Source organism: Paraburkholderia nodosa DSM 21604, from assembly GCF_000519185.1.
In the GTDB taxonomy this organism is placed as follows: Bacteria; Pseudomonadota; Gammaproteobacteria; order Burkholderiales; family Burkholderiaceae; genus Paraburkholderia; species Paraburkholderia nodosa.
In genome coordinates, this window is sequence record NZ_JAFA01000054.1 from 1 (window position 1) to 44,175 (window position 44,175).

Below are 44,175 nucleotides of genomic sequence, written 5' to 3' on the forward strand. Positions count from 1 at the left end.
CGGCGGCAAGATCCCGGGCTACGGCGCTGAAGCGAATCGGGAGAAGCTTTCTCCACAGGCGCTTTGAAAGGATGTTCAGGGACAGGTAGGCAAGATAATTCGCGACCAGCAGCCACATGATCGCGAAGTGCCATTGCAATGCGCCACCCAGCCAGCCGCCCAATGTCATGCTTGCGGGAAATTTCAGTCGCGCGAAGATTGGCGAGGCATCGTATATCTGCCAGCCGCTTGTCACCATCAGCGCGACTGCCACGGCATTGATCCAGTGTGTCGTGCGGACCCAGAGAGGCTGAATTGTCGTTCGGCTCATTTGCAGGCTTCGTGGAAGTTGTTCGTTGACGACCAGACCTGACTCGATCGTTCCGTGGTCGCACCGTGTTGGTGGGTAAACCACGCACGTGCGTCCCTATTCCACTGCTGCCAAGAAATTTATCCTTACAGATTTACAACAAGGCGAGTCGGCATGACGCGGCCCGGATAAAGCCCTGGAATCCATCGAGCTGGGCATCCATACGGCTGAAGTGCATCGCGAGATTCGAGTCCCAGACGCTCCACGCGCAGACGACCCGAACAAGGCGAACTGCGCGGGCTGCCACCTCTCGAAGGCTGGCAAGGACGGCCCGCTACCCATGTGCGACGGAAATGCCGATGCAGAGCAGGCTCACCCGGGCCTCCCCCTTCAGTTCAACCGCTATATCAAATTGCCGACGGTACACCCGCATTTTTGAATCTTCAGCCGCGTTGCTCACCGAGCTCAAAGGCTTGAAAGATTTTGGATGACGAAAAACCTTAGTCAAACTTGCAGGCTTCTCGACGTGAATGTGGGCCGTTTTATGCTTACATGATGTCTAAAAAACCAAAGACCGCATCGCGGCCTGCTTGACTGCGGTGGAGCAATTCGCTCGCTCACGCAAAGACCGCGCGGCAATCCCGCTGGACAGATGCATTGTCGCTAGATCGCCCCCCGCCCGAGTTTTCCCAGCCAACGTCCGCGGCGCGCGCTGGAGAAGATCGTCCAAGGCATCGCGTTGGTAATGCGGATCCGTTGCGCTGCGTCGAGAATGCGGCGCGGGATTACGAGCCGAGTTGCGCGTATCTGCTGGCCTCGGCGAGAAGCCACGTCTCAAACCCCCGGAGCTGCGGCGAATGCTGTTTGTGCTCCGGATAAACCAGGTAATACCCCTTTTCACTTGTTAGCGAGAGCTCACAAGGAATGAGCAGTTCGCCGATGGCTAGCTCGTGTGAAACGAAGAAGCGCGGCACGAGCGCGATTCCCAGCCCTGCGCGCGCTGCCTCCACCAGCATCGAGAACAATTCGTACCGCTGACCTTGCATGCAATCGGCGTCGTGAATGCCAGCTTGTGTGAACCAATGCCGCCATGCGTCCGGACGCGCCGATTGATGCAGCAGAGTAAACTCCGACACTTCACGGGGTTCGAGCGCCACTCTTCCCTTCAGGAGTTGCGGACTGCATACGGGCGTCATCTCCTCCCCGAAAAGATACTTCGTAATCGACCCAGGCCAGACTGGGCCACCAAAGTGAATTGCCGCGTCGAACGGTGTGTCGGTAAAGAGGAACGGCTCCGCCCGGGTCGCCAGATTGACCGTCACGTCCTTGTGCTCTGTGTAGAAGAGCGGGAGACGCGGGATCAGCCAGCGCGTGGCGAATGTCGGAATCACGGCGAGTTCCAGGATGCCGCCGGCCTCACGGTGTGCCATGGCGGCCAGCGTGTCGCGCTCCATTCTCGCCAGGTTATCGCGCACCTGCCGGGCGTAGATTTCGCCAATCTCGGTCAGGCTGAGCCGTTTCTTGACGCGATTGAAAAGCGGCACACCCAAATATTCCTCAAGCACCGCTACCTGCCGTCCCACGGCGCTTTGGGTCAGCGCCAATTCGTCTGCACTGCGGGTAAAGCTCAAATGCCTCGCCGCCGCCTCGAATGCGATCAGCGCCTCCAAACCCGGAATCTTTCTTCTCACGATCCTTCCTCAAACGCACAACGTTGCAAGTTTATATCGTTTGCACGGCGCCAGGCGCGTGGCAACAATAGCTCATGTGCTCTCCGGTTACCGCCGCTGTCTGCAGATCCTGCAGGATTGTGAGTCTTGACCAGCGACTGAAATCGATCCTGCATTTCGCCGGCGTGCCACGGTTACGCGGCTCGATTAGCTTACGTATCCATCTCGTAATCTACCACTTAGTAATCCATATCAAATACCGTTACCGGCTGGAACGCCCGATCCTACCACCGAAGGAAAGATCCATGACCACCGATTCCATTCCTGCAAAGTTCAAACCTTATACCCGTCAGACGATCAGCCAGGCCCCTCAATGGCAGTCACTTCCTGAATCGCTCCGGGAAGCTGTGCAGGTGGTATCCCGTGTCATGCCGTTTCGCACGAACCAGTATGTCATGGATGAATTGATTGACTGGCGCAATGTTCCGGACGATCCCATCTATCGCTTGACGTTTCCTCATGAAGACATGCTGTCCCCTACCGACTATGCAAACCTGAGAGACCTGGTATTGGTCAAGAAAGATGAGGCAGCTATCGAAGAATCGGTGCGCCAGATCCGCTTGTCCATGAACCCGCATCCCGCAGGTCAGTTGACGCATAACGTCCCCTTCATGGACGGGCAACCTGTGCGGGGCCTGCAGCACAAGTACAAGGAAACTGTGCTCTTCTTCCCGAGCGCGGGTCAAACGTGCCATGCGTATTGCACCTTCTGTTTTCGCTGGCCGCAGTTCGTCGGCATGGATGATCTCAAGTTCGACGCGAGGGAATCGAACGAGCTCGTCAACTATCTCAAGCTCCACCCGGAAGTCACCGATGTTCTGATCACCGGCGGCGATCCACTCATCATGAACACGCGTTCGCTCGCTGGCTACATCGAGCCGCTGCTTGTACCCGAACTCTCGCATATCCAGAACATCCGCATCGGCACCAAGTCTGTCGCCTACTGGCCTCAGCGATTCGTGACCGACAAGGACTCCGACGACCTGCTCCGTCTGTTCGAAAAGGTCGTGGCGTCGGGCAAGAATCTCGCGATCATGGGTCACTACAATCATCCGGCCGAGTTGCGGACTCCTGTTGCGCAGCGCGCAGTCAAACGGATCGTTTCGTCGGGCGCGACGCTGCGCATGCAGGCGCCGCTCATCCGTCACATCAACGAAGATCCCAAAGGCTGGGCCGAGTTGTGGACAACGGGCGTGCGTCTGGGCGCTATTCCCTACTACATGTTTGTCGAGCGCGATACCGGCCCCAGCCACTATTTTCAGTTGCCACTGGCGCGAGCCTACGAGGTCTTCCAGGCCGCGTATCAGTCGGTATCGGGACTCGCGCGAACGGTACGAGGCCCCTCTATGAGCGCCTTTCCGGGCAAGGTCGTCGTGGACGGCATTGTCACGATCGGTGGCGAAAAGGTGTTCGCCCTGCAGTTCCTGCAGGCACGCAATCCTGACTGGGTGCGTCGCCCCTTCTACGCTCGATTCGATCCCACGGCGACCTGGCTTGACGATCTCGTACCCGCTTTCGGCGAAAAGAAGTTCTTCTTTGAAGACGACCACGACGCGCCGCGGAAGACACTGCAACTGGTCGCACGGCACTCTGGACGCTATATCCCGGGATCTTCAGACGAGAGCCAGCGCGCCGTCGCGGCCCAGGCATGAAGTCCTTTTATATACGTGTCCAGGAGATCCTATGGCCTACGTGGTAACGGAAGCTTGCATCCGATGCAGATACACCGATTGCGTCGAAGTATGCCCGACCGACTGCTTTCGTGAAGGTCCGAACTTTCTCGTGATCGACCCTGACGAGTGCATTGATTGTGGCGTCTGTGCGCCGGAGTGCCCGGTTGATGCCATCGTATCGGCTGAGGAGATCGACGAGAGCCAGCGCCAGTTTGTCGATCTCAACATCACATTGGCAAAGCAGTGGCCTTCGATAACCGTCAGGCAGGACCCGCTGCCAGATGCGGAAGACTGGAGGGATGTCCGCCCAAAGTTGCAACATCTCGCGAGGGAACGACTCATGAGTTAGTGGGGCTTGCAACGGGTGTGATGTCGCGCGGCATCGTCTTCCCGACTGCCCCGAGGTTATGACCCATGCCTACGCAAAGCGTTGACGAAAGTGCGCGTCCGTCGTACGGGGTATCGGGACTGTGTCGGCAGCGTCGCGCAAGAGCGACGCTGCGCCCTCCACGATGAGCTTCCAGGTTAGCGGCAGCCTTTGGCTCATCAAGCTAACCACTGCGTAGCAGTGGTCGAGACGCTGAGCGAGCCGGAACGGCGATGGCTTCCTTCAGTTCGTCGAGCGATTCATATCTTGCATGATGTGAAAAAGATCACGCATTGAATCCATATCGATGAGTCTCACAAACGCAAAGGTGTCCTGGTAGGCCCGCAACCAGGGGACGATTGCGGATGCTACAGCTTTGCGTCCCTCGCTCGTAACGATGAGCTGACGTTTCCGTCGATCTCCCTTGTGGGCGATCGTTGAAACAAGCCTGCGGCGGAACAAGGGTGCGAGATTGGCGGATAGACTTGATCGGTCCATTGCCAGTTCTGCTGCCATGTCGCCGAAAATCAGGGGCCCCCTCTGATGCAGCAAGGAGAGCATACAGAACTGCGATGCGGTAACGTCGGAATCCCGAAGCTCTTTGTCGAAATGTGCCCAGAAAGCGCGCATTGCGCGCTGGGCAAAAAAATGATTCAACGCGAGTGCGGTGACTTCTCCGATAGCTAATACCGGAGAATCAACGGCCTGGCTTTTCATATCTGAATTTTCCAGGTGCTTGCTGGCGCGAGGTAACGCTTCACGCAAGCCCGAATGTTTTCCTCAAGCTTGAATCGACGGGCCCGGATGGCATGAAGCGCCGCAACTTGCTCAACAGAGAGGCTTCACCCGCCGGGGTACGACGCATGCGCCAGCTCCCAAGCGCTGCTTCAACAATTGTGTTTGCCACGCTACCGGGCTCGGGGGCACCTTTGACACTGTTCACGACTGCGCTCGATGCAAGGCCACGCTCACGGTCATAGTCGGCGATTTTCGAACCCGCCTGGGGCGCATTGACGTCGAGCCTGGTCCTGGTAAAAGTCGGTTCGACCAGCGTTGCGCGTATGCCGAACTGGCGCACCTCATGGTCCAGCGTTTCAGTCAGCCCTTCGACGGCATGCTTGGACGCCGAATAGAGGCCCATGTACGGGGCGGGCAAGAAGCCAAGCACCGAACTGACATTGACGATCCTTCCGCCACGTTGTTCTCGCATGTGAGGGAGTACTGCCTGTGTCGTGCGCAGGATGCCGAATACATTGGTGTCGAACAGGGCCGCAGCTTCGGCAGTCGAAGTTTCCTCCACTGCGCCAATCATGCTCGTTCCTGCATTGTTGACGAGCACGTCGATTCGCCTGGCACGATCGATGATGGACTGGATTCCTGACTGAACCGAAGCATCGTTTCGAACGTCCATCTCGACGAGCTCGACGCCGGACAATGACGCTGTTTTCGCGATGCTGCGCACGGTGCCAAATACGCGGCAACCCCGGCTGGCAAACTTCTCGGCGGTGGCGCGTCCGATACCCGATGACACCCCGGTCACAACGACAACGGTGGATTTCGACATGAACAGCTCCCTTCAGGTGAAATTGATGATGTTTTAACTGCGCGCGTCGAGCGCGTCCTGCAGCGTTTGCCCGGAAGGCTGCGCCTGCTCATGCCGATCTTTGCGCGAGCCAGCGGAACTATCGGGCCTGATCTTGAACCAGATGGAATACATAGCCGGCAGGAACACCAGCGTGAGAATCGTCCCGGCGAACGTACCGCCGATCAGCGTGTAGGCGAGCGTTCCCCAGAACACCGAATGGGTTAGCGGCATGAAGGCAAGGATTGCCGCCATGGCCGTCAGGATCACGGGGCGGGCGCGCTGCACGGTGGCCTCGACGACCGCCCGGAATGGGTCCAGCCCCGCCCGCTCGTTCTGGTGAATCTGCCCGATCAGAATCAGCGTGTTGCGCATCAGGATGCCCGACAGCGCAATGAGGCCGACCAGCGCATTGATGCCGAAAGGCTGCCGGAACAGGATCAGCGTCGGCACCACGCCGATCAAGCCGAGCGGGCTGGTCATGAACACCATCACCATCGCGGAAATCGAGCGAACCTGGAGAATGATGATGACCAGCGTGATCGCCAGCATGATCGGGAACAGCGGCAACATGGCGGTGGTCGCCTTGGCCGATTCCTCGATGGAGCCCGCCTGCTCGATGCGATAGCCGCTGGGCAGCTTCGCGATGATCGGCTGAAGCTGCCTGGTGATCGCCGTTGATACGTCCGGCGGCTGCAGGTTGTCGGCAATGTCGCCCCGCACCGTGATCGTCGGCACACGGTCGCGCCAGCGCATGATCGGCTCCTCCATGCGCACGTCGACCTTGCCCACCTGCGACAGCGGAATGCGTTGCCCACCCGCGCCGGCCAGCGTGAAATCGCCGATCCGGGCTGGGTCGAGCCGCACGTCGCCGGCCGAACGCGCGACAACCTGCACGGTTCGAATGTCCTCACGCACGGCGGTGACAGGCACGCCGGTGAGCAGGAATTGCAGCTGCTGCGCCACCGCGCTGGACGTGAGCCCCACCGCCTGCAGACGGTCCTGCTGCAACGTGAAGTGCAGCGCGGGCGAGCGCGTGCCCCAGTCGGTGTTGACCGTGCGCATCATCGGACTGCCCTCCATCACCTGCTGAACTTCAGCCGCGATGCCGCGCAGCGTGTCCGGGTCCGGACCGGTGACCCGGTAGGCAACCGGGAACGGCGAATATGGGCCGAAAACGAGTTGTGTGACGCGCACGCGTGCTTCGGGGGCGAGACCGTTGGCGATCGCCTGACGCAGTCGTCCCTTCAACGCATCGCGCTCGTCCTGGCTGTCCGTGCGCACCACGATCTTGGCAAACGACGGATCGGGCAATTCCGGCCCCATGGCCAGGTAAAAGCGGGGCGCCCCCTGTCCGATGTAGGCCGTGACAATCCTGGCTTCCTTCTGCTTCGCGAGCCAGGCTTCCACCTTCGCCGCGGCGGCGCTGGTTTGGGAGATCGACGTGCCATAGGGCATCTGCACCTCGACCAGCACTTCGGGACGGTCGGAGATCGGGAAGAACTGTTTCTTGACGACCGCCATGCCGAGGATCGCAAAGGCGAAGAGGCCTACGACGGAACCCGCGACCAGCCATTTGCGCGCGATGACACGTGTAAGTAGCCGACGGAAGCGGTTATAGCGCGGCGTGTCATAGATCGCGTCATGGCCGCCTTCGACCTTTTTGAAGTCGGGGAGCATCTTCACGCCGAGGTAGGGTGTGAAGACCACGGCGACGACCCAGGATGCGATCAGCGCAATGCCGACGATCCAGAACATGTTGCTCGTGTACTCGCCCGCGGTGGACCGGGCGAAGCCATTGGGCATGAAGCCGACGGCCGTCACCAGGGTGCCCGAGAGCATGGGCGCGGCAGTGTGGCTCCACGCATAGGCAGAGGCGGCCACACGGCTGTAGCCTTCCTCCATTTTCACCACCATCATTTCGATGGCAATGATCGCGTCGTCCACCAGCAGGCCCAGCGCGAGGATCAGGGATCCGAGGGTAATGCGGTCGAAGTTCTTGCCTGTCGCGGCCATGACCACGAACACGATGGCCAGCGTCAACGGCACGGCCGCTGCAACCACCAGGCCTGCGCGCCAGCCCATGCTCACGAAACTCACGAGCATGACCACCAGCAGAGCGGCGAAAAACTTGAGCATGAACTCGTCGACCGCCGAATGAATGTTGACGGCCTGATCCGTGACCTTGGTCAGGCTCATTCCCAGCGGCATCCCGGCATTAATTGCGCCGACCTCGCTGTCCAGTGCCTTGCCGAGATCGAGTCCATTCCAGCCGTCGCGCATCACGATGCCCAGCAGCAGCGCTGGCTCGCCGTTGTTGCGGATCATCAACGTCGCCGGATCTTCATAACCACGCGTGACGGTGGCAATGTCCGACAGCTTCAGTGTGCGACCCTGCGCCACGACTGGCGTGTCGCGGATCTTCTGCAGGTTGTCAAAGGCGCCGTCAAGGCGAATGAACACCTCCGGACCTTTCGTCTCCACGGACCCGGCCGGCGTCAGGGCATTCTGGCCATTGAGCGCGGCGAACACGTCCTGCGGGCTGACACCCAGCGTTGCCAGCCGGTCATGCGAGAACTGGACGTAGATGCGCTCGGCCTGCTCGCCGATGATGTTGACCTTCTTCACGCCCGGCACGTGCAGCAACCGCTGGCGCAGCGTTTCGGCATCGCGCACGAGCAGGCGCTGCGGTTCTCCCTTCGCCTTCAGCGCGAACAGTGCAAAGGTGACATCCGCGTATTCGTCGTTGACCATCGGCCCGATCACGCCAGCCGGAAGATTGGCTGTCTCGTCGCTGATTTTTTTCCGGGCCTGGTAGAACTCTTCCTGCACTTCCGACGGCGGTGTGCTGTCGAGCAACGTCAGCGTTGTGAAGGCCAGCCCAGGTCGCGTGTAGGTCTCGGTCCGGTCGTACCAGCGCAGCTCCTGCATGCGCTTTTCGATTTTCTCCGCGACCTGATCGTGCATCTCCTGCGCGGTGGCACCAGGCCACGCGGTGATGATGGTCATCACCTTGATCGTGAACGCCGGGTCTTCGGCGCGCCCCAGCTTGAAGAACGACAGAAGTCCGGCCAGCGAGATCAGGCAGATCAGGAACAGGGTGATGGAGCGCTCGCGCACGGCGAGCGCCGACAGGTTAAATCGGCCTTCGCTCACGGACGGGCTCCTTCGTTCGCCACCGCGACGGCCTGGCCGGGCATCCGGACCTGTTCGCCTTCGCGCAGCAACTGGGCACCGAGCGCAACGACGCGGTCGCCCTGTTTCAACGTACCTGACACGCGGGCGCTGTCGTCGTCCAGGTGAAGAACCGTGACCGGCCGCCATGCAACCGTGGCCGGCTCGCCGTTGACGACCCACACGCCGGGACCTTTGCCCGCGTCGAGCAGCGCGCCGATCGGCACCTGCAAGCCGCCCTGGAGCGCCACGCGTGCGTCCGGTATCTCGATCGTGACGGTTGCGCCCAGCGGCACGTCGGCCAGCGCACCCTGCAGGACATAACGCGCTTCGAAGGTGCGGGTACGCGGATCCGCCGTATCCGAGAGCTGGCGCAGCGTGGCTGGCACGCTGACGCCGCTGTTGCCGAACAGGGTGGCCTGGGCGACCGAACCGATGGCGGGGCGCAGGGTTTCCGGTAGCTGGATGACAGCCTCGCGCCGCCCGGCGTGGGCCAGGCGCACCACGGGTTGTCCGGCGCTGACGACCTGACCCGGTTCGGCCAGCGTTTCCATCACGACGCCATCCCCGTCCGCCACCAGCTCGGCATAGCCGGTCGCATTGCGCGCGACGTCGGCGTCCGCCTCGGCCGCACTGAGCTGCGCCCTGGCTGCATCGGCGGCCGCCTTGGCCTGGTCGTAGGCCGAAGCCGAGATCGCACCCGTGCCGCGCAGGTCGCGATAGCGCTCCTCATCCTGCGCGGTCTGCTGCGCCCGTGCCCGCGCGGCGGTGACCGCGTCCTGCCGGGCTTGCGCGGCAAGCCTCAGATCGATGGGGTCGAGGCGCATCAGAGGCTGGCCACGTTTGACGGTTTGCCCGGCATCCACCAGCCGCTCCAGCACCTTGCCGGAGACGCGAAATCCCAGGTCGCTTTGCACGCGTGCGGCGACGGTTCCGGTAAACGAACGGGACGCGGGGATCGCCGCCTGGGCGATGGCGGTGCGCACCAGGGGCGTCTCGGTGCGCGGATCGGAAGGCGCTTTTCCGCCGCAGGCGGCTAGCGCAAGTGGCAGTGCACAGACGACTGCAGAGGTAGCGAGGCGACGCCGGAGCATGAAAGTCCCATTGATGGAGGAATCGGGGCTTTCATTGTGGTTCATGTGACCAATTTAGTCAATGGTCACAAATGAAATTTCCATCAAGGCGACAGACTGCGGAGCACGAGGCTGGACAGTTGCGCAGGCGCGACCTTCGTGTAATCGAAGCTGTACTGCAGGAGCATCGGGTTGAGGTAGGGGCGCATTACCAGATAGATCGCCATCGCGGTCTCATCGAGCGGTGTTTTGCGCTCGAAGTCCCCGCTCTGCCGCCCCTCCTGCAGGATGTCCTGAAGCAGTTTCTGGACGCGCGCTTCATACGCAAGCACGGCCTGCCAATTCTCCGTGGCCGCTGATGCTGCAATCTCGTAGAGCTTGCGGTCCTGGAAAAACAGCCGGAGGCTCGCCTCGGTGAAGACGCTGAACATTCGCCGCAACTTCTCCGGCGGCAGATCGGTCTGGGCGACGGCCGCCCTGACCTCGGTTTCGATCTCGTGCAGGCAGTTCGCGCAAATCATCTCGCCAATGGCCTGCTTGGACTCGAAGAACTTGTAGATGTAGGCCTTGGAAAACCCGATCGCCCTGGCGAGATCGGAGACCGTCGTTTTCTCGTAGCCATACCGGCTGAAGTGCTCGGTGGCGGCGACGACGATCTGATCTCGTACCTCGTGGTCAGCGGGGCCGCGAGTCGTGATGGGAGGAGTGGTGGCTTTTTTCATGGGGATAGCATACAGCAATAGACAACTAGTGACCATTTGGTATTATGGTCACAATAGTAACCCTGCGAAGACGCTCATGCTACCCAATCACATCCTTGCCGCGATCATTGTTGCCGGCCTCTCGACAGCCTGCGCCGTGGGCCCTGATTACGTCCGGCCCAATGTAGCCATGCCCGCGCAGTTCCAGGGCCAGGACGCAGTGGATCACCGGCACGCGGTGGCCAGTGCTGACCTGGTCACGTGGTGGACGGGTTTCGGTGATCCGCAACTCACACGATTCGTCGCGCTCGCGCTGGAACAGAACCTGGACCTCGCGCAGGCCGCCGCGCGCGTCTCGCAGGCGCGCGCAGGACTCGGGGCAGCGAATGCCGCGCTACTGCCTTCAGGCAATGTCAGCGGCCAGGCGGCGCGAGTCTACCAATCTGTCGAAACGCCCTTGGGGCAGGTCCTGAATTCGACGCCCGGATTCGACCGCTACGGCAACGACTACGAGGCCAACTTCAGCGCGAGCTGGGAACTGGATGTGTTCGGTGGCCTGCGTCGCGGGCGGCAGGCGGCTCTTGCGGAGTACCAGGCTTCGGAAGCGGGCGCGGTGGCCACGCGCCTGGCGGTGGCGGCGCAGACTGCCGATATTTACATCGCGATTCGTGGATTGCAGGCCCGTCTGAAGGTTGCCCGGCGGCAGGTGCAAACGCAACAGGATCTGCTCTCGACCATCAAGCTTCTGTATGGAAAAGGACTGGCGGCCGATCTTCAGGTGAGCCAGGCTGAGGGTGCGCTGGCCCAGGTACAGGCATCCGTCCCTGTCCTGGAGACAACACTGGATGCGGCCATGAACGCACTGGATGTGATGCTGGGCTCACAGCCCGGCACGCATCAAGCCGAGCTGGTCGATGCTGGCGACATCCCGGCCGCCCCGCGAATCGCGGGCACGGGAACGCCGGGAGAGTTGCTCAGGCGCCGACCCGACCTGATCGTGGCCGAGCGTCGCCTGGCTGCGTCGAACGCGCGCATCGGGGTGGCCATCGCCGAGTATTACCCGAAATTCTCGCTGAGTGGACTGATCGGGAGCGCAACGTCAATGGCCGCGGGCAATCTGTTCACTGGCGGCGCCAGTCAGGCGGCCGGGGTGCTGGGGCTGCGCTGGCGTCTGTTCGATTTCGGCCGCATCAATGCACAGATCGCGCAGGCCAGGGGCCAGGACGCCGAAATGTTGGCCGCGTATCGGCTTGCTGCACTACATGCAACGGAAGATGTGGAAAACGCCTTTTCAGCACTCGTCAAGCGGGAAGAAGAGGCCGCGGTGCTCACCCAGGGAGTGAACTCACTCAGCCGGGCCCGAGCCGCTTCGTTTGCGGCATACCAAAAAGGTGTCGTCAGCCTGATTGAAGTCCTGCAGGCCGACGAAAACTTGCTGCGCGCATCCGATGAGCGGGTGCAGGCGCAAACGGAATCGGCAAAGGCAGCGGTTGCTGCCTTCGAGGCACTTGGTGGTGGTTGGCAGCCCAGCGATCCTGAGGCCGTGGCAAGCCGGTAGACACTGCGGTTTGACACGTTTGTACGTCCGCGATCACTGAACGCGCGGACTGTCCCGAGCAAGCCGAAATAAGCCGTGTGCGTTCACGGGATGCAGTCCCGGATAGTCAGACAGGTGACGATAGGACGACGAGCCCTCCTCCCGCGTCGAGCAGCTGGTCGCGGTCCAAGCGGGTATCTATCACCGGTTCAAGCCGTTCACCGGCATGCTCGCGTCAAGGGGGCCGCCGACCAGATGCGTGGCGGAGAGGGCGCGTCGGGCCCACGCTCCACTTCATCGGGTGGTCGCCGAAATGGCTCTGCCACCCTGTTACCAGCGAGAGAGCCCATTGCCTTCGGTCGAGACCGCTACCCCATGTGAAGGCCACCGTTTAGCGAGAAGTCTGCTCCAGTCGAAAAGGCTGCTTCGTCGCTGGCGAGCCACGAGACAATTGAAGCGATCTCGTTGGCTTCTCCGAGGCGCCGGACTGGAATGCTCTGGACGATGGCATCAAGCACTTCGGGACGAACGGCCCGAACCATATCCGTCCCAATGTACCCGGGGGACACCGTATTCACCGTGATGCCCTTTGTCGCGACTTCCTGGGCAAGCGCCATCGTAAAGCCATGAATGCCCGCCTTCGCGGTCGAGTAGTTGGTCTGGCCGAACTGTCCTTTTTGTCCATTCACCGAGGAGATGTTGATGATGCGCCCCCNCCCCTTTCCGACCATCTCCTCGATGACCTGCTTGGTTACATTGAAAAGGCTGGTCAGATTCGTATCGATGACATCGTTCCAGTTCTCACGAGACATCCTGCGAAAAACGCCGTCTCGCGTAATGCCCGCGTTGTTCACCAGCACATCGATGCCGCCGATCTCCTTCTTTACCTTGGCGAAGGCGACCTCGGTTGATTCCCAGTCCGCGACGTTGCCCTCCGACGCTGTGAAGGAAAAACCGAGCGCGGCCTGCTCGGCCAGCCACCGCTCGCGACGCAATGAGTTTGGCCCACAGCCGGCCACAACGGTAAATCCGTCGTCATGGAGCCGCTGGCATATTGCGGTCCCGATTCCACCCATGCCCCCCGTTACATAAGCAATTCGCTTTGCCATTGTTGCCCTCTCCCATTGCGCTACGTTGAAAAATCGAAACGCTTTCAGGTACCGCTAGTCACGTTGTACGAAATCGGTTCGCAAATGACTGGCCATGACGCAAGCCGGAACATCGGCTCGATTCGACGCTCTGGGCAACGGGGGACTCACGTTCCGCCTTCACTGTGGCTATACAAGTTTTCCTTCGGCGCATCGGTACACGGACGTTCCTGCGCGAACGCGTGCGGAGCGAAGGTTTAACGCGTTGCCCCAGGCGACGGGCCACGCTTTACAAACCCAAGAAGGACTTCTACGGCTCTCAGGTTTCCGCGCTCCTCCAGCTTCATGGCGAGTGCGCGCGTGAATTTTTTCAGTTCCTCAGGTCCGTGTGCGGCCTCAAACTGAAGAAGCGTTTCCCTGATGGCTGCCCGCATGCTTTCTTCGTGCAGCATGCTTGAGATGTGAGAAGCACTTCGCGCCAGTTCCATATCATGCGCAATCAGCCACCGCCTATCACCCGCTCTGTGGCGACCTGTCGTCATATTGGCACCTTTCGCACTCGTTGTTCGAGACGCTCTCTGGTCGAATGTCGACGGGAAGCCAGAGCGGTTCACAACCTGTTGGTCAGTCCGCGATCTGCGGTGTCGCCACATGAGCGCCCGTGCCAGATGGCAAGTCAGGTAATGACTCTCTCGTCGATGGTCTTGTCAATGGCCGGGCTTCAACTTCGACGATTCGCACAAGCCGCGTGTCGAGTTTTCACTCAAGATTGCTCCGACCGCAGGGTATCGAATTCGTCGCGGCAAACATCGCTGAATCGGCTCAGAATGTCGATCGAACCATCGGCGAGCATTTCGCGCAGTTCAAGGAAAGTCTTTTCCGGCGCATCATAGGTATCCACAATCTTTCGCCCGATCCGATCGGCTTCAATTGCAACCTCCGTAGAGGATTGGACACGCATGCGGCTTATCTTCGCGAACAGACTGACGAGAGCGGTAACGTCCGGCTCTTTGTGCTGTAGCGCGTGGACATAGCATTGCGATGCCTGCTCGATAAATTCCCTGTAGAGTTCCTGCCGACGGATGCGGTCGTGCGCAAGCGCCTCTGCCCTTGCCTGCGTTCGTTGAGTAACAAGCGACGTTAGGCCACCGATAGCTGCACCGAACAATGCCGCTGTTGCTGATAAGAGTGTTGCGTTCATCGTGTTCAATCGGCGACGGCCGCCTGCACACTGGGGACGTCGTCAAAGGCCAGTAATGACATTACATTCAAAATTGATTGTTATGTCAATACATGCAAAAAAATCGCAACCTTCACACCGAACAGCGCGCGATGTCGGATGTGGACACGCCCCACCCCAGACATCCTCTCCGGCGTCGCTCGTCTTCCGAATGCGTTGACGAGGTCCGGGTGCGTGACAAGCGGGTTCGTATGGACGAAAGCGACGAAATGTCGGCAAAGACATCAAGCTCGTGACTACCCATTGCATCATCGGCGTTCCCGGGCGACCTGCGCACGAGTGGTACTGTCCTCGCCAACTTCGAAAAACTCCGCAGCGTGATCGATAAACGCTCTAACCTTCGCTGGCAACAATGCGCGCCCTATGTACGCCAGCCGGACTTCCGCCGCGGTATCCGAGATCTCGAAGTCTTCCAGAAGTCGAACGAGTCGTCCCGACTTGATGTCTTCTTCCACGAGCGTGATGGGAAGCAAACCAATGCCCAATCCTTCCAGAATGACATCGCGGTTAAAGATCGGATTGTTCGACGCTATCTCGTAGTTGATCGGGACAGCGATGTTTTCGTCTTCTATCCGAAACGTGACAAATGGCTTGTGCATCGACGGCGGAACCGTCACGAATGCATGCTGCTCAAGATCCGCAGGATGCCGTGGTCGGGGATGCCTGCCAAGGTAGGCTTCCGTTGTCACGATGACGAGTGGCAACCGCTGGAGAAGCCGTGTCACCGCCAGATCCGTTGCCAGCATGAAAGGCAGCACGATACCCAGGTCGTAACCGTCGGCCGTCAGGTCAACGGGCCGCTCAGTTAGCGTGATATCGAGCGTGACATTTCCATGTTTGCGTCTGAACGACGCAATCAACGGCGCCAGCCACGTCAGGGCAGCCGTCGTGTGCGCAACCAGTCGTAACACTCCCGTCGGCAGCCGGCCGTGGCCCGCAGCGCTCGCTTCCATGCAATCCAGATCGTCGAGGACGCGGCAACACCCGTCGTAAAAGCGCTCCGCGGCTTCCGTCAACGAAAATTGCCGAGTCGAGCGGTGAAACAGTCGTGCCCCAAGGCGCTCTTCCAGCGACGCAATCGCCCGGGAAACGACCGAGGGTGACAGGTCCATCATTTCGCCAGCGCGTCGGAAGTTTTTGACTTCGACGATGGTGCGGAAAAGGCGCAAACTTTCGATATATTCCATCGATTAGGTAAACCAAGTGTCACTGTTACGGCATTGCCGGTCACGCTTGAGGTATCGCCTTGTGGCGTCTGGATGGCGGACCGCTGGCTACGAACGACGAGCCGCTGACCGCAGGCAAACGCGAACATTGCGAGTTTTCGGTCGCAGCGATTTTCCGGCACAGCTAGCGCAGATCATCACGTCTGCATTGACCAGTGTCCGGTCGACGAACTTTCGCAAACCGGATCTCCGAGCTTGACCGGTTCCCGCGCGATACAGATCGGACGAAACGCGCCGCGTGCATTTCACGCGGTTTCTTTCGCACGATGCGCGTCGGCTCGTTTTTTTTCCCGCGTTTGCCACGACATGCACGAAGCGAGTTCGGCAAGCACTGACTGGATTGCCAGGTCCTTCGCCGTCTGCGGATTGCACATCCTGAACAACTGAATGCCATCGCACAGACTCACCAGTGCGACCGCGAGCGCACCAGCGTCCACGCGCAATGCCCCGTCGGCATCCTCCGCGAACGTCCGCATGCAGTTACTGACATGGACGAGCGTCTCGCGCCGCAACACATCAAGACGCTCCCCAAGCAAGTTATCTCGGCGCGCAAGGAGTTGCGCCTCGATCCAGAGGGGGAAGCAATCGCTATCAAGCTCCCCGTTGCTGTAGCAGGCGATCGCTCGCGCAAGCGTATCTTTGAGCGTGCCGCCCTTTTCGACGACGGCCTGCAGGTTCTCGCGTGCCAGAACTGCATCGCGCCGCAACAGTTCAGCCAGCACTTCCTGTTTGCCGCCGAAATTTGAGTAGAAGGCTCCGCGCGTGTAACCCGCCGCCTCAGCGATTTCTTCCACGCTCGTAGCGGCCACGCCCTTCTCAAGGAAAGCGGTTCTTGCAGCGTCAAAAAGGCGCTCGCGGGTCTGCTGCTTCCTTTGTGCGCGTGTCAAGCGTTCGTGATCCATGACGTAGCGCTTACCGAATGTCGCGTTCTGCGTTCGCCGGAACGAAGGCGCGCGCCTGCCGGGCAGCGGTTTCTCAATAAGTCAACATCTGTGCGGGTTGCCTGCATGTTTGTATATTACACTCATTTCTGATTATTTAGTCAACAATGAAAATGAGGGCGTGAGTGAAAGAAAAGTCGATGCAGTACAGCCCGCACGTGCTGTGGCTGCATCGCTTGCCCATACCAGCCGGCCCGCACAGCGCCCGTCCGGCGGCACTGACGGCCATCGGTCTGCCGTCTCCAGCATGGTTCTCCTGGTGTGGCGTCAGGCAGCCTCGACTTCGTTGGTCGACTGGACGAGCTCGATCTCGCCCAGATAAACGCTTTCGCCCATCAGACATTCACGCGACGCATTGCCGAGGTCATGACGTATCTCGATCCGATAGCGACCGCTGTCTTTGGCCAGGCCTGCGAACCGGAAATCGCCGAACGCGTCCGTGACGGTATCGGCTACCTTCTGGTCGCCCGTATGCAGCGCGACGGCAGCATCGGCGACGCATTCGACGATCTGCCCCACCTGTGCACTGACGCTACCGCCAATAAAGCAGGTATCCCAGCGTTCGAGGCCGCGATACCACACACGGGGCTTTGTCTTGAGTTTGGGCTCCAAAACCCTGAGTCCTTCCCGTCGTGCTTTCAGTGCCATCGCGGCGTCATCGAGCTTGACGGTTTCGAATACGCCCGTCGGGCATGACTGTTCGCATCGCGGATGCTGCCACCCCTCGTCGAGCAGATGCGCGTCGAAGATCCAGGTCTGCGGCAGCTGCAGTGCCTCGTTCCACACGATCGCCTTGTACGGACAGGCTTTCACGATGTCCTTTCTGCCTCGCGCCTTGTCCGGATCGATGATGACAATGCCGTCGGCGCGCTTGCGGATGGCGTCGCCGCCCACGCGCATGCATGGCGCATCGTCACAGTGATTGCACATGACCGGCAGGTACGTCGTCTCGACCATGTGCGCGTCGCCTTGCACCCGGCGCAGGATGCGGATGGGGCTTTCGGCATCGGCCGCAGCGGGTGCCGAGTAGCCGGGAAAGTCGTTGCCTACGTGCTCGTCTCGCGCGGCGATCACGCAGTTCTGGCAGTTCTCGCACTGCCCGACCTTGATAACCAGATTCCACTTGCTCATTGCCTGCTCCTCACGCTGCGCGACCGAGCATGAACGCGTCGGCGCCTTTCCACTTTTCAACCTGCACGAGGCATGAATTCGGGCTCATACTGCTCGTGCCCGCCGTCTGGGGCCGGTCAGGAGTGAGCATGTTCATGCAGCCGCCGATCTCGACACGCTCGCCGGCGATTTCGATGAGCTGGAATTCAGCGCTCGCCTCGTATGACTTGACCACGCCGGCGGCAACCAGAGGCGACACGTCAGCGGCACAAATGACAGCGCCGCGGTCGTTGTAGACCTTGACGAGATCGCGGTGGGCAATCCCCCTTGCCGCCGCGTCGGCGGGACCGAGCCGCAGCAACCAGAAGCGATGCCCGCCGATCAAAGCGCGATGATCTTCGACGCTGTTGACCGAGGAATTCTTGCCGTCGCAATGCGTGTGGAAGCTGTACCGGCTATGAGTCGCAATCAGTTGCAGCGGATAGCGCTGGGCCAGTTCGCTGCGCAGCCCTTCCCAGGACGGGATATACCGGTTCAGCGGCGGCCGCTCGGGGTTGTCGGCGGTGTGTCGCTTCAGCAACTCAGGTACGAACTCGATCTTGCCGCTGGGCGTCTGCAATCCCATGCCGAACTTTTCGGCGTACTGCGACGGCATGGGATGCGGTTCCTGCAGATCCTTGCGTCGACCTTCCGCGAACCAGCGCATGTCGACCGGGTGGCGCAGTTCAGGCTGCTCGGGTGGTACGACGTAATAGCCTTTGCGGCAGAAGTTTCGCCACGAAATGTGATCCGGCAGATCCGACGAGTCGAATACCCTCTTGACCCAATCGAGTTCGCCGCATCCTTCGGTGAACACGCCGCCAAGCCCGAGACGGGTCAGAATCGCGGTGAAGATGTCGTAATCGGAGCGGGACTCGCCCAGCGGCTCGATGCATTTGTGTTGCATCATCACCATGCGATGATTGACGGTGCTGAAGCCGTGATGGGCATAGCCGCCCGAATTCGACCATTCGCCAATATCCCATCGCTCCAGCGACGTGCACGCCGGCAGAATGATATCGGCGAACTGCGCCTCGCCCTCCATCCAGATCGACTGGTTGACCACGAACTCGATGCTCGGGTGGCGGTAGGCGTCGGCCCAGCGTCCGGATTTCGTGACGGTGCTGAAAGAAGATCCGCCATAGCGATAGATCATGTGAATCGGCGAATAGCCGGGCATCGGGTAGCTGAACGGCGCGAACTGCGCTTCCTGTGACATGCCGTCCCAAAGGTATCCCGTCGCATGGCCGTTGATAATGGCATCGGGTAGCTGCTGTCGCGGAACCATCTGCTTGACGGGATTCATGGTCAGGATGTGCGGCATGCGCTGATAGTTGTTCACGGCATTGGCCGTCCACGCGAGATCGCCAGACATGCCACCGTCTGCATAGCCCGGAAAATAGAAATGCAGGTCATGCGGAGCGCCGAGTTCCAGACACCCGAAATTGACGCCTGGCTTGCCCCACCCCTGCATCGCCATCATCATGATCATGCAGCGCGCCCATTGCGCCCCGGTCGCGCCGCGTCCTGCGCCACCGAACCCCGCACCTGTCATGCCGACGGCGAGATAGACCTTTTTCTTGCCCCACAGGCGCGCGAGCGCACGCACATCCTTCGCTGGCACGCCAGTCTCGGACTGCTGCCATTCGGGAGTCTTCGGCACGCCGTCGGTTTCCCCCAGCAGGTAGGCGCGCCATTCATCGAAGCCGGTCGTGCGGTTGGCAACGTAATCCTCGTCGTACAGACCCTCCGCGACCCAAACGTGCATGATGGCGGTCGCGAGCGCGGCATCGGTTTGCGGGCGCACGGGAATCCAGCGTCCACCGAGCAACTGCGCGGTTGGATTGCAGTGCGGATCGATGTGAACGAACTCGATTCCCAGTTCCCTCGCCCATAGACGCCGCGGCGTGCCCTCGAATCCCGCGTACGCCCCGTTGGTGCTTTCCGGGTCGCAGGACCAGAAGACGACCATTTCCGCCTCTCTCAGGCAATCTTCGATGCCGCCATAGCCTGACGGCACGCCCACGCGCATCGAGTTGCCAAAGTGATGCATCGCGCCCCAGTACCATCCCTCCCAGCTATCCGGGTTCGCAGCCACCCGGGTGAAGCCAATCAGGTTGGCGAAGCGCGTTAGCGCGCTCAGGTAGTAGCCAACATTGCCCCACTGGTGATGGGACGACATCGGGAACGTAATCGAACCGGGGCCGTGAACGCGTTTTTGCCGGTTGATCTCCTTCGCGACGATGTCAAGCGCCTCATCCCAACTGATGGGCACGTAAGCCGACTTGCCGCGGTTCTGCGGATTGCGTTCCCCGTCGGGATCGAAGTCGACCCGCTTCATCGGACGAAGAATGCGCTTGTCCGAGTAGACAAGCGACTTGATGGCCAATGCGTGCGGCGCAACGAGACCTCGCCGTGGCGGGCTGAAGCGGCGCCCGCGGGCCTCGATCTCCCAACTGGCAGCATCCTTGCTGTCGAGATCGACAGGCGTCACCCGAACGATGCGACCATTTTTCACGTACACGTATAACGGGCCGCCGTTGGTGCACGTGGTGTAGCGCTGCGTCCCGTCGTGCATGGGCGTACCCATCGGCAGGCCGATGGTTTGCATCATGCTCAGCGTTTGCATGAACCACACCAGCAACTCATCGTCGCCTTCAGTAACCACCTTGAAATTTTTCGCTGCGTGAATGATCTCCAGGTAGTCCGGAGTGGCGGAGAGAAATTTCAGGGCGGTTGCCACATCCTTGAAGAGCATGCGCACGTCGGGCTGCGGATGCCTGCCGGCACACGAGCGGATGCGGCCGTTCTTGAGCTTGATGACGCGGCCGATGCTTTGATCCATGAGCCCGATCCACGCGACGACATCGCGCTGCTTTAGCCGGTCGCGATAGGCAGGGAAGCGGCGTGCCGTCAGGTCGAGGACCTTGGGCATGGCAAAGAGAATGGTCTTGAGGATCTGTCGTTTCACTTTTTGATCCAATGGGAAGGCTTCGCAGGTGCAAGCATCATGGAATTGCGGACCGGCTCCCCGAGCGGGCAAGCCGCTCAGGCGGGCGCGATCATGTCTGGTGGTGGTTTAAAGACCCGGGAAAGCCGGCCCCCATTGCAGCAACGCACTGCTGCAGATCCAGCAAACCGTAATCGACCATGAAGTCGCGGACGGCAGCCAGGTCCGGGTGGCGGAAAATAACGTATTCGATGTCTTCGATGAGCATGGAAAATCTCGCGATTGATGCGTTGGCGGCACGACCCGCCGCCTCGATTGATGCCTGGGAACGCGGGTCGTACTCGCTAGAATGTGTAGCCGACATTCAAAAATACGTTAATGGGTTCGATTCGGAGCGTCGACTTCGAAACGATCTGCGTTCCGTTTGCGGTCTGTCCGTATATGGTCATGTGCGTCTGGATCGGCATGTAGCCAACTGACGCTCCGACCGACCAGTGTTTGGAGAACGCGTAGCTTGCCCCGACCTCGAACACGGGGTTCCACGACGCACTGAGGGTCGCACGTATCGATCCGCCAGGACCGACACTATCGGTGATGAACTGGTTGTTGGTTGCGCGAACCTGGGTGAACCACGTGTAGTTCACGCCCAATCCGACGAAAGGACGAAATTTTGACTGAGCCTCAAACAGGTGATATCGAAGCTCGACGGCGGGCGGCATCGGCCTCGTCGTGCCGAGGGTGCCGTACTTCGAGAGCGTCCCGTCGCCAACAAGATTCACTGTTAGTGGCAGGCCAAAGAGGGTGGCGATGCCGATGTGGTCGGTCACGTAGTACTCGGTGGTGATGCCGAGCGTATTCGTTGACGACGCGTGCGCACCACTACCCGTTAATTGCTGATTGACCGGCATACCACCCACGCTTTCCACGGTAAGCGGCGTGGCATGACCCTGTGGCGCTACGTAAAGCCACCCTGTCGCCAGCGTGAAGCTTCCGGCCGATTGCGCATTCGCATTTCCAGCAAGCGCAGCCGAACAGATAAAACCCGCCATAACAGCAGGTCGAACATTTTTCCCGTAATTCCTCACGCGTCTTCTCCTGCCTCATCGGCTAAATATCTTTTTATCGTGCTCAGGGCTTTAACGAGCTGCCCATTGCTCCGTCTCGTTGGATCGGTCCTCGTATGTATAGACCGACTCGAAAAATCATCTCATTTTATATAGGCATACTAAATACAATGAATTGATTTACCCGGATCCCCGCGTTGCTTCTTGCCTGTGCACCGTATCGAGTCCTGGGCTGCGTACGCCTGTTACTTCTCTTTGCCGTTCTGCGCGGTTGCCAGGTTTGACAAGTTGCCCGGCATGTTAGTGAACTCGCATCACAAGGCGCTCGGCCTGCGGTGCGTCACTTACGTTGCGTTGCCGTCAACGCTGCCCCTGGAGCCCTCCGCGATAGCGATTGAGAACGCGAACGGAAAGCGTCCAAGCGCGGAAGTCGCCAATGGTTCGAGTTCTGCGTCGGAGAGTTCGACGTGAACGGAAATCCCACGCAAGGCTTCTTCAACGATGCTGACGGTTGCCCCCTCAACACCAGCTTCCACGAGCGCCGACCGCAGGGCATCTACGGTTTCGATCCGCTTCAGCGCGGGTTTGAAGATCTTGCCGACAGCCGTCAGGGGCATCGTTTCAACGATCCGTATGCCTTTGGGGAACGCGGCTCGCTCGCTGATCTCGTCACGCAGGAACGCCGCCATTTCTGCTTCATTTGCCGTTATGCCAGGCTTGAGCTGGACATAGGCGACCGGCAGTTCGCCTGCGTGCATATCAGGGCGCCCTACTGCTGCGGCAATCTGCACTGCCGGATGTCGGTGCAGCGCTTCTTCGATCGCTGCAGGATCGATGTTGTGTCCGCCCCGAATAATGAGTTCCTTCTTCCGGCCTGTGAGCCAGAAGTAACCGTCTGCGTCGCAGCGTCCCAGATCGCCGGTATTCAGCCATCTGCCGCCATCAGCCAGGTCCATCCAGATGCCGTTGTTCTGCTCCGGCCGCATATAGCCGATGAACACGTTCGGGCCGGAGATCAGCAGTTGACCAACCTCGTCCGCAACGCAGTCCCGCACATAACGGCCCGCTTCATCGGCCATCACGGCTTTCATGGCATGGCCCGGCAGACGAAGTCCGATCGAGCCGACCCGCCGTTCGCCAAGCGGCGGATTGACGCTGCTAACGCAGGTACCTTCGGTGAGGCCATAGCCCTCGAGGATCCTGATTCCGGTTCGAGCCTGAAAAGCACGCAGCAATTCCACCGGCATCGGCGCGGCGCCGCACAACCCGTATTCGAGCGAACTGATATCGCGGCCGCCAATGGGAACGTCCAGCAACGACCCAAAGAGGGTCGGCACGCCGCTAAAAAAGTTGATCCGGTAATGCTCGACGATATCCCAGAAGCGTTTGACGACGCCATCTCCGCGATAACCTTGCGGCGTGCCAAGCACGACGTGCGCACCGCGTGAAAACGGCAGCAGACCCGTCACCATCACGGCGTTCACGTGGAAAAGCGGCAATCCGCAGAAGATCGTCTTGCCTGGCGCAACGCTTTCACCGAGAAATTCTCCGGCGCTCCATGCATTGGCCACCTCATTGCCGTGCCGGCGCATCGCAATTTTTGGCAGGCCTGTGGTGCCGCCCGTGCAGAAGTAGGACGATACGTCGTCCCGGTTCATCCGGTGCGGGGTGGAGAGCGCTATGCCCGGCTCCCGTGCGACGGCTTCACCGAAGTCGTGGATGCTGATCTGCGAAGGAACCGCGCCTCGCACGCCCTCCTCGCCATGCAACCTTGAGCACTCGCCGCGCTGAAGCATTCGAGCCGCAAATCGCTGTTCGCCGGGTGCATGGTCGGCGAGGTTGACCAGCACGACATGCTCGAGCGAGGCAACCTTGTGCAAGACCGCCTGCACTTTCGGCCAAAGGTCCGTGCCGGGATACGGCGCCAAAGTGACAATCACGCTGGCGCGTGAGGCATTGAGCAGCTCGCCGATCGCGTCGCTTTCGAGCAGTGGATTGATTGCGCAGACAACGCCGACCGCCTCGCCGCCCCAGATCACAAAGTGCGTTTCTGGCAGATTCGGCAGTACATAAGCGACGACCGTGTCTCGCTGCACACCCAGCCGCGACAACATGTTTGCCGTACGTGTGATGTCGCGCACCAGTTCGCTGTAAGTCCATCGCTCCGGGGTCGCGTAGTCGTCCGTGGTTGCGAAGAACGAAAGCGCGGGTGCAGATGGGTCAATGGCGGCGCCCCGGCAGATCAATTCGTAGGTGCTCGACGGTAGATCCGCCGGCTGCTGCCCCTGCGATTCGATAGCGAGGACGTCCTGCTCGTTTGCGACGCCTTTCATGCGGCCTCTGCGACGACGACGTTACGCTGGGTGCCAAGATCGATCGAGCCATCCTGGCTGACGATACGTGCTTCGACCACGTCGCCATCCTGAAGGTACTGCGGTCGCTCGGCTTGCAACGCGAGGAAAAGACGCTATTTCTCCGCTTCGGGCAGCTGTGCCGCGGCGCGTTGCTTTTCCGGCGACGGAATGATCAGCGCGCAACCGGACGGCGTACCCGTTGCGAGCAAGTCACCGGCATGCAGGTCTTGAACGCCGGACAGCTCGGTCAATGTCTCTGCCGGACCGTAGACAAGACCCGAAGTGGAATCGTTCTGTCGAACCGTTCCGTTGACAGTCAGCGTCAGCACGAGCTCCTTGAGCTTCGGCATGTCGTGCTTCTCGAGCAGGCAAAGGTACGGGCCGACAGGGCCGAACGTGCGATAGCTCTTGCCCTTGTAGAACTGCATCTGTGGAATCTGGATATCGCGGGCGGAATAGTCGTTCACGATCACGGCGCCGGCAATGTAGTCGTGCAGGTTCTCGTCGGTAATCGTTGCGCGGGACGTGATGTCGCGTTTGAGGACAAGACCGACTTCGATCTCGTAGTCGAGGAACTTCACTTCGTGCGGCTTCACCAGCTTCGAGTCCGCAGCAACGATGCAACTCGTGGCCTTCGTGAAGATCATGTTGAATTTCTTCGCGTCCGGGTCCATGCCGGATTCGATCATATGCTGGCGGTAGTTCGCGCCCTGGCAGATGAACTGCTGATTGGCGGTCACAGGCGAGAGCCACTGCACATCCGCTTCGGGAATCGTAGGGCCATTCAGCGCCATTAACCGCTCGACCGGATTGGCATGGACAAACTCAGCGGTCGTCTCGAACTCACCGGGAATCGGTGTGATAGCGTTTTGAGCCACTACGCCCCACTGGGCGCGACCATCGTGCAGATAATGCAGAACGTGAATTGCCATGTTGGCGGTCTCCGGGTTCGAAAAAGGGGTGCGTCAGGCAAAAATCTTGAACAGTGCCCGTAGCCTCGCCAGCGTGACGTCGGGGCTTCGGCGCAGGTTTGCGATCAGCGCCGCGATGCTCGCGGGCGTCAATCGGGGCTTGGTGAAGCTGCGCGGCATTGTCGGCCCCCACTGGGCCATCGCCTCGCGACTCACGCCATGGATTCCCGTCGGCGTGTCGCTGGTGAAAAGATCACCGTCGCAGTAGTGCTCATGCTTGTCTCCCCAAGGGTCCTGCCAGTAGTCGAAAATCTGGCTCCCGAGGATATGTCGGCCGATGCCCCACGCATGCGTCCATCCGCTCGTGCGCAGGAGGCGCTGACCCATACCGACCGCGTCCGCATCGACGAGCTCGTAGGCGCTATGGCTGTATGTCGGGGCGAACGCCTGTGCCAGCGCAAGCGTGTGATGGTCGGCGGGTCTGTCGCCGAGATCGAGCCGCATGAACGCGACAGCCGGCGACCCATCGGGCAGCACCTGCACGTCGCTGGGGATAAAACCAAAATGGCGCGTGTACCACGCACAGGTTTCCTGATAATCAGCGAGTTCCAGCACCACGTGACCAAGCCTGATGACTTCAGGCGCGCTCTCGGGCGGTCGCTGCGTGCCGTTGACGCGAACGGCGGCATCGACGGAATTGAACGGCAACGGCAGCCGGTGCGGCAACGCGGAGGCGGGCGCCTGGCCCCAGAGCGCATCGACACGGAAACCGGACGGATCCTGCAACTGCACCACGTAGCCGCCGCCCGGCAACGCGGACGCTTTCACCTCTGACGCGCCCGGCAGCCTGGCGAGAGCGTCCAGTTCGGCTTCGCTGCCGACCTGCAGGCCGAACCCGACAAATCGCGCTTTGGACGCCTTGCGTACGACATAACAGAAGTGCGACGCGGCCGTACCGCGCAGAAGCAGCATCTCTTCGCCACGCGTTACCGTTCGAAGCCCGAAGTCATTGAGAAACCGTTCGGCTCGCCCGAGGTCCGGCCGATCGAACATGAGGTAGGCCAATGCGTTCGCTTTCGCCGTTGGATTCGGGTGACGAGCCGGCTGTGCAGTAGTCAGTTTCATGGCGGACGGTAATCAGGCAGTTGGGATCGGTGATGCAGACCGCAGCGCTGGCGCGCCGCACCTCGGGAGCACGTGAGCGCTCGCAGGCTCACCGGACGGCCAATTTGCCGGCGCGTGAGGGATAGCGGGTCGTAATGCCCGGATGGGCGGATGGGGAAGGTGATGCCGGCCGCTCGGCGCAATGCCGATTGCGATTGCTGTCTCCACAGTCACTCCGTCTGTTTTAGTTAGACCGGCTCTCGACAGCCAATGGTGACATTAAACTCATCGCTGATCGTTTTGTCAATATAGACATTCGAATCTATACTGTGGTCATGACCAGACTTGGATCCATCATGACAACCACGACCAAGCGCGGGGCGGCCAGGCGCTCCCCGCCGGCGGCGCCCGCCTCCCCGGCCCCCGTCATCGAAGAAAAAGAGCCTCGCGGTGCGCGCCGCAAGCGCGAGACGCGCGCACGTCTGCTCGACGCCGCCCTCAGGCTGATGGCCGAAAAGGGTATGGAAGGCGTGGCGATCAATGAAATCACAGAGGCCGCCGATGTCGGCTTTGGCTCGTTCTACAACCACTTCGAGTCGAAGGAGGTGATCTACGCAACGCTCGTCGACAACGTGTTCGAAGAGTTTGCGAACGTGCTCGATCGCCTCGCGGGGGGCCTTTCCGACCCAGCGGAAGTGGTGGCCGTCTCGGTGCGCCACACTGTCCTGCGTGCGCGGCACAATCCCGTGTGGGGACGCTTTCTGATACGCGAAGGGTTTTCTGAGCGTGCGCTGAGCCGTGGGCTGGGCCAGCGGCTCCTGCGCGACATTCGAAACGGTATCGCTGCAAAGCGATTCGTCGTCGCCGACCCGTTTATTGGCTATCTTGCAGTGGGTGGCACAGTGCTCTCTGCCATCGCGGCCGAACTGAACTATGTCGTGCCGGGCGCAAGCGCCGCGGGTTTGCTGAAGGAACTGGGTTTCAGCGGCGAGCACTTTCCCGAGCGCACGGCAGCCATGTTGCTGCAAATGCTCGGCCTGAAACGCGCGGAGGCGGAAAAGATTGCCGCGCGTCCACTGCCCATCGTCGAGGAAGCCGACGAGGCAGCTTGAACTCGGCCAGTCGTGAGGGGAGCCGGTCTGGCAACCGGCCCCGTCCCGACTGGCGATGCGCCGGGAATTTATGCCCCGGAGCGCGGAGCCGCCGCCCTGTCGACCGCGGTTCGCGCGCCGTCTATAAATTGCGGGCAGGACAGCGTTGTCATTCCCGTTCTGCTGGACGCGCCCGCAGGGCTAAACGGCCGATCCGCCGCGGTCGCAGCGAAGTTGCGCACGACCGCGGCTATCTGATCAGCGATCGCGTTGATCGCATGACGATGCCCGTCGACGATCGCCTGATACCCGCCAGATACGGGCTCGCTCACTATGCTGTGGCAACTCAGGGGCTCCAGGCCCGCAGACCTGCTTACACTCCATACGACGTCAACCAGTACGTGTGAACCCGGCCACGATTCGAAGCGCTGAACGTCGACGCCGACCTGATAGACGGGAACCTCCTCATCACGGCCAACTGCGTTGGCAGCGGACGCGCCGGCCTGCTGGCTCACGCGAGCAGCAAGTGCATCGCGAATCTCGTCCGGAAGGGCCGACGACCAGCGATCGTCTTCGAGCACCTGCACCTGGGCCGGGTTGACCTGCACCACAAGCTGACTTCTGGCGACGGTGGCCGGCACCTTCACTGGGCGTACATCGATCCGCAAAGCGGGGCTTGTCGTATTCTTCGCGATGGTCGGCTCCGCGTCGGTTCCGAGCGTATAAAAGCGCGTCGCGGGCGTTGCGCACGCCGTCAGAAGGGCCAGCCCAACGACAGAGACGAATGTCCTCACCATGGTGCGGGACGAGCGAGATTGCATTGCGATCATTGCTGGTCTCCTTTTTTGCCGAACAGCAGCGCCTGCGGATGGCGCTCCAGGTATTCGGAGAGCGCATTGAGCGACTGCAGCGTACGTGTGAGTTGCTGCATGGCGTCCTGAACGTCCGACTGCATCGGCGCCGTCTGCCGCAGCGTCGATTCCGCGGTCGCGAAGGTCTTTTGTGCGGCAGCGAGCGTGTCGCGTGCTTGCGGCACGACCTCGGTGTCCATATGCCCGAACAGCTTGCTGGCGTTCTCCAGTGCACCGTCGAGGTTGGCGCCGATCCGGTCGAACGGCACCTGGTTCAGTTTCCTTGCGATGTCCGCCACCTGCACCTGGAGCTCGTCGAGCGTATTCGGCACGGTCGGCAGTTCGATCGGGTTGCTGTGCACGTCGACACTCGCGCGCGGCGCCTTCGGGAACATGTCGAGCGCGACATACAACTGTCCCGTCAGGAGATTGCCGGTCCGCAATTGGCCGCGCAGCCCTTCCGTCACCAGATGCTGCAGCATCTCGTGACCGCCGGGCGTGTCCGGCGCCGGCAGCGCCTCGCTGGAGCGCCGGCTGAGCCGGTCAGGGTAAAGCGCCATCGACACCTTCATGCTGAAGCTCTTCTGCTTTTCGTCGTACTCGATACCAATCTCGGTCACCTGCCCCAGCGCAATCCCGCGAAGGTCGACAGGTGCGCCAACAGACAGTCCACGCAAAGACTGATTGAAACGCATGACGACATTGAGCGGCTGGCCGTCGGGCTCGCGCATGGCGTCCGATTCGTCCGCGGCGAGTCGGAACTCCGCCCTGTCTGCTGCCGGTCGGCCAGCGTCCTGCCCGGCCGGAGACTGGAACGCCAGCCCTCCGACGACGACAGTCGCGAGTGATTGCGTATTGAGCTTCAGCCCGTTGGAATCGAGACGCAGATCGACGCCGCTTGCATTCCACCACCGCGTATTGCTGCCGACGTACTGGTCGTACGGCGCATTCACGAAGACGTTCACGATGACGCCGGCGCCGTGAGGATCGAGGGAGTAGCCAATCACCTGACCCGCCTGGATGCGATGGTAGAAGATGGGGGCGCCGATATCGATCGAGCCCAGCGACTCACCTCGCAGCGTGTACTGGTGACCCGGCTGTCCCGTGGTGACAATGGGCGGGCTCTCAAGACCGAGGAACGCGGTTTGCCTCTCGGTCGAGCGCCCGATGTCCACGCCGATGTACGCACCAGAGAGCAACGTACCGAGGCCGGAGATGCCGTTGGCGCCAATGCGCGGGCGTACCACCCAGAATCGCGTGCCTTGCGTTGCAAATTTCCCTGCGTCCTTGCTCAACTGGATACTCACGATGACGCGCCGCAAATCGGCGGACAGCGCAATGGCTTGCACGACACCGATTTCAACGTCCTTGTACTTTACCTTCGTCTTGCCTGCCTCAATGCCCTCCGCGTTATTGAAGGTGACCGTCACGACCGGCCCCCTTTCTGCAACGGATCTGACCACCAGGGCAACCCCGATCAATGCAGAGATGAGTGGTACTAACCAGATGAGGGATGGCAGCCAACGTTTGCGCGGCTTGAATTCAGGTCCAGATAGATTGGAAAGATGCATCGTCTGTTTCAGGATATGCGGTTGGTAGGGAGAGAAGCAGCCGGAACTTCATCGTTCGCAGTGGGAGCGTCACGCTGCCCCGCGTCCACGTTGTCCCAGATGAGCCGCGGATCGAATTGATGCGATGCGAGCATGGTCAGGACCACAACCGCTCCGAAAGCGAGGGCGGCCGGTCCCGCAGTGATGACGGCAAGCGAGCCGAAATGCACCAGTGTGACCGTCAGCGCAACGACGAAGACGTCGAGCATCGACCATCGGCCAATGCGCTCGACGAGCCGGTACAGGATTGCTCTTTCACGAGCGCGCCATCCCGAACCGTGAGAAGCGGCTACCGTGAGAAGCGTGAGAACAACGAGCTTGAGAACCGGCACGAGAACGCTGGCGACAAAAACGACGACAGCAAGGGGCCAGTCTCCCGATGTCCAGAAATACGCGACGCCGCCAAGGATCGTGTCGTCTTCCGAACCGCCCACGGATGAGGCGTGCATGATCGGCAGCAGGTTCGCCGGAATATAGGCAAACGCGGCGGCGAGAAGCAGACTGGCCGTTCGCGTCAGGCTGTCCGGCCTGCGTTCGTGCAGCACATGCTGGCATCGGGAGCAGCGCTGGTGGGCCTCTCCTTCGATACGCGCCTGAACGAGTGCGCACGCGTGACAGCCGACAAGGCCGGCGCGTTGTGCCGTGATGGCGGGCGGTGAGCCGGTTTTGCGCGCCCCCAATGGCCGTGTGAAACGCCCTCGCCCTGTACTGACTCTCGACCAGCGAACGTCCGCAATTCGAGAACACCTGATTTCGTCACGGACCGCCCAGAGCCTGCTCGGGTCGAATGAAGCAACAACGCCCAGCATGACAGTCAGCGCGCCCGTTGCGAACAATCCCGGTCCCGGGATCACTTCCGCGATGCTGACCATTTTCACGATCGTCACCAGCACACCGAGCATGAACACCTCGATCATGCCCCACGGCCGAACGAGCTGCACGAGACGCACCATCGCGTTGAATTGAGGTGGCAGTTTGCCTAGCCGGAGCGGCACCAGCACATATAGCAATGAGAGCAGCTCGATCAACGGGAAGAGTACCGCCGAGCAGAACACCATGATCGCGACGACGCGCATGTTGCCGGACCAAAGCGAGCGCACGGCGCCAAACAGCGTCGCCTCGGATGTCATGCCGTTCGCGCGTAGCTCGATCACCGGGAAACTCTGTGCGATGCAAAAAACGATCAATGCGGCGAGCGTCACGGCGCAAATCCAGTCAAGCGGCCATCCGCTACCCGGTAGCGCTGGCATGCCCGCACCGCAGCGCGAACAGGCTGCGCGGCGCCCTTTGACACTGGAAGGCTTGCGAAACAGCAGATCGCATTCGTGGCAGGCAATTAGTCTCTGATATTCCATACGGAGATAAAGCGGAAATCCGGGGGCATTCACACTGGCGCAACGGCCGAATCACGCGGCCGGCGCGGCAGCCCGTCAATTGATGTGTCCAACGGCCATCGCGTGGATCGAGCCACTGCTGAACGGCGAGAGCCGTCCTGGCGGATCGCCCTCGCGTTTCACGAACGCCTGGGTCAATGCGTTGATGCGGTCGTCTGCTGAGTCTGCTGAGCCGAGGGCAGTTCCCCCATCGCCTGGAACAGTGCGGCTGTATCGGTCATGCGCTGGCCCGCTGCGCGCACTGCGCCGATCTCTGCGTTCAGATACCGCGACTCGCTCGCGTGCGTTACTGCCGAAGGCAGCGAGCCCAGGCGGTGGCGCGACGCCGTGTCCTCGAATGCCGTCCGCGCGGCGTCGGCGGCGACTTCGCTCGACGCGAGGGTCTGTGCGTCGTTGTCCAGCGCGGCGAGTGAATTCGCCACGTCCTGGAACGCCGAAAGCACAGTGGACTTGTAATGCAGCACGGTGGCGTCGTAAGTATCGATCGATGCGCGGCGCTGCGCGAACAGCGCGCCGCCATGGAAGATCGGCTGCGAGAGGCTCGCGCCGATAGCCCAAAGGCCGCCCGCGCCCGAAACCACTGCCGGCCAGCTGAAGCCGCCGCGACCCATCGCGCCCGTCAGCGACAGGCTCGGGAAAAGTTGCGCCGTTGCCTCGCCCACATCGGCGGCCGCCGCCTTGACGGCGCCGTCGGCAGCCTGGATGTCCGGGCGCGAGCGCAACAGGTCCGAAGGCACGGCGACGGGCACGTGCTCTGGCAACGACAGGCTGTCCAGATCCGGCACGCTCGGGGCATTGTCCGGTGTACGGCCCATCAGCACCGCCAGTGCATGAACCGCCGTCGCGCGTTGCTGACGCAACTCGGGCAACGTCGCCGCGATGGAAGCCGCGTCCTGTTTCGACTCGAGCGCCTGGACGCGCGATACTGCGCCCAGCGCGTAGCGCTGCTCGTCCTCGTTCGCCGCATCGTTCGATACGGCAACGAGCCGCTCGGTGAGCGCAATCTCGCGATCGAGTGCCGCCACATTGATCGTGGCGGCCACGATGTTTGCAGCGAGCGCACGGCGCGACGCTTCGAGTTCAAACGCCTGCACATTCACACGGGCCGCGCTCGCCGAGTTCATGTAGCGCGTCTGGCCGAACAGGTCGAACGTGTAATGCGCGAGCAACTGCCCGGCAAAAAAATTGTATTGCACTTGCTCGGGGAGGCCAAGCTGGGGCGCGACCGGTGAGCGGGCGCGCTGGACCTGCGCGGCGCCGTCGATCGATGGCAGCGTCGATGAGCCGATCTGCGCGCCCAGTTGCTCTTGCGCCGCAGCGAGCGTACGCTGCGTCGCCGCAAGCGTCGGGCTGTTGCGCAGTCCTTCGTCGACGAGCGCATCCAGCGCGGCGCAGCGGTACAGCCGCCACCATTGCGGCCCGGGAGTGGCGCCGACATCGAAGGTCTGCGCAACGCCACCCGCGGCCACCGTCTTCGCCGGCTGTGCTTGCGCACCGTAGTGCTCGGGCGACGGCATGGCCGGCGCCTCGCCGCTCGGCCCGAACGAGCACCCCGTCACAGCGAGTCCCGCGGCCACGGCCAGCACGGATGTCTTGTAGGTAAAAGTCATGATCAACCCTCCGTATGCTCGACGACGACCTCGTGGGTGCCGCGCTCGTCACGACGGACCCTGAAGCACGTCGCGTAGAGCGCGGGCAGGAAAAACACAGTCAGCACCGTGGCGGTGGTGATGCCGCCCATCAGCGCGGTCGCCATGGGTCCGAAGAAGCCGGAGCGCAGCAGCGGAATCAGCGCGAGCACGGCGGCGGCGGCCGTCAGCATGATCGGCCTGAAACGCCGCACCGTTGCGCCGATAATGGCGTCAAAGCGCGCGTGCCCCGCCGCGATGTCCTGATCGATCTGGTCCACGAGAATGACGGAGTTGCGCATGATGATCCCGAACATCGCGATCACACCAAGCAACGCGACGAAGCCAAACGGTTTGCCAAACAGCAACAGCGCAGTCACCACGCCGATCAGACCCAGCGGTGCGGTAAGCACGACGATGAAGGTGCGCGCAAAGTTTTTCAGCTGGATCATCAGCAGCGTCAGCACCGCGATAATCATCAGCGGCATTTCCGCGTTGATCGACCTCTGGCCCTTCACGCTCTCTTCGACTGCCCCGCCCACCTCGATCCGGTATCCGACAGGCAGCTTCGCGCGCACGGCCGTCAGTGCGTGCTCGATGTCGCGCGTTACGTCGATGCCCTGCGCGTCGCCGCGCACGTCGGCCTGCACGGTGATGGTCGGCTGGCGGTCACGCTCCCAGATCACGCCGTACTCGAGCGTGTCGCGCACATGTCCGAGCGAGCCGAGCGGAACCGGGCCGCCCGGTGTCGGAATCGCAAGGCTCGTGAGCTTTGCGGGGTCGATGCGCTCGCTCTTCGGCGCGCGCAGATCGACGTTGATCAGCTTGTCGCGCTCGCGGTACTGCGTCACGGTGTAGCCGGACAGCGTCATGGCGAGGAAGCTCGAAACGTCCTCTGACGTGACGCCAAGCTGGCGCGCGCGGTTCTGGTCGATCTCGAACGAGATTGAACGTTCTGCCGGTTCGTCCCAGTCGAACTGGACGTTGCGCGTGCGCGAGTCTGCACGGACCTTCTCTGCGACCGTTTCCGCGACCGATCGCACAGTCGCGATATCGTCACCGCTCACGCGGAACTGGATCGGGAAACCCACGGGCGGACCGTTTTCGAGGCGTGCCACACGTGTGCGAACACCGGAAAAGTCCTTCTCCAGTTTCGCGTCGAGCCAGTGCATCAGTTCCTCGCGTGTTTCGACGTCTTTGGCCGTGATCACGAACTGCGCGAAGTTGGGCTGCTGCAGCTGCTGGTCGAGCGGCAGGTAAAAGCGCGGCGCGCCCGTGCCGATGTAGTCGACGAAATGGTCGATCCCGGGCTTGCCATCGAGGACCTTCTCGAGGCGCTTTGATTCACGTAACGTCGCCTCGAACGAAGCGCCTTCCGGCAGCCTGAGGTCGACCAGCAGTTCGGGCCGCTCGGAGTTCGGGAAGAACTGCTGCGGCACGCGCGTGAATGCCGCCATCGCAATGACGAAGAGCACGACGGTGACCCCGAGCACGACCCAGCGTCGGTCGATACACGACGCGACCCAGCCCGACAGACGCCGGTAAAAGCCCGTGTTGTAGACATCATGTTCATGGCCACCGCTCGCGTGAGCCTTGCTCTCCGGAAGCAGATGGAAGCCCAGCAACGGCACCAGCACGACTGCAGCGAACCACGAAACGACGAGCGCAATGGCCGATACCTCGAAGATCGAGCGTGTGTATTCACCCGTGCTCGATTTCGCGAGCGCGATCGGCAGGAAGCCCGAGACCGTGACGAGTGTGCCCGTCAGCATCGGGAATGCGGTGCTCGTGTAGGCAAAGGCCGCCGCGCGCATGCGGCTCCAGCCTTGCTCCAGCTTCACGGCCATCATTTCGACGGCGATGATGGCATCGTCGACGAGCAGCCCGAGCGCGAGCACGAGCGTACCGAGCGAAACCTTGTCGAGCCCGATACCGAATAGATGCATGCACAGCGCCGTCACGGCCAGCACAATCGGAATCGTGATGACGACGACCATGCCCGTGCGCAGGCCGAGCGAAACGAGGCTGACCACCAGCACGATCGCCACCGCTTCGCCAACCGCCTCGACGAAGTCGTCTACAGAGTGCTTGACCGCGTGTGGCATGCTCGAGACCGGCTCGAGCTTCACGCCGGCCGGCAGCGACGCCTGCAATTCCGCCGTCTTCGCGTCGAGTGCCTTGCCGAGGTCAATGACGTCGCCCCCCTTTTGCATCGTTACACCGATGCCGAGCACAGCGTGGCTGCCAACGCGCATCTGTGTGACGGGCGGATCGTCATAACCGCGCTTGATGGTTGCAATATCGCCAAGACGGAACGAGCGGTTGTTGACGGTGATCAGCGTGTCCGCGAGCGCCTGTTCATTCTTGAACGCGCCGCTCGGCCGCACGAATACGCGGTCGTCCGCCGTCGTAATGGTGCCGACGGGTGCGACGGTGTTCTGCGCGTCGATTGCATGAGCGAGTTGCTGCGGCGTGATCGACAGACGCGTGAGTTGCGCGTTCGAAATCTCGACAAAGATATGCTGATCAGGGTCGCCGAAGTAATCGACCTTCGCGACGCCCGGCACGCGCAGCAGAACCGTGCGCAGCTGATCCGCATAGTCATGCAGTTGCGCGGGCGTAAAGCCATCGCCTTCGAGCGCGTAGATGTTCGTGTAGACGTCACCGAACTCATCGTTGAAGAAGGGCCCGGCCGTTCCCCTCGGCAGCGTCGCCGCGATATCGCCCACCTTCTTGCGGACCTGGTACCAGGTCTCGGGCACCTCCTTGACAGGCGCCGAGTCCTTCATCGCGAAGAAGATCATCGACTCGCCGGGGCGCGAGTAGCTCTTGATGTTGTCGACATACGGCGCCGCCTGCAGCTGGCGGCCAATCCGGTCCGTGATCTGTTCCTGCACTTCGCGAGCGGTCGCGCCCGGCCAGTACGTCTTGATGACCATCGTCCGGAACGTGAACGGCGGGTCTTCCGATTGCGCAAGATGGGTATAGCCGATCACCCCAAAAAGCGTGGCCAGCCCGATCAGAAAAATCACGAGCTGCTGGTGCCGCAGCGCCCATGCAGAGAGGTTAAAGCCTGTACCGCTAGCGCTTTGCTCGCCAGAAGCGTTCGCCGGCGCGCTGTCGAGCGCGTGTTCGTGGTCGCGCGCGTTCATACCGAGGCATCCTCTGAATGCAGCGGGGGCACCACTTGCACATGCTGCCCGGAACTCACGGCATGCACGCCCTGCAGGACGACGCGGTCGCCATCGTGCAGTCCCGAACTGAACGAGACAGTGCGTTCGTCGTACCGCTCGATCGTGACCGGGCGCAACTCCAGCGTGTCGCTGCCTTTACGCACCACCCACACGGCCGGATTCTCACCCTTGTGGAAGAGCGCCGTCACCGGCAGAGTGAAGACCTGGCCGGCATCGTCCGCTACGCTGAATGCCACATTCGCGGTCATGCCAAGACGCACCTCGGGACTCGGTGCGGTCAGCGTGAGCTTCACACGCCACGTGCGGCTTTGCGGATCGGCCGCCGCCGAAACCTCGCGCACCTGCGCTTCGAAAGTCTTGCCGGGCAGCGCGGGCAAGGTGACGCGCGCGTTGCTGCCGACGGCGAGAGCGTTCAGCGTTCTTTCAGGCGCGTCACAAACGACATCGACGTCGCCCGTCCAGTCGAGGTGATATACAGCCTGGGTTGCCTGAACGTTCTGGCCGGTATCCACATCCTCGGAAGTGATGACGCCGTCGTGGTCCGCGGTCAGTGTCGCGTAGCTCAGATGATCCGTAGCGAGCGCCATCTGGGCGAGCGCGGAAGTGCGCTGCGCAAGCGCTGAAGCGTAGGCATCCTCGGTCTGCTCCAGTTGCGCGGGAGCAATCAGGTTCGCACGCGCCTGAGCCTGATCGCGGTCGAGCTGCTGCTTTGCAAAAACGAGGCGATGCTCGGCGGCGTCGAGCTGCGCGCGCGCATTGACGAGGTTGTTCTGCAGATCCGTCGGGTCGAGCAACGCAACCACCTGTCCCGCCTTGACCGTATCTCCGATATGCACTCGCCGCTCGATGACCTTGCCTCCCACCCGGAACGACAGAGGCGTCGAATAACGCGCCTGTACCTGTGCCGGCAGCGAGTTGCTCTCAGCGTGCCCATCCGGATGAACCGCAAGCGCAACGACGGGCTTGGCCTCCGGGACGACGGCATCAGTCTGGTGGCATGCACAAAGAGCGATGGCGCTGCACGCCGCAACGACGACAGTCAACTTGTGCGTCGACGGAAAGAAGGAAGGCAGGAGGGAGCGCACTCGTTTCAGCGCGACAAGACCGGGTTGTTTCACGATGTTCACAAGGCAGGTGATGAATACAGGTAGAAAAGTCATCTGCGCCGATGGCTAGTCGCGCCTGCAAGAAGCGCGCGTTGCCCGTAGCGCGAAAACGAAGCCATTGATGCGGAACGGATCCTCTTCGGCAACCCCATGGACCGGCGGCCCGAGCTTTGTTGACAGGCCATCGCAGCGGATCGCCACACGTGTCTCGAAGCGGCTCGGCACCATCTGACAGGCGCATTCGCTGATGCATGCGCGCTTTCTGCGCGGCGCACGCGGACTTTGGCGCCAGGCATCTACCAGCGTCTCGGAGACGCTTTCGTTTCCCGTGGGGGTTTTCCGCTTCCACCGTCGCACGGATGACATTAGACCCATTACTGATGATATTGTCAACCATGACATTTAAATCTAAAATCTGACAATATATGGTTCCAGGAGCTGACATGCCCAACGTCCCGATTTCCCGCACGAGTCGTCGGCAACTGGCGAAGGCGCCAGTTGCCGGTCGCGAGTCCACCACAACGCGATCGCCGCGCGTGGCCCGACGCAAGCTCGAAACGCGGCTTCGTTTGCTCGATGCCGCGTTTGCGCTGGCGACGGAAAAGGGAATGGAAAGCGTCACGATCACCGAGATTACGAACGCCGCCGACGTGGGATTTGGGTCCTTCTATAACCACTTCGATTCAAAGGAAGGGATCTTCGCCGCGCTCGTCGAATGGTCATTCGAGGAATTCGCGACTACGCTTGATCGTCTCGCAACCGGGTTGTCCGACCCGGCCGAAGCGATCGCAGTGTCGGTCCGTCACACGCTTTTGCGGGCCTACCGGGAGCCGGTTTGGGGGCAATTACTGATACGCGAAGGGCTATCCACGCGGATATTGAGCAGGGGGCTCGGTCAGCGGCTACTGCGGGACACGAAGCGAGGGATTTCGGAACGACGCTTCATGGTCGCGGACGAACTGATGTGCGTGTTTTCTGTGATCGGTACTGTCGTCGCTGCAATAGCTGCTGAGCTTCACCTCTCTGGATCTTCAAAGCGGGCGGTTCGCGCACGAAAGACCCTTCGATCCAGGCACGAAAAGTTCGCCGACAGCACGGCGGCCATTGTGTTGCAGGCGTTCGGCCTCAAACGCACCGAAGCCGAAAGGATTGCTCATCGCCCCTTCCCTGCGCCCCCTCAGGCGGCGAGCGTTTCAAGCGAAACGGCGGCATGACGCCAGGCACGGAGATCGCCAGGATCGAGCGAGTCGACGCAAATCCTCAGGTTCTCCGACCTTCCGAAGCTAGCCGTCAGCGCGCGAACGAGCCTCACTCAACTGCCAAAATAAATGTTGCAGAAACTGACCGGGCCGACACAACTGTCACTCGAGGAGGGTTTCGGAGGAGTCTCCTTCCTACCACTTTCACTAGTTCCGCTCGATCCTGCACCGGTACCGCTGTCTTGCATCGCGTTCATTTGGGCCTGACGTTGCTGGTAGATCGGGCTAGCATCCGGGTACGAGGTATCGGTGACCAGATTCAGACCGTGATTTTCCGCATCAATAAGTTCCTGTCGCACTTCCGCACGGGTCTTTTCATGCGCGTTTGCGTCAGTGACAACCGCCCCGCAAATACCGGCAACGAGGATTACGCCCATAATTTTTCGCACGTTCATCTCAACACCTCATAAGGTTCGCCCGCTGTCCTTCTGACAGGCCCACTAAAACGCTGGCACTTCAGCTTGAGCGTTTTTTCCTGTACTGAAAGATCAACCGGGTTCAATTCGTCATCCTAACGATGATCGTTTTGATCATCGCCCATGTGACAAGCACATTCTCGAGCTTGTTACTGGATAAATCGATTCAAATACGCTTTTGGTTACAGCGGAGAAACGAATTCGCTTCTTACAGCTGCTTCATCGAGATCGGATTGGGCAACAACCATAGCGGCATGCAATCCAGCAAGCTCATGGGAGACGCTTCATATCAGACGTGGAAACAGAATCCGCGCTATTGCTAGTGGCCGCCACGCGCTGCGGAGATGGGGGTCTCTACCAACGGAGTATCCATCTACCGGCCATTCCACCGATCAGGGCGGGAATGGCCATGCCAAGCGAGTACCACGTCGCCCAGAAAGGTACTGCGGTCTCTGGACAGCGAAAGCAATAGGCCAATGTGCCGATTGCTCCTGCCAGCAGTCCGGTAGCCACGCCTGCCGCAACCGGCTGTGTTGCGGCCAGCCCCCGCATTGCCCAGAACAGTATAAGCAGCGGCAGGCATGACAGCTCCGCAATGTATAGCGAGCACGTACGCCACGTATGGCCCAGCACAAGATCTGTCCGTGTCGGGGTGGGTGACGCAAGCAGGGTGATCACTGCCGCCAGCCACACCGCTGCCATTGGCAACCCGAGGACAAGCCAGAGGCGCCCCACTTCGACACCCGGTTGTGAAAGGCGCGAGGTGACCCACAGCCCACCTACCGTCATCGAAAGCGGTAGCAGAACCTTGATCCAGAAGAGCGGCGTGAAGACCACTCCCTCGAGCCGCACGCCGCTCACCGGGATCGTTTGAATCAGCAGCAACGCCGTTACGATGCTCATCGCGAGGGCCCGGCCCAGCCGTTTGCCAGCCACCGCACGGCTCGGAGGACGCGGCGCGTCTGCCAGCATCACAATGAGATCTTCAGTCTTCATGGGCTTTCTTCCGAATTTTCGCGGCGAGCGCCTTGAGTCCGCGATGCACGCCAACCTTCACTGCAGACTCGGAAAGCCCCGTCGCCGAAGCTGTTTCCGCAACGGACATGCCCCACAGGCGCATGTGCACAATCGGCAATTGCTGGCCTCTCGGCAATGTCGCCAGCAATTGCTGTAAATCGCGTCTCGCATCCGCAGCTTCCGTGCTGGAATCGGTGAAGAACTCACCATCATCATCCAACGGCTCGTGCAGCGAATCCCAGCGAAAGTACGCGCGATGATAGTCTGCAACCTTGTACCGGACGATCGCGCTTATCCAGGCGGTAAGCGGTACTTCCGGCTTGAAAGTTTCAAGACCCTTGTGGACCGCAATCAGGATCTCCTGCATCAGGTCCTCGATGTCTTCGTCCTTCCTGCGCAGCTTCTTTCGCAAGCGCGCCCGCAAATGTCCCGTCAGCTCGTAAAGGAATGTCCGGTAAGCCTTCCTGTCGCCCTCAAGCGACTGCGCGAGGAGCGAAGTCAACCGGCGTTCAACCTCCGAACTGGCCGTCGCGTGCTCATGCACTCCGGCTGCGGGGTTCAGTTTGCTGACTGTCATGATCCAGAAGCTCGAAGGATGCGCCGGAGCGCCAGCTTGTCCTTCAGACTGCCTCTGCGGACATCCGGAGTCGTGTGCTCACACGTGCGTACCATGGACGCAACAGCGTATCGACAGCGAGTGGGCCCACACCACCAAATACGAGCGACAGCAACCCGGCCACATATAGCAAGTCGGTTTCGTAACCAGGCGGCCCGAACCGCGGCACACCGCTCACGACATCCATCAACTTGATCGAGGTGAACCCGAACTGCAGATGGACGGTAAGCGTCGCAACGAGCAGCACAGCAAGCATAGGCACCGTCGCGAGTGGAACAAATGCTCCGCAGAGAATCGCAAAGCCGCCCAGCAGTTCGATCACGATGGTCGCCCATGCCATGAAGTGTGGAGCGGGTACGCCAAGAGCGTGGAGGATGGCGGCGAAATGCTCGGGGTTCTTTGCAATTTTTGCGTACCCGTGCGCCATGAATCCGTAACCGACTACAAAGCGGACTGGTAACGGCGCATAACGTTGAAACTTCGAGACTAGCCACCACGGGTCGGCAAGACGGAAGACAGACGAAAGCGGATTCATGCGTGATTTCCCTATGGGCAAACCGGCGAAACGCGCCGGTGTGGGTGTTCAACCAATGCGACCGGATTGCGGTCTCCACAGGGTATATCGGTGCGCCACGCGACCTGGTTACACGCATGTGCCGATTTTCTGGTCCTGAAACCCGCTGGCTTCACGCCAGTCACCCCCCAAGCGGCCCCAATGCGACACCCACAACACAACCTGCGATCACGATCAGCAGCACGAACGCCGCAATCGAGGCAAACCGGTAGTCGCGTTCGATCGTATAAACAGCGAGCATCAGCATCAGTCTCGCGACAGGTAGCAGGATGATGATGCAAACGCCCACCGTGAGCGCGGCGCCGCCGAACGGCTCGACAGCCGCACTTGCCGACCAGCGCAGCGCGATGCCAGCCGCCATCGCGCACGAGCCCGCCCACGTGCCATAGTGGAGCAGCGCAGCCAGAAGCCTTTCGAGCCTCGCGCTCGCGCGCGGTTTGGGGGGAATCCCAGGGGCCAGGTCCATGGTTCGAGCGTCAGAACGGGTTAATGCCGCAACCTAGCAGCAACATTTGCACGGCTACCGCCACCAGCACCACAACGAAAAGCCCGCGCAGACGCTGGCTGGAAACCTTCATGAGGATGCGCGCGCCGAGCAGCGCGCCAGCAACGGAACCGAGAGCGATCGGCGCCGCAATCGAGGTGACGATCTCACCGCGCAGGAAGTAGGCGCACGCACTCGCGGCGGCGGTCACGCCAATCATGAAGTTGGACGTGGCCGTGGAGACCTTGATAGGCAGGCGCAACGCCGTGTCCATCGCGGGTATCTTCAGCACGCCACTACCGATGCCCAGCAGCGCAGAAACGAGGCCCGCCACATACATGAGCCCGAGCGCCAGCGGCACGCGCCCGACCGTATAGGCGATTTCGCGACCCGTCGCGGTGTCCGGATAGCTGCTGTCGAGGGCGTTCGAACGCCCGGTTCCGTTTGCCGGCACGCCAGGACGCTCCACTCGCCGCACGAACATCTGCCACGCCGAGACCAGCATGACGCCCGCGAACAGGAAATCGAGCGCCCTCACGGGCACCACGCCGGCAAGCACGACGCCCGTCAGGGCGCCGAGCGTCGTACCGCTTTCCAGCAACACCGCGAGGCGCACGTGCGTGAGACGCCCGCGCAGATACGGCGCGGCGCTGCCGCACGAGCAGGCGATTACGGAAACCAGGCTCGCGCCTACCGCCGCATGCAGGTCCATGTGGCCGAACACGGTGAGCGCGGGGACGATGAAAAGGCCACTCGCCATGCCGAGCATGCCGCCTAGCGCGCTGCAACCGAGCGCCACGGCAAAGAGCCAGAGGGCGGAGTCGATGATTTTCCTCCGGTAATAGCGAGGGCCCGATGACGGACTTGTGCACTCGCACGTTGTCGTATCCAGATTCAACACGACATATCATGTCATAACAAGTTGAAGATGGCAATCGCACCGGGACTCCCGACGAGGCGCGGCGTATAATTCGAGGACCTTCAGCTGCGCACGCCATCGACCGCCGCCCTGCCCTTCGCCGCCATGTCCTCTGCCTTCGAGATCGAGTCGCCCGTCCCGCTCTACGTCCAGATCAAGAACACGCTGCGCGCCGGGATTCTCGACGGCGAATATCCGCCCATGAGCCGCATGCCCTCGGAAAGCGAACTGCAGGCAATGTTCGACGTGAGCCGCATCACGATCCGGCAGGCGCTCGGCGACCTGCAGAAAGAAGGGCTGATATTCAAGGTGCACGGCAAGGGCTCGTTCGTCTCGCAGCCGAAGGCCGTGCAAGACATCACGTCGCTACAAGGCTTCGCCGAGGCAATGCAGGAGAGCGGTCACGAGATCGTCAATCGCGTCCTGCAGTTTCGCTTCGTGCCTGCGCCGGCGCACGTGGCACAGCAGCTCGGTCTTGAGGCGCGGACTACCGTGGCCGAAATCCATCGCGTGCGCCTGCTCGAACGCGAGCCGGTTTCGTACGAGATCACCTTCGTGCCGGAAGCGATCGGCAAGCGTCTGCGGCGCGCCGACCTCGCGACACGCGACATCTTTCTGATTCTGGAGAACGATTGCGGCGTCACGCTTAGCGGCGCCGATCTGAATATCGACGCCGTCGCAGCCGAAAGCGCGATCGCTCGTGCGTTGGAGATCAAGAAGGACGCGCCGCTGCTGCGTATCGAACGGCTTACGCAGGACAGTGACGGCAATCCTGTCGATTTTGAGTATCTTTATTTCCGCAGCGGCGCGTTCCGGTACGCACTGCGCGTGGAGCGCAAGCGCACCGCTTCCGTCGGGCGCACGAAACGCGCGAAATGAATGCGCCGGCGCGTGCCGCTGCGGACGTGCGGAACGAGCAGTCGTATCGATAGATCATGACCTGCGGATCGAGTTTCTGCATTTCTGCGCTCGATTAGCACGATGTTCTCAACGTCCAGACGTAGTTGCTCCCGCAGATTTCCTGATGAGTGCCCGCGCTATATGCCGGCAATTCGCTATCCGGCAAAGGCGGCGCGACGTACCAACCAGTTCGCGGCTGGCCTTGACTGCTCTCGAAGCGCACGGGTATCTGCCTGATTGTCGTCTATCAGAAAGCGTTCAGAACCGACTCAAACGGCAACGCTGCCCTTTCGGCGGTCAATGAACCTTCCGCATCTGCAGAGGACAAACAGGTACTCTTTCGCGTCGGCATCCGGCACAAGTTTTGATGCGGCTCTCCGCGCGAGGCGCACGGTCGAACACCAGCGCCTCGCGCGGCGAAGCTTCGAACGAAGGATTGACTTTCTCCCTTCGCTTCAAGTTAAGGCGGCGCCAGTGACGCGCCGCCTTACTGGACAGTTACGCCGTCTCTGTGGCCGTGGCCGAGGCGCGCAGGCGTTGCACGAGCTGGTTGTCCTTACCCTGGACCAGCGGCGTGAGCGTGAGGTTGAACTCGATGTCCTTGTACGTATCGCCTTTCAGGCCGAGCGCGGTGCCACCGGTCTTTTCCGTCACGGGCGGAATCAGCTCTTCGCGCGTTGCGTAGGCGAAGTCGTCCCAGATCAGCGGGTCGCCCTCGATATTGAATTGCGTGGTGAGCTTGCGGCTGTTATCCGCCGAGACGAAGAAGTGCACGTGCGCCGGGCGATTGCCGTGGCGGCCAAGGCCGTCCAGCAGCCGCTGGGTCGAGCCCTGCGGCGGGCAGCCGTAGCCGACCGGCATGAGCGTGCGGAATTCGTACTTGCCGTCCGCGCCGGTCTTGACCGCGCCGCGCAGGTTGAAGTCGTCCTGCGCGCCGGTCGGGTCGAAGTGCGAATAGAAGCC

At 61.2% G+C, this 44,175-nt stretch carries 36 protein-coding genes and 1 pseudogene; 6 read left to right on the forward strand and 31 right to left on the reverse strand.

Annotation, left to right across the window (positions count from 1 at the left end):
- The coding region (locus A3CW_RS0140205) for a cytochrome b/b6 domain-containing protein (protein WP_028208227.1) at nt 1-310 on the reverse strand (310 nt) is incomplete at its 3' end.
- Between the two features lie 764 nt (nt 311-1,074).
- Nucleotides 1,075-1,983 (reverse strand): LysR family transcriptional regulator, encoded by a 909-nt coding sequence (locus A3CW_RS0140215; RefSeq protein WP_211254127.1) that lies wholly within the window; start codon nt 1,981-1,983, stop codon nt 1,075-1,077.
- 281 nt (nt 1,984-2,264) lie between these two features.
- Between A3CW_RS0140215 and A3CW_RS0140220 the strand changes: the two genes are divergently transcribed.
- The gene (locus tag A3CW_RS0140220) at nt 2,265-3,671 is read left to right on the forward strand and encodes a KamA family radical SAM protein (RefSeq protein ID WP_028208576.1); all 1,407 of its coding nucleotides are present in this window, start codon (nt 2,265-2,267) and stop codon (nt 3,669-3,671) included.
- A gap of 31 nt (nt 3,672-3,702) precedes the next feature.
- Nucleotides 3,703-4,041 (forward strand): ferredoxin FdxA, encoded by a 339-nt coding sequence (fdxA, locus tag A3CW_RS0140225; protein ID WP_028208577.1) that lies wholly within the window; start codon nt 3,703-3,705, stop codon nt 4,039-4,041.
- A gap of 261 nt (nt 4,042-4,302) precedes the next feature.
- Here fdxA and A3CW_RS49220 read toward each other — a convergent pair whose 3' ends face one another.
- The 5 genes from A3CW_RS49220 to A3CW_RS0140250 all read right to left on the reverse strand — a co-directional run bounded on the left by A3CW_RS49220 (nt 4,303) and on the right by A3CW_RS0140250 (nt 10,610).
- Nucleotides 4,303-4,776 carry a MarR family winged helix-turn-helix transcriptional regulator gene (locus tag A3CW_RS49220; RefSeq protein ID WP_051482041.1) on the reverse strand — a complete coding sequence of 158 codons (474 nt, stop codon included), beginning with the start codon at nt 4,774-4,776 and terminating at the stop codon, nt 4,303-4,305.
- A gap of 40 nt (nt 4,777-4,816) precedes the next feature.
- The gene (locus A3CW_RS0140235) at nt 4,817-5,623 is read right to left on the reverse strand and encodes an oxidoreductase (RefSeq protein WP_028208578.1); all 807 of its coding nucleotides are present in this window, start codon (nt 5,621-5,623) and stop codon (nt 4,817-4,819) included.
- Nucleotides 5,624-5,656: 33 nt separating this feature from the next.
- Nucleotides 5,657-8,797, reverse strand: coding sequence for an efflux RND transporter permease subunit (locus A3CW_RS0140240; protein WP_028208579.1), 3,141 nt, complete (start codon nt 8,795-8,797; stop codon nt 5,657-5,659).
- Nucleotides 8,794-9,909, reverse strand: coding sequence for an efflux RND transporter periplasmic adaptor subunit (locus tag A3CW_RS0140245; protein ID WP_028208580.1), 1,116 nt, complete (start codon nt 9,907-9,909; stop codon nt 8,794-8,796). Before A3CW_RS0140245 ends, A3CW_RS0140240 begins: the two co-directional genes overlap by 4 nt.
- An 83-nt stretch (nt 9,910-9,992) precedes the next feature.
- A complete protein-coding gene (locus tag A3CW_RS0140250; protein WP_028208581.1) occupies nt 9,993-10,610 on the reverse strand; it encodes a TetR/AcrR family transcriptional regulator in 618 nt (205 codons plus the stop codon).
- Between the two features lie 76 nt (nt 10,611-10,686).
- On the opposite strand from A3CW_RS0140250, the gene A3CW_RS0140255 reads away from it, so the two are divergent.
- The gene (locus A3CW_RS0140255) at nt 10,687-12,147 is read left to right on the forward strand and encodes an efflux transporter outer membrane subunit (protein ID WP_028208582.1); all 1,461 of its coding nucleotides are present in this window, start codon (nt 10,687-10,689) and stop codon (nt 12,145-12,147) included.
- A 347-nt stretch (nt 12,148-12,494) separates the two neighbouring features.
- On the opposite strand, the gene phbB is transcribed toward A3CW_RS0140255, so the two are convergent.
- The 11 genes and pseudogenes from phbB to A3CW_RS0140315 all read right to left on the reverse strand — a co-directional run bounded on the left by phbB (nt 12,495) and on the right by A3CW_RS0140315 (nt 26,174).
- The gene (gene phbB / locus A3CW_RS0140260; protein WP_028208583.1) at nt 12,495-13,235 is read right to left on the reverse strand and encodes an acetoacetyl-CoA reductase; all 741 of its coding nucleotides are present in this window, start codon (nt 13,233-13,235) and stop codon (nt 12,495-12,497) included.
- A 742-nt stretch (nt 13,236-13,977) separates the two neighbouring features.
- On the reverse strand, nt 13,978-14,415 hold the full coding sequence (locus A3CW_RS0140270; RefSeq protein WP_035515399.1) for a hypothetical protein: 438 nt from the start codon (nt 14,413-14,415) through the stop codon (nt 13,978-13,980).
- A gap of 287 nt (nt 14,416-14,702) precedes the next feature.
- On the reverse strand, nt 14,703-15,641 hold the full coding sequence (locus A3CW_RS0140275; protein ID WP_028208586.1) for a LysR family transcriptional regulator: 939 nt from the start codon (nt 15,639-15,641) through the stop codon (nt 14,703-14,705).
- 284 nt (nt 15,642-15,925) lie between these two features.
- Nucleotides 15,926-16,582, reverse strand: coding sequence for a TetR/AcrR family transcriptional regulator (locus A3CW_RS0140280; RefSeq protein WP_028208587.1), 657 nt, complete (start codon nt 16,580-16,582; stop codon nt 15,926-15,928).
- 306 nt (nt 16,583-16,888) lie between these two features.
- Entirely contained in the window at nt 16,889-17,752 is an 864-nt protein-coding gene (locus tag A3CW_RS0140285) for a 4Fe-4S dicluster domain-containing protein (RefSeq protein WP_028208588.1), read from the reverse strand.
- Nucleotides 17,753-17,762: 10 nt separating this feature from the next.
- A complete protein-coding gene (locus tag A3CW_RS0140290) occupies nt 17,763-20,741 on the reverse strand; it encodes a molybdopterin-dependent oxidoreductase (protein WP_028208589.1) in 2,979 nt (992 codons plus the stop codon).
- A 91-nt stretch (nt 20,742-20,832) separates the two neighbouring features.
- The gene (locus A3CW_RS52830) at nt 20,833-20,988 is read right to left on the reverse strand and encodes a VOC family protein (protein ID WP_154678191.1); all 156 of its coding nucleotides are present in this window, start codon (nt 20,986-20,988) and stop codon (nt 20,833-20,835) included.
- A gap of 76 nt (nt 20,989-21,064) precedes the next feature.
- A complete protein-coding gene (locus A3CW_RS0140300) occupies nt 21,065-21,769 on the reverse strand; it encodes an OmpW/AlkL family protein (protein ID WP_035515402.1) in 705 nt (234 codons plus the stop codon).
- A gap of 359 nt (nt 21,770-22,128) precedes the next feature.
- Complete coding sequence (locus tag A3CW_RS0140305) at nt 22,129-24,117, reverse strand: acyl-CoA synthetase (protein ID WP_028208591.1); 1,989 nt, start codon at nt 24,115-24,117, stop codon at nt 22,129-22,131.
- A pseudogene (locus tag A3CW_RS49225) lies at nt 24,114-25,070 on the reverse strand (fumarylacetoacetate hydrolase family protein). Before A3CW_RS49225 ends, A3CW_RS0140305 begins: the two are co-directional and overlap by 4 nt.
- 33 nt (nt 25,071-25,103) lie before the next feature.
- Entirely contained in the window at nt 25,104-26,174 is a 1,071-nt protein-coding gene (locus A3CW_RS0140315) for a VOC family protein (protein WP_028208592.1), read from the reverse strand.
- A gap of 335 nt (nt 26,175-26,509) precedes the next feature.
- Between A3CW_RS0140315 and A3CW_RS0140320 the strand changes: the two genes are divergently transcribed.
- Entirely contained in the window at nt 26,510-27,265 is a 756-nt protein-coding gene (locus A3CW_RS0140320) for a TetR/AcrR family transcriptional regulator (RefSeq protein WP_028208593.1), read from the forward strand.
- Nucleotides 27,266-27,333: 68 nt separating this feature from the next.
- Here A3CW_RS0140320 and A3CW_RS0140325 read toward each other — a convergent pair whose 3' ends face one another.
- The 6 genes from A3CW_RS0140325 to A3CW_RS0140350 all read right to left on the reverse strand — a co-directional run bounded on the left by A3CW_RS0140325 (nt 27,334) and on the right by A3CW_RS0140350 (nt 37,048).
- Nucleotides 27,334-28,074, reverse strand: coding sequence for a PqiC family protein (locus tag A3CW_RS0140325; protein WP_028208594.1), 741 nt, complete (start codon nt 28,072-28,074; stop codon nt 27,334-27,336).
- A complete protein-coding gene (locus A3CW_RS0140330; protein WP_028208595.1) occupies nt 28,071-29,666 on the reverse strand; it encodes a PqiB family protein in 1,596 nt (531 codons plus the stop codon). The genes A3CW_RS0140325 and A3CW_RS0140330 overlap by 4 nt, the downstream gene beginning before the upstream one ends.
- A gap of 8 nt (nt 29,667-29,674) precedes the next feature.
- Entirely contained in the window at nt 29,675-31,060 is a 1,386-nt protein-coding gene (locus A3CW_RS49230; RefSeq protein ID WP_051482042.1) for a paraquat-inducible protein A, read from the reverse strand.
- Between the two features lie 173 nt (nt 31,061-31,233).
- Complete coding sequence (locus A3CW_RS0140340) at nt 31,234-32,709, reverse strand: efflux transporter outer membrane subunit (RefSeq protein ID WP_028208596.1); 1,476 nt, start codon at nt 32,707-32,709, stop codon at nt 31,234-31,236.
- Nucleotides 32,710-32,711: 2 nt separating this feature from the next.
- Entirely contained in the window at nt 32,712-35,879 is a 3,168-nt protein-coding gene (locus tag A3CW_RS0140345; protein WP_028208597.1) for an efflux RND transporter permease subunit, read from the reverse strand.
- Nucleotides 35,876-37,048 carry an efflux RND transporter periplasmic adaptor subunit gene (locus A3CW_RS0140350; protein ID WP_245623863.1) on the reverse strand — a complete coding sequence of 391 codons (1,173 nt, stop codon included), beginning with the start codon at nt 37,046-37,048 and terminating at the stop codon, nt 35,876-35,878. Before A3CW_RS0140350 ends, A3CW_RS0140345 begins: the two co-directional genes overlap by 4 nt.
- A 422-nt stretch (nt 37,049-37,470) precedes the next feature.
- Between A3CW_RS0140350 and A3CW_RS0140355 the strand changes: the two genes are divergently transcribed.
- Complete coding sequence (locus A3CW_RS0140355) at nt 37,471-38,241, forward strand: TetR/AcrR family transcriptional regulator (protein ID WP_028208599.1); 771 nt, start codon at nt 37,471-37,473, stop codon at nt 38,239-38,241.
- Between the two features lie 98 nt (nt 38,242-38,339).
- Here A3CW_RS0140355 and A3CW_RS51655 read toward each other — a convergent pair whose 3' ends face one another.
- From A3CW_RS51655 to A3CW_RS0140390, 6 genes are all read right to left on the reverse strand, one after another.
- Nucleotides 38,340-38,681 (reverse strand): DUF4148 domain-containing protein, encoded by a 342-nt coding sequence (locus A3CW_RS51655; RefSeq protein WP_081772037.1) that lies wholly within the window; start codon nt 38,679-38,681, stop codon nt 38,340-38,342.
- 375 nt (nt 38,682-39,056) lie between these two features.
- On the reverse strand, nt 39,057-39,698 hold the full coding sequence (locus tag A3CW_RS0140370; RefSeq protein WP_028208602.1) for a DUF1109 domain-containing protein: 642 nt from the start codon (nt 39,696-39,698) through the stop codon (nt 39,057-39,059).
- Nucleotides 39,688-40,296 (reverse strand): sigma-70 family RNA polymerase sigma factor, encoded by a 609-nt coding sequence (locus A3CW_RS0140375; RefSeq protein ID WP_051482043.1) that lies wholly within the window; start codon nt 40,294-40,296, stop codon nt 39,688-39,690. The genes A3CW_RS0140370 and A3CW_RS0140375 overlap by 11 nt, the downstream gene beginning before the upstream one ends.
- Before the next feature lie 43 nt (nt 40,297-40,339).
- Nucleotides 40,340-40,870 carry a DoxX family protein gene (locus A3CW_RS0140380; protein WP_028208604.1) on the reverse strand — a complete coding sequence of 177 codons (531 nt, stop codon included), beginning with the start codon at nt 40,868-40,870 and terminating at the stop codon, nt 40,340-40,342.
- Between the two features lie 160 nt (nt 40,871-41,030).
- Nucleotides 41,031-41,375, reverse strand: coding sequence for a DUF1634 domain-containing protein (locus A3CW_RS0140385; protein ID WP_051482044.1), 345 nt, complete (start codon nt 41,373-41,375; stop codon nt 41,031-41,033).
- A gap of 10 nt (nt 41,376-41,385) precedes the next feature.
- Nucleotides 41,386-42,222: a sulfite exporter TauE/SafE family protein gene (locus A3CW_RS0140390; RefSeq protein ID WP_028208606.1), complete on the reverse strand. Its 837-nt coding sequence runs from the start codon at nt 42,220-42,222 to the stop codon at nt 41,386-41,388.
- Nucleotides 42,223-42,417: 195 nt separating this feature from the next.
- Here A3CW_RS0140390 and A3CW_RS49235 point away from each other — a divergent pair, with 195 nt between their 5' ends.
- Nucleotides 42,418-43,191 (forward strand): GntR family transcriptional regulator, encoded by a 774-nt coding sequence (locus tag A3CW_RS49235; protein ID WP_035515406.1) that lies wholly within the window; start codon nt 42,418-42,420, stop codon nt 43,189-43,191.
- A gap of 519 nt (nt 43,192-43,710) precedes the next feature.
- Here the strand turns inward: A3CW_RS49235 and A3CW_RS0140400 are convergent.
- A partial coding sequence (locus tag A3CW_RS0140400) for a dioxygenase family protein (protein WP_028208607.1) occupies nt 43,711-44,175 on the reverse strand: 465 nt, incomplete at its 5' end.

Bases quoted from the DNA above. Each gene is read 5' to 3' on its own strand.
- A3CW_RS0140220 (WP_028208576.1), top strand. From the start codon at position 2,265: ATGACCACCGATTCCATTCCTGCAAAGTTCAAACCTTATACCCGTCAG.
- fdxA (WP_028208577.1), top strand. From the start codon at position 3,703: ATGGCCTACGTGGTAACGGAAGCTTGCATCCGATGCAGATACACCGAT.
- A3CW_RS49220 (WP_051482041.1), bottom strand. From the start codon at position 4,776: ATGAAAAGCCAGGCCGTTGATTCTCCGGTATTAGCTATCGGAGAAGTC.
- A3CW_RS0140235 (WP_028208578.1), bottom strand. From the start codon at position 5,623: ATGTCGAAATCCACCGTTGTCGTTGTGACCGGGGTGTCATCGGGTATC.
- A3CW_RS0140245 (WP_028208580.1), bottom strand. From the start codon at position 9,909: ATGCTCCGGCGTCGCCTCGCTACCTCTGCAGTCGTCTGTGCACTGCCA.
- A3CW_RS0140250 (WP_028208581.1), bottom strand. From the start codon at position 10,610: ATGAAAAAAGCCACCACTCCTCCCATCACGACTCGCGGCCCCGCTGAC.
- A3CW_RS0140255 (WP_028208582.1), top strand. From the start codon at position 10,687: ATGCTACCCAATCACATCCTTGCCGCGATCATTGTTGCCGGCCTCTCG.
- A3CW_RS0140270 (WP_035515399.1), bottom strand. From the start codon at position 14,415: ATGAACGCAACACTCTTATCAGCAACAGCGGCATTGTTCGGTGCAGCT.
- A3CW_RS0140275 (WP_028208586.1), bottom strand. From the start codon at position 15,641: ATGGAATATATCGAAAGTTTGCGCCTTTTCCGCACCATCGTCGAAGTC.
- A3CW_RS0140280 (WP_028208587.1), bottom strand. From the start codon at position 16,582: ATGGATCACGAACGCTTGACACGCGCACAAAGGAAGCAGCAGACCCGC.
- A3CW_RS0140285 (WP_028208588.1), bottom strand. From the start codon at position 17,752: ATGAGCAAGTGGAATCTGGTTATCAAGGTCGGGCAGTGCGAGAACTGC.
- A3CW_RS52830 (WP_154678191.1), bottom strand. From the start codon at position 20,988: ATGCTCATCGAAGACATCGAATACGTTATTTTCCGCCACCCGGACCTG.
- A3CW_RS0140300 (WP_035515402.1), bottom strand. From the start codon at position 21,769: ATGGCGGGTTTTATCTGTTCGGCTGCGCTTGCTGGAAATGCGAATGCG.
- A3CW_RS0140305 (WP_028208591.1), bottom strand. From the start codon at position 24,117: ATGAAAGGCGTCGCAAACGAGCAGGACGTCCTCGCTATCGAATCGCAG.
- A3CW_RS0140315 (WP_028208592.1), bottom strand. From the start codon at position 26,174: ATGAAACTGACTACTGCACAGCCGGCTCGTCACCCGAATCCAACGGCG.
- A3CW_RS0140320 (WP_028208593.1), top strand. From the start codon at position 26,510: ATGACAACCACGACCAAGCGCGGGGCGGCCAGGCGCTCCCCGCCGGCG.
- A3CW_RS0140325 (WP_028208594.1), bottom strand. From the start codon at position 28,074: ATGATCGCAATGCAATCTCGCTCGTCCCGCACCATGGTGAGGACATTC.
- A3CW_RS0140330 (WP_028208595.1), bottom strand. From the start codon at position 29,666: ATGCATCTTTCCAATCTATCTGGACCTGAATTCAAGCCGCGCAAACGT.
- A3CW_RS49230 (WP_051482042.1), bottom strand. From the start codon at position 31,060: ATGGAATATCAGAGACTAATTGCCTGCCACGAATGCGATCTGCTGTTT.
- A3CW_RS0140340 (WP_028208596.1), bottom strand. From the start codon at position 32,709: ATGACTTTTACCTACAAGACATCCGTGCTGGCCGTGGCCGCGGGACTC.
- A3CW_RS0140345 (WP_028208597.1), bottom strand. From the start codon at position 35,879: ATGAACGCGCGCGACCACGAACACGCGCTCGACAGCGCGCCGGCGAAC.
- A3CW_RS0140355 (WP_028208599.1), top strand. From the start codon at position 37,471: ATGCCCAACGTCCCGATTTCCCGCACGAGTCGTCGGCAACTGGCGAAG.
- A3CW_RS51655 (WP_081772037.1), bottom strand. From the start codon at position 38,681: ATGAACGTGCGAAAAATTATGGGCGTAATCCTCGTTGCCGGTATTTGC.
- A3CW_RS0140370 (WP_028208602.1), bottom strand. From the start codon at position 39,698: ATGAAGACTGAAGATCTCATTGTGATGCTGGCAGACGCGCCGCGTCCT.
- A3CW_RS0140375 (WP_051482043.1), bottom strand. From the start codon at position 40,296: ATGACAGTCAGCAAACTGAACCCCGCAGCCGGAGTGCATGAGCACGCG.
- A3CW_RS0140380 (WP_028208604.1), bottom strand. From the start codon at position 40,870: ATGAATCCGCTTTCGTCTGTCTTCCGTCTTGCCGACCCGTGGTGGCTA.
- A3CW_RS0140385 (WP_051482044.1), bottom strand. From the start codon at position 41,375: ATGGACCTGGCCCCTGGGATTCCCCCCAAACCGCGCGCGAGCGCGAGG.
- A3CW_RS49235 (WP_035515406.1), top strand. From the start codon at position 42,418: ATGTCCTCTGCCTTCGAGATCGAGTCGCCCGTCCCGCTCTACGTCCAG.